The organism is Gemmatimonadaceae bacterium, assembly GCA_030647905.1.
GTDB lineage: Bacteria > Gemmatimonadota > Gemmatimonadetes > Gemmatimonadales > Gemmatimonadaceae > UBA4720.
On record JAUSJA010000037.1, the window covers coordinates 1 to 56,563 of the forward strand.

60 protein-coding genes and 1 tRNA gene (1 of these 61 cut by a window edge) are annotated in these 56,563 nt (G+C 63.5%); 57 read left to right on the forward strand and 4 right to left on the reverse strand.

Features of this window, described 5'->3' with window-relative positions; genetic code table 11:
- Positions 1 to 214: 214 nt before the first annotated feature.
- The 3 genes from rplU (at position 215) to Q7S20_13920 (ending at position 1,448) form a co-directional block, all read left to right on the forward strand.
- Positions 215 to 532: a 50S ribosomal protein L21 gene (rplU, locus tag Q7S20_13910; GenBank protein MDO8502925.1), complete on the forward strand. Its 318-nt coding sequence runs from the start codon at positions 215 to 217 to the stop codon at positions 530 to 532.
- A 12-nt stretch (positions 533 to 544) separates the two neighbouring features.
- Positions 545 to 823, forward strand: a complete 279-nt coding sequence (rpmA, locus tag Q7S20_13915) for a 50S ribosomal protein L27 (protein ID MDO8502926.1) — start codon at positions 545 to 547, stop codon at positions 821 to 823.
- A 223-nt stretch (positions 824 to 1,046) separates the two neighbouring features.
- Positions 1,047 to 1,448, forward strand: a complete 402-nt coding sequence (locus Q7S20_13920; GenBank protein MDO8502927.1) for a hypothetical protein — start codon at positions 1,047 to 1,049, stop codon at positions 1,446 to 1,448.
- Positions 1,449 to 1,556: 108 nt separating this feature from the next.
- Here Q7S20_13920 and Q7S20_13925 read toward each other — a convergent pair whose 3' ends face one another.
- The 3 genes from Q7S20_13925 to Q7S20_13935 form a co-directional block, all read right to left on the reverse strand.
- Positions 1,557 to 2,864 carry an amidohydrolase family protein gene (locus Q7S20_13925; GenBank protein ID MDO8502928.1) on the reverse strand — a complete coding sequence of 436 codons (1,308 nt, stop codon included), beginning with the start codon at positions 2,862 to 2,864 and terminating at the stop codon, positions 1,557 to 1,559.
- Positions 2,861 to 4,285, reverse strand: coding sequence for an amidohydrolase (locus tag Q7S20_13930; GenBank protein MDO8502929.1), 1,425 nt, complete (start codon positions 4,283 to 4,285; stop codon positions 2,861 to 2,863). Before Q7S20_13930 ends, Q7S20_13925 begins: the two co-directional genes overlap by 4 nt.
- Positions 4,286 to 4,390: 105 nt before the next feature.
- Positions 4,391 to 5,125: a glycerophosphodiester phosphodiesterase family protein gene (locus tag Q7S20_13935; protein MDO8502930.1), complete on the reverse strand. Its 735-nt coding sequence runs from the start codon at positions 5,123 to 5,125 to the stop codon at positions 4,391 to 4,393.
- A gap of 76 nt (positions 5,126 to 5,201) precedes the next feature.
- On the opposite strand from Q7S20_13935, the gene Q7S20_13940 reads away from it, so the two are divergent.
- From Q7S20_13940 to Q7S20_14140, 41 genes are all read left to right on the forward strand, one after another.
- Positions 5,202 to 5,753: an RNA polymerase sigma factor gene (locus tag Q7S20_13940; protein MDO8502931.1), complete on the forward strand. Its 552-nt coding sequence runs from the start codon at positions 5,202 to 5,204 to the stop codon at positions 5,751 to 5,753.
- A complete protein-coding gene (locus tag Q7S20_13945; GenBank protein ID MDO8502932.1) occupies positions 5,746 to 6,342 on the forward strand; it encodes a zf-HC2 domain-containing protein in 597 nt (198 codons plus the stop codon). Before Q7S20_13940 ends, Q7S20_13945 begins: the two co-directional genes overlap by 8 nt.
- On the forward strand, positions 6,339 to 6,884 hold the full coding sequence (locus Q7S20_13950) for a hypothetical protein (protein MDO8502933.1): 546 nt from the start codon (positions 6,339 to 6,341) through the stop codon (positions 6,882 to 6,884). The genes Q7S20_13945 and Q7S20_13950 overlap by 4 nt, the downstream gene beginning before the upstream one ends.
- Before the next feature lie 303 nt (positions 6,885 to 7,187).
- The gene (locus tag Q7S20_13955) at positions 7,188 to 8,111 is read left to right on the forward strand and encodes a hypothetical protein (protein MDO8502934.1); all 924 of its coding nucleotides are present in this window, start codon (positions 7,188 to 7,190) and stop codon (positions 8,109 to 8,111) included.
- Entirely contained in the window at positions 8,104 to 8,283 is a 180-nt protein-coding gene (locus tag Q7S20_13960) for a hypothetical protein (GenBank protein MDO8502935.1), read from the forward strand. The genes Q7S20_13955 and Q7S20_13960 overlap by 8 nt, the downstream gene beginning before the upstream one ends.
- Before the next feature lie 151 nt (positions 8,284 to 8,434).
- Positions 8,435 to 8,518: transfer RNA gene (locus tag Q7S20_13965), tRNA-Leu, on the forward strand.
- Positions 8,519 to 8,555: 37 nt separating this feature from the next.
- Positions 8,556 to 9,587, forward strand: a complete 1,032-nt coding sequence (locus Q7S20_13970; GenBank protein ID MDO8502936.1) for an NAD(P)H-quinone oxidoreductase — start codon at positions 8,556 to 8,558, stop codon at positions 9,585 to 9,587.
- A 63-nt stretch (positions 9,588 to 9,650) separates the two neighbouring features.
- Positions 9,651 to 11,099, forward strand: a complete 1,449-nt coding sequence (locus Q7S20_13975) for a TolC family protein (protein ID MDO8502937.1) — start codon at positions 9,651 to 9,653, stop codon at positions 11,097 to 11,099.
- 37 nt (positions 11,100 to 11,136) lie between these two features.
- Positions 11,137 to 12,297 (forward strand): efflux RND transporter periplasmic adaptor subunit, encoded by a 1,161-nt coding sequence (locus Q7S20_13980; protein MDO8502938.1) that lies wholly within the window; start codon positions 11,137 to 11,139, stop codon positions 12,295 to 12,297.
- A 6-nt stretch (positions 12,298 to 12,303) separates the two neighbouring features.
- Positions 12,304 to 15,495, forward strand: coding sequence for an efflux RND transporter permease subunit (locus Q7S20_13985; GenBank protein MDO8502939.1), 3,192 nt, complete (start codon positions 12,304 to 12,306; stop codon positions 15,493 to 15,495).
- 189 nt (positions 15,496 to 15,684) lie between these two features.
- On the forward strand, positions 15,685 to 16,128 hold the full coding sequence (locus tag Q7S20_13990) for a hypothetical protein (protein ID MDO8502940.1): 444 nt from the start codon (positions 15,685 to 15,687) through the stop codon (positions 16,126 to 16,128).
- A 124-nt stretch (positions 16,129 to 16,252) separates the two neighbouring features.
- A complete protein-coding gene (icd, locus tag Q7S20_13995; GenBank protein MDO8502941.1) occupies positions 16,253 to 17,500 on the forward strand; it encodes an isocitrate dehydrogenase (NADP(+)) in 1,248 nt (415 codons plus the stop codon).
- Positions 17,501 to 18,979, forward strand: coding sequence for a leucyl aminopeptidase (locus tag Q7S20_14000; protein ID MDO8502942.1), 1,479 nt, complete (start codon positions 17,501 to 17,503; stop codon positions 18,977 to 18,979).
- Between the two features lie 17 nt (positions 18,980 to 18,996).
- Complete coding sequence (locus Q7S20_14005; protein MDO8502943.1) at positions 18,997 to 20,856, forward strand: Plug domain-containing protein; 1,860 nt, start codon at positions 18,997 to 18,999, stop codon at positions 20,854 to 20,856.
- A gap of 48 nt (positions 20,857 to 20,904) precedes the next feature.
- Positions 20,905 to 21,768 (forward strand): YicC/YloC family endoribonuclease, encoded by an 864-nt coding sequence (locus Q7S20_14010; protein ID MDO8502944.1) that lies wholly within the window; start codon positions 20,905 to 20,907, stop codon positions 21,766 to 21,768.
- Entirely contained in the window at positions 21,765 to 22,409 is a 645-nt protein-coding gene (gmk, locus tag Q7S20_14015) for a guanylate kinase (protein MDO8502945.1), read from the forward strand. Before Q7S20_14010 ends, gmk begins: the two co-directional genes overlap by 4 nt.
- A gap of 6 nt (positions 22,410 to 22,415) precedes the next feature.
- The gene (locus Q7S20_14020; GenBank protein MDO8502946.1) at positions 22,416 to 22,625 is read left to right on the forward strand and encodes a DNA-directed RNA polymerase subunit omega; all 210 of its coding nucleotides are present in this window, start codon (positions 22,416 to 22,418) and stop codon (positions 22,623 to 22,625) included.
- Positions 22,626 to 22,630: 5 nt separating this feature from the next.
- Entirely contained in the window at positions 22,631 to 23,848 is a 1,218-nt protein-coding gene (gene coaBC, locus Q7S20_14025) for a bifunctional phosphopantothenoylcysteine decarboxylase/phosphopantothenate--cysteine ligase CoaBC (protein MDO8502947.1), read from the forward strand.
- The gene (locus Q7S20_14030) at positions 23,832 to 24,689 is read left to right on the forward strand and encodes a uracil-DNA glycosylase (protein ID MDO8502948.1); all 858 of its coding nucleotides are present in this window, start codon (positions 23,832 to 23,834) and stop codon (positions 24,687 to 24,689) included. The genes coaBC and Q7S20_14030 overlap by 17 nt, the downstream gene beginning before the upstream one ends.
- The gene (dnaB, locus tag Q7S20_14035; protein MDO8502949.1) at positions 24,643 to 26,046 is read left to right on the forward strand and encodes a replicative DNA helicase; all 1,404 of its coding nucleotides are present in this window, start codon (positions 24,643 to 24,645) and stop codon (positions 26,044 to 26,046) included. Before Q7S20_14030 ends, dnaB begins: the two co-directional genes overlap by 47 nt.
- Positions 26,043 to 27,449, forward strand: coding sequence for a DNA repair protein RadA (gene radA, locus Q7S20_14040; GenBank protein MDO8502950.1), 1,407 nt, complete (start codon positions 26,043 to 26,045; stop codon positions 27,447 to 27,449). Before dnaB ends, radA begins: the two co-directional genes overlap by 4 nt.
- A complete protein-coding gene (ispD, locus tag Q7S20_14045; GenBank protein MDO8502951.1) occupies positions 27,446 to 28,135 on the forward strand; it encodes a 2-C-methyl-D-erythritol 4-phosphate cytidylyltransferase in 690 nt (229 codons plus the stop codon). Before radA ends, ispD begins: the two co-directional genes overlap by 4 nt.
- A complete protein-coding gene (locus tag Q7S20_14050; protein ID MDO8502952.1) occupies positions 28,132 to 28,803 on the forward strand; it encodes an L-threonylcarbamoyladenylate synthase in 672 nt (223 codons plus the stop codon). Before ispD ends, Q7S20_14050 begins: the two co-directional genes overlap by 4 nt.
- A gap of 3 nt (positions 28,804 to 28,806) precedes the next feature.
- Entirely contained in the window at positions 28,807 to 29,259 is a 453-nt protein-coding gene (locus Q7S20_14055) for a low molecular weight protein arginine phosphatase (protein MDO8502953.1), read from the forward strand.
- On the forward strand, positions 29,256 to 30,080 hold the full coding sequence (locus Q7S20_14060; GenBank protein MDO8502954.1) for a shikimate dehydrogenase: 825 nt from the start codon (positions 29,256 to 29,258) through the stop codon (positions 30,078 to 30,080). Before Q7S20_14055 ends, Q7S20_14060 begins: the two co-directional genes overlap by 4 nt.
- Positions 30,044 to 30,844, forward strand: coding sequence for a ComF family protein (locus tag Q7S20_14065; protein MDO8502955.1), 801 nt, complete (start codon positions 30,044 to 30,046; stop codon positions 30,842 to 30,844). The genes Q7S20_14060 and Q7S20_14065 overlap by 37 nt, the downstream gene beginning before the upstream one ends.
- 12 nt (positions 30,845 to 30,856) lie before the next feature.
- The gene (gap, locus tag Q7S20_14070; protein ID MDO8502956.1) at positions 30,857 to 31,867 is read left to right on the forward strand and encodes a type I glyceraldehyde-3-phosphate dehydrogenase; all 1,011 of its coding nucleotides are present in this window, start codon (positions 30,857 to 30,859) and stop codon (positions 31,865 to 31,867) included.
- A gap of 19 nt (positions 31,868 to 31,886) precedes the next feature.
- Positions 31,887 to 33,083, forward strand: a complete 1,197-nt coding sequence (locus Q7S20_14075) for a phosphoglycerate kinase (protein ID MDO8502957.1) — start codon at positions 31,887 to 31,889, stop codon at positions 33,081 to 33,083.
- Positions 33,080 to 33,829 (forward strand): triose-phosphate isomerase, encoded by a 750-nt coding sequence (gene tpiA / locus Q7S20_14080; GenBank protein ID MDO8502958.1) that lies wholly within the window; start codon positions 33,080 to 33,082, stop codon positions 33,827 to 33,829. The genes Q7S20_14075 and tpiA overlap by 4 nt, the downstream gene beginning before the upstream one ends.
- A gap of 114 nt (positions 33,830 to 33,943) precedes the next feature.
- On the forward strand, positions 33,944 to 34,339 hold the full coding sequence (gene secG, locus Q7S20_14085) for a preprotein translocase subunit SecG (protein ID MDO8502959.1): 396 nt from the start codon (positions 33,944 to 33,946) through the stop codon (positions 34,337 to 34,339).
- Between the two features lie 9 nt (positions 34,340 to 34,348).
- Positions 34,349 to 35,488, forward strand: a complete 1,140-nt coding sequence (gene carA, locus Q7S20_14090; GenBank protein MDO8502960.1) for a glutamine-hydrolyzing carbamoyl-phosphate synthase small subunit — start codon at positions 34,349 to 34,351, stop codon at positions 35,486 to 35,488.
- A 110-nt stretch (positions 35,489 to 35,598) separates the two neighbouring features.
- Positions 35,599 to 35,937 (forward strand): HU family DNA-binding protein, encoded by a 339-nt coding sequence (locus tag Q7S20_14095; GenBank protein ID MDO8502961.1) that lies wholly within the window; start codon positions 35,599 to 35,601, stop codon positions 35,935 to 35,937.
- Between the two features lie 19 nt (positions 35,938 to 35,956).
- Complete coding sequence (locus Q7S20_14100; GenBank protein MDO8502962.1) at positions 35,957 to 36,199, forward strand: MoaD/ThiS family protein; 243 nt, start codon at positions 35,957 to 35,959, stop codon at positions 36,197 to 36,199.
- Entirely contained in the window at positions 36,196 to 36,627 is a 432-nt protein-coding gene (locus tag Q7S20_14105) for a molybdenum cofactor biosynthesis protein MoaE (GenBank protein ID MDO8502963.1), read from the forward strand. Before Q7S20_14100 ends, Q7S20_14105 begins: the two co-directional genes overlap by 4 nt.
- Positions 36,624 to 37,607, forward strand: coding sequence for a GTP 3',8-cyclase MoaA (gene moaA / locus Q7S20_14110; GenBank protein MDO8502964.1), 984 nt, complete (start codon positions 36,624 to 36,626; stop codon positions 37,605 to 37,607). Before Q7S20_14105 ends, moaA begins: the two co-directional genes overlap by 4 nt.
- Positions 37,608 to 37,680: 73 nt before the next feature.
- Positions 37,681 to 38,610, forward strand: a complete 930-nt coding sequence (gene mdh / locus Q7S20_14115) for a malate dehydrogenase (protein MDO8502965.1) — start codon at positions 37,681 to 37,683, stop codon at positions 38,608 to 38,610.
- Positions 38,611 to 38,617: 7 nt separating this feature from the next.
- Positions 38,618 to 39,280, forward strand: coding sequence for a succinate dehydrogenase cytochrome b subunit (locus Q7S20_14120; protein ID MDO8502966.1), 663 nt, complete (start codon positions 38,618 to 38,620; stop codon positions 39,278 to 39,280).
- Position 39,281: 1 nt separating this feature from the next.
- Positions 39,282 to 41,195 carry a fumarate reductase/succinate dehydrogenase flavoprotein subunit gene (locus tag Q7S20_14125; GenBank protein MDO8502967.1) on the forward strand — a complete coding sequence of 638 codons (1,914 nt, stop codon included), beginning with the start codon at positions 39,282 to 39,284 and terminating at the stop codon, positions 41,193 to 41,195.
- On the forward strand, positions 41,195 to 41,938 hold the full coding sequence (locus tag Q7S20_14130) for a succinate dehydrogenase/fumarate reductase iron-sulfur subunit (GenBank protein MDO8502968.1): 744 nt from the start codon (positions 41,195 to 41,197) through the stop codon (positions 41,936 to 41,938). The genes Q7S20_14125 and Q7S20_14130 overlap by 1 nt, the downstream gene beginning before the upstream one ends.
- A gap of 177 nt (positions 41,939 to 42,115) precedes the next feature.
- Positions 42,116 to 43,186: an IS630 family transposase gene (locus Q7S20_14135; GenBank protein MDO8502969.1), complete on the forward strand. Its 1,071-nt coding sequence runs from the start codon at positions 42,116 to 42,118 to the stop codon at positions 43,184 to 43,186.
- Positions 43,187 to 43,203: 17 nt separating this feature from the next.
- On the forward strand, positions 43,204 to 43,761 hold the full coding sequence (locus Q7S20_14140; protein MDO8502970.1) for a PKD domain-containing protein: 558 nt from the start codon (positions 43,204 to 43,206) through the stop codon (positions 43,759 to 43,761).
- A 335-nt stretch (positions 43,762 to 44,096) separates the two neighbouring features.
- Here Q7S20_14140 and dcd read toward each other — a convergent pair whose 3' ends face one another.
- A complete protein-coding gene (gene dcd / locus Q7S20_14145) occupies positions 44,097 to 44,651 on the reverse strand; it encodes a dCTP deaminase (protein ID MDO8502971.1) in 555 nt (184 codons plus the stop codon).
- Positions 44,652 to 44,829: 178 nt separating this feature from the next.
- Between dcd and Q7S20_14150 the strand changes: the two genes are divergently transcribed.
- The 13 genes in view from Q7S20_14150 to Q7S20_14210 are tightly spaced (at most 8 nt apart) and all read left to right on the forward strand, a layout consistent with a single transcriptional unit that may run on beyond the window.
- Entirely contained in the window at positions 44,830 to 45,234 is a 405-nt protein-coding gene (locus Q7S20_14150; GenBank protein MDO8502972.1) for an NADH-quinone oxidoreductase subunit A, read from the forward strand.
- A complete protein-coding gene (locus Q7S20_14155; protein ID MDO8502973.1) occupies positions 45,225 to 45,851 on the forward strand; it encodes an NADH-quinone oxidoreductase subunit B family protein in 627 nt (208 codons plus the stop codon). Before Q7S20_14150 ends, Q7S20_14155 begins: the two co-directional genes overlap by 10 nt.
- Positions 45,848 to 46,549, forward strand: a complete 702-nt coding sequence (locus Q7S20_14160; GenBank protein MDO8502974.1) for an NADH-quinone oxidoreductase subunit C — start codon at positions 45,848 to 45,850, stop codon at positions 46,547 to 46,549. Before Q7S20_14155 ends, Q7S20_14160 begins: the two co-directional genes overlap by 4 nt.
- 1 nt (position 46,550) lies before the next feature.
- Entirely contained in the window at positions 46,551 to 47,864 is a 1,314-nt protein-coding gene (gene nuoD / locus Q7S20_14165; GenBank protein MDO8502975.1) for an NADH dehydrogenase (quinone) subunit D, read from the forward strand.
- Positions 47,861 to 48,343 (forward strand): NAD(P)H-dependent oxidoreductase subunit E, encoded by a 483-nt coding sequence (locus Q7S20_14170; GenBank protein ID MDO8502976.1) that lies wholly within the window; start codon positions 47,861 to 47,863, stop codon positions 48,341 to 48,343. The genes nuoD and Q7S20_14170 overlap by 4 nt, the downstream gene beginning before the upstream one ends.
- Positions 48,344 to 49,657: an NADH-quinone oxidoreductase subunit NuoF gene (gene nuoF / locus Q7S20_14175; GenBank protein ID MDO8502977.1), complete on the forward strand. Its 1,314-nt coding sequence runs from the start codon at positions 48,344 to 48,346 to the stop codon at positions 49,655 to 49,657.
- Complete coding sequence (locus Q7S20_14180) at positions 49,657 to 51,234, forward strand: 2Fe-2S iron-sulfur cluster-binding protein (GenBank protein MDO8502978.1); 1,578 nt, start codon at positions 49,657 to 49,659, stop codon at positions 51,232 to 51,234. Before nuoF ends, Q7S20_14180 begins: the two co-directional genes overlap by 1 nt.
- On the forward strand, positions 51,231 to 52,514 hold the full coding sequence (gene nuoH, locus Q7S20_14185; protein ID MDO8502979.1) for an NADH-quinone oxidoreductase subunit NuoH: 1,284 nt from the start codon (positions 51,231 to 51,233) through the stop codon (positions 52,512 to 52,514). Before Q7S20_14180 ends, nuoH begins: the two co-directional genes overlap by 4 nt.
- Positions 52,514 to 53,008, forward strand: a complete 495-nt coding sequence (locus Q7S20_14190; GenBank protein MDO8502980.1) for an NADH-quinone oxidoreductase subunit I — start codon at positions 52,514 to 52,516, stop codon at positions 53,006 to 53,008. The genes nuoH and Q7S20_14190 overlap by 1 nt, the downstream gene beginning before the upstream one ends.
- Positions 53,005 to 53,559, forward strand: coding sequence for an NADH-quinone oxidoreductase subunit J (locus Q7S20_14195; protein ID MDO8502981.1), 555 nt, complete (start codon positions 53,005 to 53,007; stop codon positions 53,557 to 53,559). The genes Q7S20_14190 and Q7S20_14195 overlap by 4 nt, the downstream gene beginning before the upstream one ends.
- Complete coding sequence (gene nuoK, locus Q7S20_14200; protein MDO8502982.1) at positions 53,549 to 53,842, forward strand: NADH-quinone oxidoreductase subunit NuoK; 294 nt, start codon at positions 53,549 to 53,551, stop codon at positions 53,840 to 53,842. The genes Q7S20_14195 and nuoK overlap by 11 nt, the downstream gene beginning before the upstream one ends.
- Positions 53,839 to 55,965 (forward strand): NADH-quinone oxidoreductase subunit L, encoded by a 2,127-nt coding sequence (gene nuoL / locus Q7S20_14205; GenBank protein ID MDO8502983.1) that lies wholly within the window; start codon positions 53,839 to 53,841, stop codon positions 55,963 to 55,965. Before nuoK ends, nuoL begins: the two co-directional genes overlap by 4 nt.
- An 8-nt stretch (positions 55,966 to 55,973) precedes the next feature.
- Positions 55,974 to 56,563, forward strand: the start of a protein-coding gene (locus tag Q7S20_14210; GenBank protein MDO8502984.1) for an NADH-quinone oxidoreductase subunit M. The gene runs 1,015 nt beyond the window's last position; only the first 590 of its 1,605 coding nucleotides appear in the window; the start codon lies at positions 55,974 to 55,976; the stop codon falls past the right edge of the window.

Here is a 56,563-nt window from a genome sequence, read left to right on the forward strand (position 1 = left end):
ATCATCCCTGGCGACTCCGCGCCGCGATGGAGATAGCAGAAGCACTGGCAAGACGGACACAAACTGAACCCTCACCAGGGTGACATTTCTATCCGTGTAAGAACGGGGACATTTCTATCCGTGCTGGACATTGGCTTGACACCCAAATTGACTTGGGATTCCAGACTGGCTAAGTTAAAAGGCTGTAACGTTTTCTCACACCTGCAGTTGACCAATGGCATACGCAATCATCCGTAGCGGCGGCAAGCAGTTCCGCGCCGAGTCGGGCAAGACACTCAGAATTCCCAGCCTGCCGGGTGACGCTGGCTCGAAGGTCATGTTCAACGACGTGATCCTCGGATCCGACGGGGACAAGACGCTCGTCGGCGTTCCGGCGCTCAAGGGCGCTTCGGTGGCGGCCGAGATCGTGAAGCACGGCCGCGACAAGAAGATCGTCGTCTTCAAGATGAAGCGGCGCAAGAACTACGCAAAGAAGCAGGGTCACCGCCAAGGCTTCACCGAAGTCCGTATCGGCGACATCACGCTCGGATAAGAGGCATTTCAGATGGCACACAAAAAGGGCGTCGGCTCGTCCAGAAACGGGCGCGACAGCAATCCACAGTACCGCGGCGTGAAGAAGTTCGGTGGTGAGAAGGTGATCGCCGGCAACATCATCGTTCGCCAGTGCGGCACCAAGTGGCACCCGGGTCGCAATGTCGGCCTCGGTACCGACTTCACGATCTACGCGCTCATTGACGGCTTCGTGAAGTTCGAGCACAAGAACCGCACGCGCTTCAAGGTCAGCGTCTATCCCGCTCAGCAGGAGACGGAAACCGCGGCGTAAGCGCTCGACTCCGGTCGAACCCAGAGCCTCCGCATTGCGGGGGCTTTTTGCGCCGCCGTTCTTTGCGCCACCGTTCTTTGCGCCACGGTTCTTTGCGCCACCGTTCTCTGCGCCACCGTTCTCTGCGCCTCTGCTCTCTCTGCGTCTCGCGGTTCCCGAAACCCGCGGCTGTTTTTTTGCGTAGAATACTGGAGCAGGACTGCCACTCCAACACGAGACGACAATGGCGTTCATCGACAAGCTGAAGGAAGAGCTCGACCGTGCCGGCCGCGCCGCGCAGGGCGCGCTGGACGAAGGCAAGAACCGCCTCGAGGCGTTCCGCACGCGGAAGCTCGCTGACAAGGCAGCACAGGCCCTGGGCTACGCCGTTTTCCGCGCGAAGCAGAACGGAAGCGAGATAGACGGCGATACATACACGCGGCTCGCTGCAACGCTCGCCACGCACGACGCTGAAGCCACAAAATACGAGGGCGAGATGGAGGAGAAGCGCAAGGAGCAGCGCGGCTCGTCACCGGCTGACACTGCCGCACCGTCGGCAGATGCCAGTGCCGCGGATTCCACTGGTGCGTCATCGACGCATTCTTCGTCGTCCGGGCCGGATGTCGGCACTCCGCCCGGCGCGTAGGACGTCTCCGGCTGAGATCGTCCGGCTACGCAGAAAAGAAGGGCCCGGCGATTTCTTGCCGGGCCCCTTCTTCGTCTGCTTCACACAAGTGCTGTCGCTGCCGCCCGGCTACTTCCGGATTGGCAGCGCCTGTCCGGGAGGAAGTGTCTTGTATCGCTCGGTGAGAAGCTCCTGCCGGTCGGGCTCCGTGTACTCCCGTCCGCGGACGAGCACGTGCTCGGGCACGGTGGTGAATTCAAACGGATCGCCGCTCCACACAACGACGTTTGCGTCGTGTCCGGCCTGGATTGAACCGATCCTGTCCGCCACCCCGAACACCTCGGCCGGCGTCAGTGTCACTGCGCGAAGCGCGTCATCCCAGCTCATTCCGTAGGCGACGGCATTGCCCGCCTCCTGCTTGATGTTGCGGACGTTGAAGCCTTCATCATCGGCACCGGAGTTTCCAATCACGACGACCTGAACGCCGGCCCGCCTCAGAAGTCCGACGTTTTCCTGGGTGGAGCCCAGCTGCGTGAAGCTCCCCGGAATGTTGTTCATCGCGCCTGCGAGGACAGGCACCTTTGCCGCGGCAAGCTTGTCGGCGATCATCCATGCCTCGGCTCCACCGCCGATGATGATCCTTATGTTGTTCTCCCGGCCGATGCGGAGCGCGGCATCTATGTCCGTGGACTTGTCGGCTGAAACGAGCAGTGGAAGACGCCCATCGACGACCGGGATCATCGCCTGCAGATCGAGACGACTGGCGGAATAGTCGCGAGTCTCTGCGCGTTCATACGCGGCGCGATTCTTCATGAAGGCCCGAGTGTCCTCGATCAGCTCGCGCAGCCTGACCAGGAGTTCTCCTCGTGCGCCCACGCCGGCACCGCCAGGAGACTGGACTTGCGCGAGCATGGCGACGGGCGTCCGTAACACCATGTCCGTTGGCATCCCTTCGATGAGGGTGAGCATCGATGCCTGACCGGACACGAGCTGGTTTCCGCCGGGCAGCACGACGACGTTCGTCACGCCTTCCCGCCGCGCCGGCCCGATCAACACCGAGCGCGTGTTCAAACCTTCCCACGCCGTGAACGCCGCGGCGACATTGTCATGTCCGAGCGCGGTCGCGTCGCGCGTGTCCGCCACCGCTCCGACCTCGATGAGTCCAAGCCGCGTTGACGAATTGATGAGCCCTGGCGTGACCCATTTGCCGGCGGCGTCGATGCGTCGAGCGTCCGCGGGAATCGTCACGTTCGCGCCAACCGCGACGATCTTGCCGTCACGGATGAGGACTGTGCCGTTCTCGATCGGCGAGCTGCTCACCGGATAGACCCTGCCTCCGGTGATAGCGATGGTCTGAGCCGACGCACCGGCGCTCATCACCGCGATTGCGGCGGACGCGGTGAATACGCGACTGAGTCTGTTGTGTATGTATCTCATTTGCTGGTTCCGGGAAGCGGGACAAAGCCGAGCTCGAAATCGGTGCGCCACTGCTGGCGGGGATCGAGACGATCGAAGTACATCGAGCCGTCAATCCACACCTTTTCGGGGCGTGAATAGACGCTGAATGGGTCGCCTGACCACAGAATCAGGTCGGCGTTCTTGCCGGGCTCGATCGATCCAATCTTGTCGTCGAGTCCCAGCTGCCACGCGGGATTGATCGTGAGCCACTTGATGGCCTGGTCCTCGGTGATCGGGATGCCGGCCGCGATGCCGGCGGCCATCGCCTTGGCGGCTTCCTGGTTCAGGCGCTGTGAGCCGGATGGGTCGTCGGAATGCACGGCGACCTTCGCACCGGCGCGATCCACCAGAGCGATGTTGGCCTTGATGCCGTCGAGCGCCTCCATCTTGAACTGGCCCCAGTCAGCCCAGAGCGACGCGCCGATGTTTTCCTTCGCCAGTATGTCGCCGATCTTGTACGCCTCCACGCTGTGGTGGAAAGCGCGAATCCTGTATCCGAACTCGTTCGCGATGTCGATCATCTGAGCCATCTCGTCTGCACGATAGCAATGGTTGTGCACGAGGATGTTGCCCCGGAGTACTTCAGCGAGCGTTTCCTGACCCAGGTCACGCGTCGGCGGATCGCCCTTGTGATCCTTGTTCCACTTGTCCCAGCGACGACGGTACGCTTCGGCCTGAATCCACGCCGCGCGGTAGCCGGCGACGTTGCCCATGCGCGTGGACGGACCGCGCTGCGCGTACACACGCTTTGGATTCTCTCCGCAAGCCATCTTGAGGCCGTACCTGGCACCCGGGAACTTCATCCCCTGCACGGTGCGCGACGGAACGACCTTGAGGACGGCACTCCTGCCGCCGATGAGGTTGGCCGAACCGGGCAACACCTGAAGCGTCGTCACCCCGCTGGCGAGATTGCGCGGGAACTGCGGATCCTGCGGCCAGACAGAGTGTTCGGCCCAGACGTTCGCCGTGACGGGGTTGGTGGCTTCATTGCCGTCGCTCTGCGCCTGTCCTCCTGGTGCCGCATACACGCCGAGGTGCGAGTGCGTGTCAATGATACCCGGTGTGACGTATTTGCCCGCGCCGTCAATGACGTTGGCGCCGGTGGGGATCGTGACCGTCGGGCCGACAGCGACGATCTTGCCGTCGGTGACGGAAAGCATTCCGTTCCTGATCGTCGGACCAGCCGCGGTCATGATGTTGACATTGCGGATCACGAGCGGCGCCGAACTGCGGCGGGCGTAGGTGCTCGGGAACGGATCGGCGTTCGGTGCGGACACGCCACCCATGCCGGGCGGCGCCGAATCCTTCGCGGCGACCGGCGCAGGCTGCTGTGTCGTCCTTGCCGGCGCGCATGCCGAGATTGCCGCGAGCGCGGCGAGGGTGAGGAAATGACTTTTCATCGAAATAGTTGCTCCTCCGGAGCTCACTGCCTGTACGAGAGACGTTCGAACGCGGGGTAACTTAGCTGCCATCAGTCGTGGCGGCAGGGCGCGAAATGTAAGGGATTAGTCAGCCGCTGCCGCTTTCTGCGCCGAACGCCACCCGACGTATGCGTCCACCCTGTCGGTGCAGATACCATCGACGCGCGCTGCGGCGAGCGTCGTCCAGACGGACTCATCGTTGGGAGTCCACGCTATCACGCGACCGCCGCAGGCGTGAACGTCGATCACGAGCGACGCGTCGATAAAATCGGAATGCTGCCAGAGATCCGATGCGCCCGCCGCACGCATCGCTCCACATGAATCTACCAGGCGGGATACCTGGAGCACGCCCGTTCTCACGGATGGGTTGAGCTCCAGCACGCGCTTGGTCGTGCGATGATCGAAGGAATGAACGGCGTAGTTGTCGGCATTCACGGGATGCCGGCGAAGGCAGCGTGACACGGTCTCCTCGATCCCCTCCGCCTTGATCTCGATAAATACGCGCGCGCTGCTGCCGATCACCTCCAGCACGTCATCGAGCGTGGGAATGGCGACGTCAACGCTGAGGCGAATCGTGGCGATGTCGCTCGAGTCGAGCCCGGCAATCGGTCGCGCGTCCTGCTCACCGCCGCCGGCTGGGCGAATCGCCGGATTGTGGTGTACGAAGACGACGTTGTCCGCGCTCGCGTGGACGTCCAGCTCGATCCCGTCCGCGCCAGCTTCGATTGCGGCAAGGAAAGCGGGAATCGAGTTCTCGGGAGCGAGCGTGTGCAGTCCGCGATGCGAGATTGCATCGGGGAAATCATGTCTGGAGTACATTGGATATCGTGATCGGCCGGGCCTAATGATACGTCTTAACTATGCGGCCCGCCGAGCGTCTACCATGTTGAATTGAATGAATTCCGGAACCCAGAGCGGAGGAGACTCCGATCGCGAGTTGATCGAGCGGTGGAAGACGGGGGATTCGCGGGCGGCGACGCTGCTCGTGGGCCGGCACGCCGACGCGCTCGCGCGGTTCGCCGTCAGCTCGGGGGAAAGGGAAGAGGTCGAAGAGCTCGTTCAGGACACGTTTGTGCGGGCATTCTCATCGCTCGACACCTTTCGCGGCGAGAGCTCGCTCCGGACCTGGCTCTTTACGATAGTACGCAGACTGATGCTGGACCGCCGGCGGTCGGAGCGGCGTGAGAGGGCCACGGTTCCAGTCGAGACAGCGGATGTGGTGACGGCGTACGACGCGCTGGACTCGCTGCTCGCGGAGGAGACGCAATCGCGGGTCAGAATGGCGATAGACGCACTGTCGCCGATGCAGCGGGAGGTTTTCATCATGCGGGTCGAGCAGGGGCTGTCATACAGGGAGATCGCCGCCGTCACGGCAACGACTGAAGGCGCGGCGAGAGTTCATTACCACAACGCGATGCGCGCTGTGAAGGAGTTTCTCAGTGAATGATTGCGTGAATGCGGAAGTCCGCGATGCGCTGCCCGATCTTGTCCACGAGCGTCTGAGCGAGCTCGACACGGCGACGATGAAGGCGCATGTCGAGGCGTGCGCCACGTGTCGTGCAGAACTTGCGCTGCTCGGCGAGGTCCGTTCTTCCGCGCCGCTGGCGCCGAAAATGGACGTCGTGCGGCTGGTCGCCGCGCTGCCTTCATATGCCGGCGCGGCCGTACTTGCGCTGTCCCTACATGAGAAGCCCGCGCGATTCTCCCGGCACAGCCTGTGGATGGTTGCGGTCGCATCACTTCTCGTGGCCGTGGGTGGCACCGCAGTCATTCGGAACGGTGCAAGCCCCCTGGCGACGCGTGCAGTTGACGTGGCTTCCGCCCCCGGCGTCGCGACGCCGGCAGCTCATGCTGCTCCGTCGGTCGAGCGTGCGAGCCGGCAGCTGGCTTCGCTGTCACTCGTCGGCGGAGTCCAGGATCTGAGCGATACACAAATTGAGGCGCTCCTCTCCCAGCTCGACGGCGTGGAGAGCCTTCCGTCTGCTGAGCCGCAGTCGGTAACCATTCCGCTTGACGATCTCGAGGGAGGTATATGATGCGGCGTAGAGCCATGAGAGCAGCATGCCTGGCGGTCGCCGGGATGATCGTTGTCGTCGGAAGCGCTGGTGCGCAGGTCAGGCCAGACTCCACCCGGGCGGGACAGCCGAACGTGCGCCGCGAGATGCTCGAACAGCGACTGCGGGAGCGCACGGGCGAGCTCGTGCGCAGGCAACTGCATCTCACCGACGATCAGATGACGCGCCTCCAGGCCAGCAACAGGCAGTCCGAACAGCAGCGTGTCGCGCTTGTGTCGAAAGAGCGCGACGTTCGGCGCGAGCTTCGCCAGCAGATCATGTCTGGAGACGCCGCGAATCAGGACCGCGTCGCTCAGCTCCTCGACCAGAGCATGCAGCTGGAGCGCCAGCGCCTGGACCTGGTACAGAACGAGCAGCGGGAGCTGGCGAAATTTCTCACTCCCGTTCAGCGCGCAAAGCTTTTCGGTCTGCAGACCGAGCTTCGGAGGCGCGTGCAGGCCATGCGAAACGGAGCAGTGCAGCGCGGTGGACCTTTGAGCTACCCGAGGAGATTCGAGAGATAGGCGGCAGAGCAGTGACCCGGATTTCTTCAGGAACAGCTGGAGAAGCTTGCCGGTGGATCCGCCGGATTCGGCGGAACATTCGGATCGGTATTCCTTTCCGCGTTGGGATACAGGAGCCAGCACCGCTTCGCAAAAATTGAGGTCGCCGATACGAGGCCGAGCCGCCGCACGTCCTCCCAACGCAGTCCCGTGCCGAACAGCTCGTACTTCCTCTGCTTGTATATCTCCGCGACGATGTTGTCCCGTGTTGGCGTATGCCTCGGCCTTGATCAGCATCAGCTCTCCCGGCCAGTAGAACGCAATGTGCGCACCGTGCTCGAAGGCTCGGTGCGGCGCGCCGGCAAGCGCGTGCGCATCACGGCGCAGCTCATTGACGTCACCGACGGTTACCATCTGTGGTCGGAGCGCTACGATCGCGAGATCGAAGATGTATTCGCGGTGCAGGACGAGATCGCGGCGGCGAATGCGATCCGCTTCGCGCCGGATCTTGCGGAGTCGCACTGCGCGCGGGCGATTCAACTGCTGATGTGCGAATGGAACTGGACCGAGAGCGAGCGCGCCTTCAAGCGCTCCATGCAACTCAATCCTGGCTACCCCCAGTCGGGTGCCTGGTACCACATGATGTATCAGGGCTTTGTGTGCGGCGCGTCGGATGATGCCCTCGCCGGGGTCAAGGCGTACCAGTTGCGGGATCAGCGCTCGGCGTATCTCACGACCATGGTCGCGCAAATCTACGGCTTTGGGTTCAGCGAGCCGTCCGCCGAAGTGTGGGTGGATCGTGCCGTGGCGATGGCTCCGGATGCGTTCTACCCGCTCTGGGCTCGCCAAGTGTACCTGGCATCCATTCGCGATTGGCCACGGGCCATCGAGGCGTCGAACACGGCGGTGGCGGCCCCGGGGCGGCAGGTAGTGACACTGCAGAGCCTGGCGCTCACCCTCGTCGAGTCAGGTGATACCGCCGGTGCGCACGCGGTCTACGATGAGATTCGGGCGCGCGCCGTGCGCGAGTACGTGGCCCCGATGATATTGGCGTCGGTGGAAGCCGCACTCGGCGACACCGACGCTGCCATCGCCCATTGTCACGAGGCGGTCCAGCGGCACGATCCGTTCTTCATCCGCTTTGCCCACGGTTGGCCAGGAGCGCTCCACCTCCAGGCGCTGCCTGAGTATCGTCGGCTGGCGGCATCAATCGGGCTGCCGGGCTACACGGTGGCTGCGAATGACTGACGCAGCCGAACTGACGCGACTGTCGGCCGCCCTCGCCGGCCGCTACGCGATCGAGCGCGAACTCGGCGCCGGCGGCATGGCGACGACAGGAAGCGACGAGAGGAACAGCGCCGCAACCAGTTGGATTGCGGTGCGGCTACGTAGGAGGGACATTCGGACCAGTCTCCGCTGAGGCGATGGTAGCTGAAACAATTCGGCGATCATTGTCTATGACTCGGGACCTGTCAAACAAACATGAGATCGCGACCTGGCCACGAGAGGAGTGATGCCGCCCTTTCCCGGAGCTTGTCCGGCGCGGATGTCAGGTGTAAATACCGGATTCGGCCCGGGTGGCGGAATCGGTAGACGCAAGGGACTCAAAATCCCTCATGCTTCGGCATATACGAGTTCGAGTCTCGTCCCGGGTATTTCGTTTGTACCCTGGCACACGCGCATCGAGCGCACGTGCCGGGGTTTCTGCTTCACGAGTCGGTCCACATGCCATCCATGCGAGCAGTCGTCATCCGACAACCCGGCGGTATTGAGGCCCTCGAGCTCGAAAACCGTCCGATCCCCGAGCCCAGACTCGGCCAGATCCGGATTCGCGTCCACGCGTCGGCGCTGAATCGCGCCGACATATCGCAGCGGCTCGGCAGATATCCGGCGCCTCCCGGAGTGCCAGCCGACATTCCGGGTCTGGAATACGCCGGCGAGGTGGATGCGCTCGGCCGCGATGCCACGATGTGGAGCATCGGCGATCGCGTGATGGGGCTCGCGGGAGGTGGCGCACACGCGGAATTCCTGTGCGTCCACGAAAGAGAGGTGCTGTCGATTCCAGCCGGACTCACGTGGGAAGAGGCAGCGGCGATTCCGGAGGCATTTCTCACCGCCTATGACGCGATGTTCCGGCAGCTCCGCGTTCGCGCTGGCGAGGTTCTCCTCATTCACGCGGTCGGGAGTGGAGTCGGTACCGCCGCGGTTCAGCTGGCGAGCGTCGCGGGTGTGGCGACGATCGGCACGTCGCGGACTCCCGCCAAGCTGCAGCGTGCGACGGAGCTCGGACTTGGCCATGGCGTAGATGCCTCCCATGCCGACTGGCCTGAGCGGGTGCTCGCGCTGACCGGCGGCGGCGGCGTAAGCGCCATTCTGGATCTCGTCGGCGGCGCCTACCTCGCGGGCAATCTGAGCGCGATGAAGCCGCGCGGACGCATGATCGTCGTCGGACTCACCGCGGGCGCGCGAGCCGAGCTCGACATGGGCGCGGTCTTGCGAAAACGATTGAGGATCATGGGAACCGTTCTGCGGTCGCGACCGATCGAGGAGAAGATCGAGCTGGCTCGCGAGTTCGCGGGCACGATGCTCGCGTTCTTCGAGTCGGGCAGACTGCGGCCTGTCGTGGACAGCGTTCACTCGTTCGATGACATTCGGGCCGCACACACGGCGATGGAATCCGACGCCAACTTCGGCAAGATCGTGCTCCGCTGGAAGGGGGAATAAGGGGAGCCAATTACGAGGCCGGGAATCTTCAACACCCAGCCACGGTCAGGCGTATAACTTTCAATGATGCCGATTTTTCTGTTGCTCCTGGTGCTGCAGGGCTCGCCTCAGCCGGGCGGTCCTGTTGTATCCGCGGGTGTCGCCGACAGCGTCGCTCTGTCGCTGCCCGATGCCGTGAGCCGGGCTCTCCGCGCCGGCGATGAAGCGCGCACCGCCGCGGCGTTGGTGGATGTCACCGATGCGCAGGTCACCATCGCGCGTGCATCCGGGTTGCCGCAGCTTCGCCTGACTGCCAATCAGTCGCACGTCTTCGAGAGCGCCCGCGCCGCGGCGGTGGGCGCGATCTTCAACCAGCCGAACACATACACAACCAACGCGACGATATCGCAGCCGCTGTTTCAGGGCGGCCGCGTCGTCGCGGCATCGCGCGCCGCTTCGAACCTCAGGGGCGCGGCCCGGCTCGATCAAACCGAAACGCTGGCCCAACTCTCTCTCGACGTTCAGCGCGCCTACCTCCAGGCACTCTTCGCCGCCACTCTCGCCTCCATTCAGGACACGTCGTACGCCCTCGCCGGCGAGCGGCTTCAGCAGGTGCAGCAGTTCGAGAAGGCGGGCCGTGCTTCGAGATACGACGTGCTCCGTGCCGGAGTTGAGCGCGCCAACCTTCACCCCGCAGTGATTCAGGCGCGAAGCGACGTCGAGCTTGCGCTCATCGATCTCCGCCGGCTGATCAACGCTCCGCCTGGCCAGCCTCTCCGGCTCACGACGCGACTCGACACCGCCGCGGTGCTGCGCTGGGTCGCGGAACTGAAGGCGGATAACGGGACGCCGAACCGCGCGACGGTGAAATCGGCCGAGCTCGTTTCCAGCGCGCGGCATGCCGCAATCTCGGTCGCCCGCGCGGATCTGCTCCCGACAGTCAGCATCACCGGTCTCTTCGGCGCTCAGGCATTTCCGGTGAGCGGATTTCCGACGACGCACGGCCGGATAGAGACGGTGCCGTGCCCGGAGGGCTCGACGGCGGGGCGTGTTTGCACAAGCCAGAATGGCGGCTGGTTCCGCGACCGCTCTTTCGGCATATCGGTCGGGCTTCCGATCTTCGACGGGCTTCGCGCAAAAGGGGCGATAGACCTCGCGGCCGCGCAGGCTCGGCTGGCTGATCTGCAGCTTGCGCTGACCCGCGAGCGAATCGCCAGCGAAGCCGCAGCCTCGCGTGCCGAGCTCGATCGCGCCGAAGCGCTCTTTGGGGCGCGAGGACAGAATGCCGCCGAAGCATCCGAGGCGTTCCGGCTCGCGACGCTTCGTTATTCGCGCGGCCTTGCAACGCAGCTCGAGGTGGCCGATGCGCAGCTCGCTCTGACTGTCGCGCGGACCAACGAGGCACGCGCGGTCTACGATCTGTATCTCGCGGCCGCCGCCTATGCCAGAGCGCTCGGCAGGCCGCCTCAACTGTTCGATATTCCCGGCGGACCGCAAACCGCCTTACCCTCATCGGCGAAAAGTGCACCGTAACGCATATATCACCGCATTCACCGGATTACTGTCCGCTGTGACTCTCCTCGTCGGCTGCTCCAATGCAAGGAGCGAGGATGCAGCTGCGACGAAGTCGGCCGCCGGCGCGGCAATTGCTGGACCGGCCGATACCGCGGCCCGCATAGCCCAGACACTCACTCTTGCTCCGACAGATGTGTCCATCGCTCAGACCGCGAGCATCGTGGACGGCGTTCCTATCACCGGGAATCTCAGACCGATCGAGACTGTATCGGTGCGCGCTCGCCTCGAGGGCGATCTCGAGGGCATCTACGTGCGCGAGGGAAACTTCGTTCGCGCCGGCCAGCTGCTTGCGCGGTTCGAATCCACTGAGCAGGAAAGCGGAGTCCAGAGCGCAGCGGCCGACAAGGCCGCAGCCGAGGGAGATCTGGCAACGGCGGAGTGGAACCTCAAGCAGTCGGAGGATCTGTTCAAGGCCGGCGCGATTGCCGAAGGCGAGCTGAGGGTCGCTCGCAATGCGGTAGGTACGGCGCGTGCCCGCCTCGCCGCCGCAGATTCACGCCTGCGCTCGACCTCATCGAGCAATCGCGATACGCGCGTCCTCTCACCGACATCAGGAACGGTGGAGAAGCGCTTCGTTGAGAATGGCGAGCACATCGCGCGCGGCGCGGAGATGTTCAGTGTCGTCCGTAACGATGTGCTCGAGCTTGCCGCGGCGGTGCCGGAGAAACTGGCCGGCAGCGTGGCGCCCGGACAGAGCGTAGAGTTCCTCGCCAACGCCCGGACGTTCCTGGGACGTGTGGCTCGAGTGAGTCCCACCGTGGACCCGATGTCGCGGTCCGTCACCGTGTACGTCCAGGTACGCAACGCCAACGGCGCGCTCAAGGGCGGAACGTTCGCGACGGGGACTGTGCAGACCCGCACCATCGCCAACGCGATCACCATTCCGACGTCGGCGATCAAGCAGACCGCGGAAGGCAAATCGATCGTTTACAGGATCGCCGCCGGGACTCTCGATGCGGCGAACGTCGAGATTGGTGTCACCGACGATCGGGCGGGAATCGCGGAAGTCGTATCCGGCCTCTCTGTCGGCGATAGCGTGGTATCGGGCAACGTCGGCACGCTCGGCAAGGGAATGAAGATTCAGGTCGTGTCACCCAACGCCGGCAGGGCTCGCGGTTCCCCCGCGCCCGGTGCGCCGGCGCCACGCCAGCCCTGAGCGATCATGTTTCTCTCAGACGTATCGATCAAGCGCCCGGTCTTCGCGACCATGATGATGCTGGCACTCGTCGTCCTCGGCGTGGTGTCGTTCAACCGGCTCGCGATAGACGAGTATCCGGACATCACGTATCCGATCGTCATCGCCCAGACGACGTATCCGGGGGCGTCGCCCGAAGTGATGGAGCGCGATATCTCACGTCCGATCGAGGAGGCGCTGAACACCGTTCAGGGCCTGAAGGAGATCACTTCCACTTCGCTCAACGGTGTTTCGCTCGTCCGCGTTCAGCTCAATCTTGGCGTGGATGTGCTCGCTGCCCAGCAGGATGTCCAGTCGAAGGTCGCGCGCATCCGGCGCCAGCTTCCGCCGGAGATCGACGAGCCCGTCATCAGCCACTTCGATCCGAACGACCGGCCGATCATGTCGATTGCGATGCAGAGCAGCGAGCGGCCGCTCCGCGAGCTTACGAGCATCGCAGACGAGATCGTGTCGCCAAGGCTTCAGGCGATCGCCGGGGTCGGCGGAATCAACACCGCCGGAAGCGAGGTGCGTCAGATCCGCATCGAGCTCAATCCGGACGCGATGCGGTCGTACGGCATCGCGGTCCCGCAGATAATGACGGCGCTGCAACGAGAGAATCAGGAGGTGCCCGCGGGACGAGTGACGCGCGGACCGACCGAGCAGCTCATCCGCATCACTGGCCGCATCGTCCAGCCGGCGGCTTTCGCCAACATAGTGGTCGCCGTGCGGCAGGGCGTGCCAGTGCGGCTGGGCGACCTAGCGAGAGTGGTGGATGGAGCGGCGGACAAGCGCAGCGCCGCGCTGCTCGACGACACGCCCGCGCTTGCGCTCGACATTCTCAAGATCTCCGGCTCGAACACCGTCGAGGTGGCGGATTCGGTGCGCGCCGAAACCGCCGCCCTGGTGAAGATCCTGCCAGCCGACGTCAAGCTGAAAGTGATTCGTGACGATTCGCGCCGGATCCGTGATTCACTGTCCGACGTCGAGCTGACGATCATACTCGGCGCGGTTCTCACCATCGCGATCATCTACCTGTTCCTGAATTCCTGGCGGTCCACGATCATCACCGGACTCACGCTCCCGGTGAGCATCATTTCGGCCTTCTTCATCATGTGGGTGTTCGGCTTCACCGTGAACACCATGACGCTGCTCGCGCTGTCGTTGGCGATCGGTCTTCTGATAGACGACGCGATCGTGGTGCGCGAGAACATCGTGCGGCACGTGCACATGGGGAAGGATCACATCCGCGCTGCGAAGGAAGGAACGGACGAGATCGGTCTGGCGGTGTTCTCGACGAGTCTCGCCGTCGTCGCGGTGTTCATCCCCGTCGCGTTCATGGGCGGGATGATCGGCCGCATCTTCTTCCAGTTCGGCGTCACCGTGGCGTTTGCCGTGCTCGTGTCGCTGTTCGTGTCGTTCACGCTCGATCCCATGCTCTCGAGCGTCTGGCCCGACCCGGATCACGAGGTCGGACCTGACGGAAAGCCCGCGGGACGGATGAACCCCATCAGACGCGTAGGCCTCGCCTTCGACGGATGGTTCGAGCGCACCGCCGACAAGTACCCGGCGAAGCTCGACTGGGCGCTGAAGCATCGCCTCATCGTCATGGCCGGCGCCGTGGGCTCGATCGTCGCCGCGGGATTGATCTATCCGCATCTCGGATTCACCTGGCTTCCGGACGTGGACACGGGGGAGTTCAATGTGCAGATGCGAACGCCGCCAGGCTCGAGCCTCGCCTACACCGTCGCCAAGGCTCAGGAGGTGAGTCATTTCCTCCGCAGGTTGCCAGAGGTGGAATTCACCTACACGACTATCGGCGGTGGATTCCGCGGCAGTCCGAATTCGGGCGGTATCTACGTAAAGTTGAAACCGCGCAAAGAGAGGAAGCGCGACCTTTTCGCGATCCAGACAGACCTTCGCGGAGAGCTCAGAAGAATGCCGGGAGTGCGTCCGGTGATCAGCGGTTCGTCGTCAATCTTCGGCGGTTTCCGCCAGCCTATCGTCGTCAACGTTCAGGGTCCCGAGGAAACTCGTCTCAAGGTCGCAGCCGGTCAGGTGCTCGAGAAGGTGAGGTCCACTCCCGGGGTGGCGGAGCCCAACTCGAGCGACGAGGGCCAGATCCCGCAGCTCGACGTGAATGTGGACCGGCAGCAGGCGTGGGCGGCTGGACTCGGGATCAACAGCATCGCAACTACTTTGCAACCGATTTTTTCGGGGCAGCGCGCGACACGCTGGGAAGACGAGCTTGGATTCTCCCACGACGTCGTCGTGGTGTATCCCGACTCGCTGCGGACGAACGCATCCGACGTCGCGGATCTCATTATCCCGACGGGAGCGACGGATCCGGCCACAGGGCAGCCGGCGATGGTGCCGCTGAGCCAGGTGGCGGAGGTGAAGCAGAGCCTCGCGCCGCAGCAGATCGACCGGCGCAGCCTGGAGCGCCAGGTGTCTATATCAGCAGGCGTGCTTCCGGGATTCTCGATGGGCTCCGTCGCCGGTGCGGTGAAGGCGGGTATTGATTCGCTCGGCCTCCCGGTAGGATATCACACCGTATTCGGCGGTGACGTGCAGAACCTGAACGAGACGAAGGGATACGTCCTCGCAGCGATGGGTCTCGCCGTCGTGTTCATATATCTGATTCTGGCGTCTCTGTTCGGATCGTTTTTTCAGCCGGTGGCGATCATGCTCGCGCTTCCGCTCAGCTTCATCGGCGTAGCGCTCGCGTTGCTCGTCACTGGAGGCAACATCAACGTCATGACGATGATCGGCATCATCATGCTGATGGGACTCGTGACGAAGAACGGCATTCTGCTTCTCGACTTCTCCAATCAGCAGAGGGCGAAGGGAACGGCGCGACACGAGTCGCTGCTCCAGTCCGGGCGCATTCGTCTGCGACCGATCATCATGACGACTGTCGCCATGATCTTCGGCATGCTGCCGCTGGCGCTCGCCATCGGCGAGGGATCGGAGCAGCGTGCGCCGATGGCGCGAGCCGTGATCGGCGGACTGATCACATCGACGATGCTCACCCTGTTCGTCGTACCTGTGATGTCCACGCTGCTCGAAGATGCAGTTGCGTGGGCGCGCACCGTGCCGGATGCGATGCGCCGGCCGCCAGCGCCCGAGCCCGTTGCTGCCATGCATCTCCGAATGGTCAAGGAGAGCGGAAAAGACTAGCCGTGGTCCGCTGTCGTTGACGCGAATCACTGGCTGGCGGCTCTCTATCCTCTATTGTATTGTTGGACTTCGTTCAGATCACTCAATGAGGGACGGTGGCGGAGCTTCTCGAAAAGCTGCGGGAAAGTCTTGCGGGCAGGTATGACGTAGAGCGCGAGCTGGGCGAGGGCGGAATGGCCACCGTCTTCCTTGCGCGCGACGTCAGGCACGGCCGGCGCGTGCAGGAACTGCGGCGGGCTGCTTCTGCAGGGGAATCTCCACGTCGAACCGGGCTCGGTCGCGCCGAACTACGGCATCTATGATGTGTCATGGATCTCGCTCCAGGACGGGCCGACGATGAAGGAGGCGAGCTTTAAGCTTCGCGACACAGACAACAAGGTCATCGCGCAGGTAACCTACACCGTAAAATCGAACGTCAATAAGATTCTCTACAACGGTCTTGATACCGGCATCCCTTGGGTTCAACACAAGCCGAACTCCATCAGGATCCGCGTGGATCTCAACTCCCCCCGCAACACGACGCTTTGGATTGATGGGACAACTCCGGTTATGTCCAACGTTCCATTCAAGGAGTCGGTGTCGAACTTCTCGAACGTAGCCGCGGATTTCCTCGGCATCGACTCCGGCAACTGACACTGAATCTGTGACACATTGGAGGGGCTCCTCAGAGGGCCCCTCTTTTTGTGCTTTCCAAGTTGCTGGCACGTCAGCGCAGATCTAACTTTCCCCCCAAATCAAACTCAGACCGACATCCAGAATGGCCGACTATAAACTCTCCACCGTCCCCCGGAACGGTGAGCCGATAACCTTCGCCGACGGAAAGCTTTCCGTCCCCTCGAACCCGATCGTTCCCTTCGTCGAAGGCGACGGCACCGGTCCCGATATCTGGCGCGCTGCCATACGTGTCTTCGACGCAGCTGTCGAAAAAGCGTATGGAGGCGAAAGAAAGATCGAGTGGATGGAGGTCTACGCCGGCGAGAAGGCGTACAAGCAGTTCAACGACTGGCTCCCGCAGGAGACTCTCGACGCGATGGCGGAGTTTCGCGTGTCCATCAAGGGACCGCTGACCACCCCCGTCGGCGGTGGCATCCGCTCGCTGAACGTGACGCTGAGGCAGGTTCTCGATCTCTACGCCTGCATCCGCCCGGTGAGGTACTTCGAGGGTGTTGGCGCTCCGGTCAAGGAGCCGGAGAAAGTGAACATCGTGATCTTCCGCGAGAACTCGGAAGACGTGTACGCCGGCATCGAGTGGAAGGCGGGATCGCCGGAAGCGACGAAGCTGCGAAACTTTCTCCATTCGGAATTTGGCACTGAGATCCGCGAGAATTCGGCGATCGGCATCAAGCCGATGTCGGAGTTCGGCTCGAAGCGGCTCGTCGAGATGGCCATCCAGTACGCGATCACCAAGGGCCGGGAATCCGTCACTCTCGTGCACAAGGGCAACATCATGAAGTTCACTGAGGGAGCATTCCGTGACTGGGGCTACGAAGTGGCGAAGGAGAAATTCGGCCGATCCACTGTCACCGAAGCGGATGTCGCGAAGGGAGGGCAGGGCTCTCACGCCGACGCGGTGATCGTCCGCGACCGCATCGCCGATTCAATGTTCCAGCAGCTCCTGCTTCGCCCGTCGGAGTACTCGGTGATCGCTACGCCAAATCTGAACGGCGATTATCTCTCCGACGCGGCGGCGGCACAGGTTGGAGGACTCGGCATCGCGCCCGGCGGAAACGTCGGCGACGGCGTGGCAATATTCGAAGCGACGCACGGAACCGCGCCCAAGTACGCGAGCCTCGACAAGATCAACCCGGGCAGCGTCATCCTTTCGGGCGTGATGATGCTCGAGTACATGGGATGGAACGAGGCCGCCGCGCTGATCGTAAAGGGCGTGGAGAACGCGATCAAGGCAAAGCGCGTCACGTACGATCTCGCTCGCCAGATGCCTGGCGCGACGGAGGTGTCCACGTCCGCGTTCGGCAACGCGGTCATCGCTGGCATGAGCCAGTAGATGCCCGCAACCATCTCGCTCAATCCGGTCGCGGTCCAGGGATACAAAGGCTCCCTCCTCGCGCTCACACTCTCCGACGGTTCAGCGTTTCCGTCATCGCTTACCGAGTTGGACGGCGCGCTCGGCGGAGCGATCAAACGTGCGCTCGACAGCCGCGATTTCCGCGGTGCGAAGGACGAGCTCTTACATCTGAGCGGAACCGGGGAGGGCGTGCGCCGCGTCGTGCTCATCGGATTGGGCAAGGTCACCGATCGCCCGGGATCTCTGCGTCGCGCAGCCACGATCGCCGCGAGACAGGCGGCGAAGCTCGGCGGCGGAGACATTGGCGTATTCGCCGGCGATATCAGCGAATCCGAGACTGAAGCGATCGCGATCGGCCTGATCGCCGGCTCCTGGGAGTACAAGGATCTGAAGACCGCCCCTCCAGAGGAAGAACGCCGCAGCCCGGTGGGAAACGCGACGATCCTCACTCCGGAAACCGACGGTGCGAAACGCGGCCTCGCATCGGGGCAGGCAATCGGTGCAGGACAGTCGCTCGCTCGCACGCTGGCAATGATGCCGGGAAATCTTTGCACGCCCGATTTTCTCGCGAAGACTGCGCAGGATATCGCTGGCCGCCACGGCATGAAGGTCACGATACTCGGGCGCAAGGAAATGGAAGCCGAAGGGATGGGATCGTTCCTTTCCGTGGCGCAGGGAACGCCAGAGGACCCGAAGCTCATCGCCATCGAATATTCCGGCGGAGCAATAGGCCAGAAACCGGTGACGCTTGTCGGAAAGGGGCTTTGCTTCGACAGCGGCGGCATCTCGATCAAGCCGGCGCAGTCCATGGAAGACATGAAGTTCGACATGTGCGGAGCTGCCGGAGTGCTCGGCGCATTCGAGGCGATCGGCCGGATGAAGCTGCCGATCAACGTCGTGGGTCTCATCGGCGCGACGACCAACATGCCATCGGGCACTGCGGCGAATCCCGGCGACGTAGTGAAGAGCCACCTCGGCAAGTACATCGAGATCATCAACACCGACGCGGAAGGCCGGATGGTCCTCGCCGACGTGCTCTCGTACGCTCGCCGCTTCGATCCCGCCGTCGTTGTGGACGCCGCGACACTCACAGGAGCGTGCGTCATCGCGCTCGGTCACACGGCTACCGGAGTGTTCAGCGCCGACGATGCGCTCGTGTCTGAGATCATCGCGGCCGGGAAGCGGGCCGGAGAACCGGGATGGTCCCTCCCGCTCTGGGACGAGTATCGCGAGCTGATCAAATCCGACGTCGCGGACATCAAGAACAGTGGCGGACGCCCCGCTGGCGCCGTCACCGCCGCGATGTTCCTCAAGGAATTCACGGAGAGTTATCCGTGGATTCACCTCGACATCGCCGGTACTGCCTACTCGGAGACCGATCTCGGCGTCATTCCAAAGGGTCCGACCGGAGTTCCGACGGGGACCTTCATCGAGTTTGTGCGGGGAAGGTTGAGCTGAGTGACGGAGCCCCGCGAATGATCCATCGCGCGCGCCTCGGCTTCGCGGTCGGGGCGTTTTTCTTGGCTCTTCCGCTTGGCGCGTTTGCACAGATCGTGGTCCCTCCGGCGACCGAAGTGCCGATTCCCGCGAAGCCGAGCACCGACAGCACGAAGGCGAAGGCCGACACAATCAAGGCGAAGGCGGACACGATCAAGGCGCCGTTCGGCAGATCGTTCGCGCCGCGCACGGCCGACATCGGGCCGCAGTACAACTGGAATCGCGAGGAGCTGTTCGCCAGCGGCGCGTACACGGTCGCCGATCTGCTCGAGCGAGTTCCCGGCGCGACTTCGTTCCGCAGCGGCTGGCTCGCATCTCCGAAGTTCGTCGCCATGAATGGAGACCTCAATCGCATCAAGGTTTTTTACGACGGCATCGAGCTCGACAATCTCGATCCGCGCACCGGGTCCGCGCTCGATCTCACCACCGTAGAGCTGTGGACCCTGGAGAACGTGTCCATCGAGCGGTTCGCCAACGATCTGAGAGTCCATCTCCGAAGCTGGCGTGTTGACAAGACCGATCCGTACACCCGCACCGACGTTTACACCGGTGACGAAGAGACGAATATCTATCGCGGCTACTACGGCAAGCGCTTTGGAAGCGGTGCCGGGCTGCAGCTCGCCGGACAGCAGTTCAGCACCAGGTCGGCGCGACTGGGCGGAGGCGGCGACGCGCTTTCGTTCATGGCCCGCGTCGGCATTGCCCGGAAGATGTGGAGCGTTGACGCATTTGCCGAACGGCGAAACGCGTCGCGCGTGACTCAGCCAACTTTCGGTGAGGGATTGTCCCTGCAGCCGTTCGAAGGGACGCACACGCTCGCGTACATCCGCGCCGGAATAGGCAATCCCGCCGGTGGCCCGTGGTTACAGGCAATCGCGGCAAACATGCGCCTCGCGGAATCGAGCCCGAAGGAGTCTGCAGCGGAAGCAGCGAGCCGACGCATCCTTCCCGACACCGCCGACACCACCACGAAGCGCATCCAGTATCTGCTCTCCGCCGGCTTCGCGCGCGGCGCATTGCGCACGTCGGTGACCGATCGCGTGCGCGCATTCGACGGCGACGTGAACCACACGCCAAGCGCCCGGTTCGAGCTCGCCAACAATCTCGGACTCATCGGCTTGTTCGGCGAAAGAAGCAACGCCAGCAGGCGGAAGAGAGGTGACGCTGTCGTGCGGTTCACTCCGCTTTCGTTCCTCGCGCTCGCCGGCGCAATGTCAGTTGACATCCCCGACGAGCAGGGCAGTGTGCAACCAGGCGATTCGACGAGCGCCATCTCCAGACAGCCCCCGCGCACAACGTCGGCACGCGTCGAGGCGGGAGTCCGGCTTGGCGGAACGTGGCTGCTTGGCGGCTTCATCACGCGCGACACGGCAGTACTCGCCCCGCCGATGGTATTCGATACGGCATACGCGTATCGCTTTGTCGGACGGCGGCAGGGACTCTATGCCGGCCTCAGGGGCCGCGTCTTCGGCGACCTCAACATGGATGTCCTGGCAACCCGCTGGGATTCGGCCGGATTCTACCAGCCGCGCTACCAGGCGCGCTCCGAGGTGAATCTCGCAACGAGGTGGCTGTCCCGGTTCCCCAGCGGCAACTTCGGACTGAAAGCCGCGGTGATCCACGACTACAGGAGCGACGTGTCGTTTTCCACCGCCGCCGGGGTTCGCAGAACCAACTCCAGCGGAATATTCTCCGCACTCCTCGAGATCCGGATTCTTCGCGGGGTCGCCAGCTATCAGGTGCACAACATGAGCGGCGACCTGTATCAGATCGTCCCGGACTTCTACATGCCGCGATCGCTTGGGGTATACGGTATCCGCTGGGAGTTCTGGAATTGACAATCCCGTGCGAGCCCGTAGCTTAGGCCTCCGCATATGATATCGAGCATGACCGGCTTCGGGTCCGCCGAGGGGAAGGTCGGCGCCTCCAGCGTCAGCGTCGAGATCCGCACGGTCAACCACCGCTTTTTTAATCCGAGCATCAAGCTCCCCGCTGCCTTCGGCAAGTGGGAGGGCGATGTGCGCGAGGTGCTGCGCCAGCGAATCGCGAGAGGGCACGTCGCCCTCACCGCGCGCGTGGAGCGTGAGCCGGGACGCGGTGCAGGGATCAACGAACAGCGCTTCGGGGAGTACGTCGTGATCCTTCGCGGTCTGCAGGCCCGCCACGGCTTGGCCGACTCGCTCGATGCCGGCACCATCCTCGGCCTTCCGGACGTCGTGGACGCGCATGCCGAGGAGGTGGAGACAGGCGCCGTTGGCGAGTTGCTGGCAATTGTCGAGCAGGCGATCGGTGCCTTGCGGCAGATGCGGAGCGAGGAAGGCGGCCGTCTGGCGGTCTTCCTCCTCGAGCGCGTCTCGCTGGTCGAGGACGGGGTTCACCGGGTTCGCGATCGGGCGCCGATTCGCCTTTGCGAACAGGTGACCCGCCTCCGCAAGGCGGTTAAGGAGCTGGCCGCCGCGGCGAACGTGGATCAGCAGCGCCTCGCGCAGGAAGTGGCGATTCTTGCCGACAAGCTCGATATCGCCGAGGAGCTCGATCGCTTCGATTCGCATATCGGGTCGTTCAGGCAATCCGTGCGGGAGAGCGGCGAGGAGCCGGTGGGCAAGCGGCTTGGCTTCCTCCTCCAGGAGATGGTTCGCGAGGCCAACACCACCGGCAGCAAGGCCAACGATGCCACGATTTTCGCCGACGTAGTGATGATCAAAGAAGAGCTGGAGCGGATTCGAGAGCAGGTCGAGAACATCGAGTGAGCCCTTTCCCGCTCATCCTTTCGTCGCCTTCGGGCGCTGGAAAGACGACGATTGCGAGGGAACTGGTCAAGCGACGCACCGACCTCGGCTATTCCGTATCTTGTACCACCCGGCCGACCAGGCAGGGGGAGGTCGAGGGTCGCGATTACTACTTCCTGACCGCGCCGGAGTTCGAGATCGCGCGGGAGCGGGGCGAATTCGCAGAATCGGCCGAAGTCCATGGCTATCTTTATGGTACGCTGAGACGGGAGGTGGACCGGGTACTGGCATCGGGCCGCCACGTCGTGATGGACATTGACGTCCAGGGAGCGCGCCACTTGGCCGCCGCGTATCCCAGTTCGGTGCTGGTCTTCGTCCTGCCGCCGGACGCCGGAACGCTGCTGGCGCGACTGCGGGGCCGAGGCACCGAAAGCGCGGATTCGTTCTCCAGGCGGCTTCGGAGCGCCGTCGCGGAGCTTAGAGCCGTGGACTCGTATGGTTATGTTGTAGTGAACGCCGATCTCGATCACGCGGTTTCGTCTGTGTCCGGGATCCTCGACGCCGAATCGAACCGGCTCGCTCGAATTGACGGAATCCACGCCCTTGTCGGGGCGATGGTGACCGATCTGGAGAGCGAGCTCGCAAAACTGAACAGGAGCTAGAGAGACATGCAGGTTTTCCTTCCCAAGGATGTCGCGAAGCACGCGACCAACAAGTACCTCGGAGTTCTCGTTGCCGCCAAGTTCGCTCGCGTGCTCAACGAGTTCCCGCGCGATCGCTCGGCCCCGGGTGAGAAGAAGCTGACGACGCGCGCACTCGAGGATCTCACTGAAGGAGAGATCCAGTATCGCGTCATTCCGCGCCGCCGCGCGGAGTAGTTTCGGTGCGGCCTTTTGACGGCCGCCGCATTCTCCTGGGCGTAACCGGGGGAATCGCCAGCTACAAGTCGGTGATGCTCGCGCGTCTGCTGACACAGGCGGGCGCGGAAGTGGATGTCGTCATGACGAGGGCTGCGCTGGAATTCGTCGGCGCCATCACTTTCGAGGCCGTCACGGGCCGCCGCACTTACTCCGAGATATTCGGTCCGGGAAACGCACTGGATCATATTCGGCTCGCCCGCGAAGCGTCCGCGTACGTCGTCGCCCCGGCGACCGCTGATTTCATGGCTCGAGCGGCCCACGGACACGCCGGCGATCTGCTGACCGCGTCCCTGCTCGCGAACACATCACCCGTGTTGCTCATACCGGCGATGAACGACAGGATGTGGGCCAACGCCCAGACGGTGCGGAACGTCGCCCACCTGCGCGAGCTCGGGTACACTGTCGTAGACCCTGACGAGGGCCCGTTGGCCGTCGGGGAAGGCATGGGCCCCGGTCGAATGCCGGAGCCGGAAGCGATCATCGCGCATCTCTCCCGACTTCTCGAGGGGAATGGAGATCTGTCCGGACGGAGTCTGCTCGTGACTGCCGGAGCGACCCGCGAACCGATCGATCCTGTGCGCTTCATTTCGAATCACAGCACCGGGAAGATGGGGGTCGCAATCGCCGCGGCGGCAGCGCGTCGCGGTGCACGAGTGACACTGGTCGCCGGCCATCTCGAAGTGCCCGTCCCACTATTGGTGACCAGAGTGCAAGCCGAGACCGTCGAGGCGATGCGCGACGCCGTGGAACGGGAGCTCCCCGGAGCGGACGCGCTGATAATGGCAGCCGCTCCCGCCGATTATCGGCCGGCGAAAGTGGCGACGCAAAAGATGAAAAAATCCGCGTCCGCGCTTTCTCCTGTAATCGAGCTCATGCAGACCGACGACATACTCGTCTCGACCCGGGCGGCAAGAAAGCCCGGCGCCGTGGTGATCGGATTCGCACTCGAGACGGAGAATCTTCTCGAGAATGGGGCCGCCAAGCTCGAGTCCAAGGATCTCGACATGATCGTGGCCAACAGTGCCTTGGAATCAGGTGCGGGATTCGGCGGCGATTCCAACCGCGTCACGCTGCTAAGCCGCGGTGGCGCAATGGAAGCCATTCCGCTCATGCCAAAGACCGCCCTTGCCGAAATCATTCTCGACCGCCTTGTCGCGCTGCTGAATGGACGCCAGGGATAAGCTCCGCCTCTATCTCGAGCAGCGGCGCGACCTCGGCGAATCCGAGCTCATCCTCGACTCGATGACCGTCGAGGAAGCTCTTCGCGCGATTGGTGCGCTGGCGCGTGGAGGATCCGCACCAGCGCGAAGCCCTCAAGACGAGCCAGTCGCCAGCGGGGATTGGCGCACGGTTCTCGGTCAGCCCTCCGCCCTCCCCGAGCCCGAGCCAGCCGCGCCGCCCGGCCCGGGCCTCGTGGCCGGCGCCGCCCCCGATGAGCTCTTCAACGCCGACGTCATGGGACACACCTCACTCAAAACGCTCGCCTCCGCCCTCGAGTCGTGCACGCGCTGCCCTCTGTACAAGACGGCCAATCACGCCGTGCCGGGAGAGGGCAATACGAACGCCCGGCTGGTGTGCGTCGGCGAGGCGCCCGGCGCCAGCGAGGACGAGACGGGAAGGCCATTCGTAGGCGCCGCCGGACAGCTCCTGACCAAGATCCTCGCCGCGGTGGATCTGACCCGCGAGGAAGTGTTCATCGGAAACGTCATCAAGCACAGGCCACCCGGAAACCGGAACCCCACCCCCGGCGAGATCGAGGCATGCAGTCCCTGGCTCGTCCGCCAGCTGGAGCTGATCAAGCCAAAAGTAATCCTTGCTCTCGGCACCTTTGCAGCGCAGACTCTTCTCAACACGAAGACGCCGCTAGGGAAGCTCCGTGGCGAGATCCATCGCTACCACGGCATACCTGTCGTCGTCACCTATCACCCTGCCGCACTGTTGCGCAATCCGTCGTGGAAACGCCCGACCTGGGAAGATGTCAAGCTCGCCCGTAGAATTCTCGATAGCGCCTCAGGCGCGTGATCCATATTCCGAACGCCGCCCTCCTTACTCCGAGGACGCCGAGCAGGCCGTGCTGTCGGCCATGCTCATGGATCAGGCCGCGGTTCTTCGCGCGTCGGAGCATGTAGACGACACGATGTTCTACCGCGAGGGCAATCGGCGAATCTTCCGCGCCATGCTCTCGCTCTCGGAGCGCGGCGACGTCATTGACCCGCTGACCCTCTCCGAGGAGCTCTCCCGGACCGGCGACCTGCAGGCGAGCGGCGGAAAGGACTACATCGCGTTCCTCGTGGACGCGGTTCCGACGTCCGCCAATATCGAGTACCACGCGAAGATCGTCCGCGAGAAGGCGCTTCGCCGCCGTCTGATCGAGGTTTCCACCGCGATCGTATCGGAAGCATTCGAGTCCGCGGCGCCGGCTGCCGAGCTTCTCGACGCAGCAGAGCAGAGGATCTTCGAGGTCAATCAGGCCCGCGGCACCGAGGCGTTCACCCGCCTCAAGGAGCTCCTGTGGCCGACGATGGAGCGGATCGAGCTCCTCCAGCGAGGCGACGATTCGATCACCGGCGTCAGCAGCGGGTTCAAGGATCTCGACGAGCTGACTGCAGGGTTTCAGCCGTCCGATCTCATCATCGTCGCTGCTCGTCCAGCCATGGGCAAGACCGCGTTCATTCTCAACATCGCGCAGAATGCCGCGCTCGACCACAACGTGCCGGTCGCCTTCTTCTCACTCGAGATGAGCAAGGAGGCACTGGTTCAGCGACTCCTCACGTCGGAAGGTCGCGTGGATGCGCAGCGACTCAGAAAAGGGCGCCTGCACGATGACGAGTTCGTACGACTCGGGCGCGCAGCCGGCATACTCAGCCACGCTCCCATCTGGATAGACGATACTCCCGGAATAACGCTTCTCGAGATGCGCTCCAAGGCGCGACGTCTCAAGATAGACAACGACATCGGCCTCATCGTGGTGGACTATCTTCAGCTGATGCAGGGACCGTCCAACCAGGAGAACCGGCAGCAGGAGATCAGTTACATCTCGCGGTCGCTAAAATCCCTCGCGCGCGAGCTTCGTGTGCCCGTCGTCGCGCTTTCGCAGCTCTCGCGCGCACCCGAGCAACGCACCGGCGAGAACAAGCGCCCGCAGCTCTCCGACCTCCGCGAGTCGGGAGCCATCGAGCAGGACGCCGATCTGGTCATGTTCATCTACCGGCAGGAGATGTACGACGGGCCCACCGACAAGGATGGGAACTCCCTCGAGGGACGCGCGGAGATCATCGTCGGCAAGCAGCGCAACGGTCCGACGGGACTCGTCAATCTCTACTTCAACAAGACCTTTACGCGCTTCGAGAGCCACTCGGCCCGTACGCAGCCGCAGTGACCCCAAAGGCGCGAAGCGTTTTTCGCTGCAGCAATTGCGGCGCCGAGCACCCGCGGTGGGCGGGAAGGTGTGATGTCTGCGGTGAATGGAACTCGCTCGTCGAGGAGATGATTTCGCGGTCGGCGGCCACGATTTCCGGACAGAGCGGGTCATCGCGCCGCATTGGCGGCCACAAGACTCTCGCTGAGGGCGGATCGGTCGCCCAGCCAATCAAGCTGAGGGATGTCGTCGGTGCCGCAGAGCCGCGCTGGAAAACCGGGCTGGCGGAATTCGATTACGTGCTCGGCGGCGGCATCGTTCCGGGATCCATGATCCTCATCGGTGGCGAGCCGGGAATCGGCAAGTCCACACTCATGCTGCAGGTCGCGGCGAAGCTGGAGAGCAGCGGACATCACACTCTCTACGTCTCGGGCGAGGAATCGCCGCTTCAGGTGAAGATGCGCGCCGAGCGCCTGTCCGACCGCGCGGTTGAAGTAGATATGCTGGGTGAGACGCTGCTCGAAACGATCATCGCCACCGCCGCCTCGGTCGGTCCTTCCGTCCTGATGGTGGACTCGATTCAGACCGTGTTCACCGCCGACCTGGATGGCCCGCCGGGCAGCGTGGGACAGGTGCGCGAGTGTGCTGCGCGGCTGATGCGATTCGCGAAAGAGACCGGCATCACCGTGTTCGTCGTTGGCCACGTGACGCGTGAAGGCGGGATCGCCGGCCCCAAGACGCTCGAGCATATCGTGGATACGGTCCTATACTTCGAAGGCGAAGCGATGCTCGATCATCGAATCCTGCGCGCCATCAAGAACCGCTTCGGCAGCGTGGATGAGATCGGTGTTTTCCGGATGACCGAGACAGGTCTGGATCCGGTCGCCAATCCCTCCGAGCTGTTTCTCGGAGATCGAGACAACCACGCATCGGGCAGCGCGGTAACGGCATTGCTCGAGGGAAGCCGGCCGGTGCTCATCGAGATTCAGGGGCTCGCGGCCAAGGCCGGATTTGGAACGCCGCAGCGTGTGGCGACCGGATTCGACAATCGCCGGCTCGCGCTGCTGCTCGCGGTGCTGGACAAGCGCGCGGGGCTCTCGTTCGCGCAGCTCGACGTGTTTCTCAACGTCGTCGGAGGTGTGCGGTTGCAGGAACCGGCGGGCGATCTCGCGGTGGCGGCAGCGCTCGCGTCCAGCGTATACGACCGGCCAGTCGGCGCCGAGGCGGTGTTTCTCGGCGAAGTCGGCCTCGGTGGCGAGATCCGGCCCGTATCGCAATCCGAGCGCCGCCTGGCGGAAGCGGCGAAGATGGGGATCACCACCGCGTTCATGGCGAAGCGGTCGATTCCCGGGCGAGTCGCGAAAGGAATCCGTCCGGTCGGGGTCCGCACGATCAGCGAGCTCTTCACCCATCTTTTCCAGTGACGCACGACGTCGGCGTTGTGATTGTCGCCGGCGGAAAGGGGACGCGCGCCGGAGGCGAGGAGCTGAAGCAGTTCCGCTGGGTGGCGGGGAAGCCGATGCTTCTGCACAGCGTGCAGCTTTGCCAGCAGCGGGACGACGTGGGAATTGTGGTGGTAGTGCTGCCGCACGAGCATGTCGGCGACCCGCCCCCGTGGCTCTTTCAGTGCGACACCGAACGTCTCCTGCTTTCAGTGGGCGGACGCGACCGCGGTGATTCAGTGCGCAACGGACTCCAGGACCTTCCCGATGACGCGCGAATTGTCGTCGTGCACGACGCTGCGCGGCCTCTCGCGACGGCTCGCATGCTTGACGACGTGATCGCCGAAGCACGGCGGGGCAACGGCGCGGCTCCTGGTCTCGCGGTTGTGGACACGCTCAAGCGCGTGGACGCAGACGGACGCATCGTCGAGACAGTGGACCGCGCGAATCTCGTCAGAATCCAGACGCCACAAGCTTTCCCGCGGGATATGCTCGAGCGCGCGCATGCGGACGGATTGCGAAGTGGCATCAACGCCACCGACGACGCCGCGCTTTGCGAGCGCATCGGCATGACCGTCGTCGTGGTACCGGGAAGCGAGCGCGCGCTCAAGATCACGACCGAGGCGGACTTCGCGCGGGCCGAGGCGCTTGGTATCTTGCGCGAATGACCGCTGCACCGCTCGTCGTTCCGTTCTGGTCACCCGACGAGATCGAGGCGGCGCTGCCGGGCACGATAGCGCATCTCAACGCGAGACAAGTTCTCGCGTACCCCACCGAGACTGTGTACGGTTTCGGCGGAGCGGTGGACCGGGAGTCGGTCGCCAACCTGATCGCGCTGAAGGGGCGGCCGCCGAACAAGCCGTTTCTCCTGATCGTCGCTTCGAGCGAGATGATCACGCGGCTTGGCCTTCATCTGACGAGCTACGCCTCGCAGCTGACTGCGCGGTTCTGGCCCGGACCGCTCACGCTCGTCCTGCCTGGTGGCGAGAAGCGCGTCCCCGAGCAACTGCGCGGCCCCGAGGGGGGCATCGCCGTTCGGTGGACACCGCACGCCGGACTCGCCAGACTCGTGCGCGCGTATGGCGAGCCGATAACTTCGACGAGCGCCAATCGTCCCGGTGTGCCGCCGGCGACCAACGCGCATGAAATCGTGGATCAGTGGGGCGAAGCAGTGACGAACGGAACGCTGCGCGTGCTCGACGGAGGCCAGCTTGTCGAGTCCGCCCCATCTACGGTCGTGGACTGTACCGGGCGGCGCCCGCGGGTAATCAGACCGGGGGCGATTTCGGTGGCGAAGCTTCGCGAATGCGTACCCGACGTCGTCGGAGACAACTGACCGATGCGCATCCTTTTCGTTTGCAGCGGCAACACGTGCAGAAGCCCTCTTGCGGAAGCGATCGCCACGCGGATGTTCGCCGACGCTAGACGGAGCGACATACAGGTCGCGAGCGCAGGCACGCAGGCATGGGACGGCTCGCCGGCCAGCGATGGGTCGCTGCTGGTCGGAATGGAGCGGAATCTCGATCTTTCCGGCCATCGGTCCCGCCTCCTCACGAAGGAGATCGTGAAGGAAAACGACTTGATCCTCGCCATGGCCCCATCACACCTGGAGCGCGTGAAGGAGCTCGACCAGGCAGCGAATTCCCACCTTCTCGTGGGCTTCGCGTCGGGAGACGCGACTGGCCAGTCAGTGCAGGATCCGTTTGGCGGCGATCTCTCGGCGTATCGCGAAACGGCCGACGAGCTGGAGCGCGAGCTCTGGAAACTTCTGGAGCGGATTCCGGCGCCATGATTGCGCGTGAGCGGCTGGTGCTCATCGGACACCCGGTATCGCACTCGCTCTCGCCCGTGATGCAAAACGCCGCGCTCAAGGCGATGGGTCTCCCGCTGCGCTACGAAGCACTCGATGTCCCGCCAGAGCAGCTCGTAATTGTGCTCGCAGAGCTATCGCGGTGCAGCTGTGCGGGTAACATCACCGCTCCCCACAAGAAATCGGCGATGCAGGCGATTGCCGGCTGCTCGGAGCTCGCCCGCCGTGCGGGCGCGGTCAACACTTTCTGGAGTGACGGCGGAGGAACGCTGGAGGGAGACAACACCGATGTCGCGGGATTCGACGCAGCCGTGATCGAGCTTCTCGGCGGAATGCCCGATGGTGCGCGTGTCGCGGTGCTTGGCGCCGGGGGGGCCGCCGGCGCCGTGCTGACCGCGGTTGATGCGTGGCCCGGTGCGACGGCCACGGTGCATGCCCGCGACCTCGCGCGGGCGATGGCGATGCGCATGCGGCATTCCGCGGTCGTCCGGGCGTGTTCGATGAGGGACCCGTGCCTGGCGGAGGCCGATCTTGTGGTGAATGCGACACCGATCGGAATGGGGACGGACGAAATGCCGGAAGATCTCGAACGCCTCGCACCACACGCGGTCGTCTTCGATCTCGTGTACGGCCCGCGCGAAACCGCATGGGTCCGCGCTGCGCGAGCCATGGGCCACACTGCGTCGGACGGGCTGCGAATGCTTCTCCACCAGGGTGTCGCGTCGTTCGAGCGCTGGTTTGCCACACCACCCGATGCAGAGGTGATGTGGAAGGCGCTCCTGGAGGCGACCGGCCGCGGCTGACCGCCGCACGGGCTCACGGCCTCATTCGCGCCGCGGCTGCAGCCGCCGCGGAGCTTCTGCTTCCCATCTGCTGCGTCGTGTGCAACCGCCTCCTGTCGGCGGGTGAAGAAGGAATCATCTGCGGTCATTGCTGGTCGCTCGCGCGAGAGCTGCCGCATCCCCGTTGCCAGCGTTGCGGACATCCTGTGGACACCCATCGCTGCCGCTGGTGCCCACTGCTGCCCCCCTTCGTGCGCGCGGCGCGATCATTCTGCTGGATCGGCGCCGGGAGCGGCCGCGATATCGTCCACGCCCTCAAGTACGATGGCTGGACGCGCGCAGCCGAGGCAATCGCCCGCCGCATGGCCCGCGTGTCGTGGCCTCTCGACGTCGTGGAGGAGCGCGCCGCAATCGTTCCCGTTCCGCTGGCAGAATCGCGACTCCGCGAGCGCGGCTTCAACCAGAGCGCCCTCATCGCCGCGCGGCTCGCCGAATTGTGGGAAATCCCGGTGTGGAGCGATTGTCTCACCAGAGCAACCGCGCTGCGGCGGCAGACGGAGTTGACTCCGGGGGAACGACTGAGCAATGTTGCCGGAGCATTCGCCGTCCCTCAATCGGCGCTCGAGTCACTTCGCGGCGCGCACATCGTGCTTCTCGACGACGTGGTTACGACAGGGGCGACGCTTCGCGCCTGCGCCAGCGCGCTCTTTGCATCCGGTGCCAGGACCATCAGCTACATGACATTCGGCCGCGCGCCCGCGTCGGGCGACCGGCTCAATCGATAGGATATTCGCCAAATGGCAATAAGAGTCGGCATCAACGGCTTCGGCAGAATCGGCAGGCAGGTCCTTCGCGCGGCGAAGGAGCAGGGAGTAGTCGATCTTGATTTCGTCGCCATCAACGACCTCACCGACACGAAGACGCTGGCGCACCTCTTCAAGTACGATTCCGTGCACCGCACGTATCAGGGCGACGTCGAGGCGTCGGCCAACTCCATCAGCGTGGACGGCGACGAGGTACTCATTCTGTCGGAGAAGGATCCGGCGGCGCTGCCGTGGCGCGACCTCGGAGTGGATGTCGTGCTCGAGTCCACCGGCCGCTTCACCAACGCCACCGATGCGCGCAAGCACATTGACGCCGGCGCCCGCAAGGTTCTCATCTCCGCTCCGGCCAAGGGCGAGGACATCACGCTCGTCATGGGCATCAACAGCGACAAGTACGATCCGGCGAAGCACCACATCATTTCCAATGCGTCGTGTACGACGAACTGTCTCGTTCCCATGGTAAAGGTCGTGCGCGACAACTTCGGCTTCCGTCATGCATCCATGCTGACGGTGCACAGCTACACCAACGACCAGCCGATACTCGACTTCCCGCACAAGGATCTCCGCCGCGCGCGTGCCGCCGCGCTCTCGATGATTCCGACGACAACCGGCGCGGCCAAGGCGACGTCGCTGGTGATTCCCGAGGTGAAGGGGCTGATTGACGGCATTTCGATCCGCGTGCCTACGCCTGATGTCTCGTTCACCGACCTCATGGTCGAAGTCGAGAGACCCACCACCATCGCCGAAGTCAACGCCGCGTTCCGCGCGGCCGCCGAGGGACCGCTCGAGGGAATCCTCCAGTATACTGAGGAAGAGCTCGTTTCGAGTGATTACATCGGCAACCCGTCCTCCTGCATCCTCGACGCAAAGACGACGAACGTCATTGACGGAACGATGGTGAATGTCTGCGGCTGGTATGACAACGAGTGGGGATATTCGTCGCGGTGCGTGGACCTGCTGCGCTTCATCGGCGCGCGACTTTAACGGCCGGCGCGTGCGGAAAATGACGATTCGCGATCTGTCCGACGAGCAGCTCAGAGGCAAGCGGGCGCTCGTGCGCACCGACTTCAACGTGCCTCTCGACGACAACTGCGAGATCACGGACGACACGCGCATCCGTGCCGTGCTTCCGACGCTGCGGCTCCTCCTCGACCGGGGCGCGCGGCCGGTAATCCTCTCGCACCTCGGAAGGCCCAAGGGCAAGCCCGATCCGAAGTATTCGCTGCAGCCCGTCGCAACGCGCCTCGAGGAGCTGATCCACAGAAAGGTCACGTTTGTCGAGTCCACCGACACCGACGAGGCGATGAAGGCGTCCCTGTCGCTGCCGGACGATGAGATTCTCCTTCTCGAGAACACGCGGTTTCTCGACGGAGAAGAATCGAACGACCCGCGGCTTGCCCGTTCGCTTGCCGAGCTCGGCGACGTATTCGTCAACGATGCTTTCGGCGCGGCGCACCGCGCGCACGCGTCCACCGCCGGGATCTGCGAGTGGCTGAGGCCCGCGGTGGCCGGCCTGCTGATGGAGCGCGAGCTCGATTACCTCGGCCAGGCGCTGGGCGATCCCGAGAGGCCGTTCGTGGCGATTCTCGGGGGCTCCAAGATCTCCGGCAAGATTGACGTCATCGAGCATCTCCTGCCAAAAGTGAATGGCGTTCTCATCGGCGGCGCGATGGCGTGCACGTTCTATCGCGCGATGGGCCTGGAGACAGGCAAGTCCCTCGTCGAAGATGACAAGGTCAGTCTCGCCCGTGATCTCATGGATGAGTGGGGGCCGCGAATCACACTTCCGCACGACGCGATGGTCGCGCCGTCGATCGAGCAGGCGGCGTCCGCGCATGTCGTTCCGCGCGGTGGCATTCCCGCGGGTGAAGCGATGCTCGACATCGGGCCTCGAACGGCCGAGTCGTTTGCGCGGGCGATTGCTTCGGCGAAGACCGTTCTCTGGAACGGACCCATGGGCGTCTTCGAGACTCCGCCGTTCGACAAGGGCACACGCGCGATCGCCGACGCGATGGCGGCCGCAACGCACAAGGGAACGGTGACGATCGTCGGCGGTGGCGACTCCGCCGCGGCCGTGGCGCAGGCCGGTCTCTCCGAAAAGATGAGTCATGTCTCGACAGGCGGGGGCGCATCGCTCGAGTTCCTGGAAGGGAAGAACCTTCCCGGCGTGGATGCCCTCGACGATGCGGAGACGTCATGAACCGTCCCGTGATGGCCGCGAACTGGAAGATGAACAATGGACCGACGATGGCCCGTGAGTTCATGCAGTCGTTCCTCGATCAGTACCCCCGTCAGAACGACCGCACGATACTGTTCTTTCCGCCGGCGCTCTCGTTGGGCACCGTCGCTCACGCGATCGCCGACAGGCACGACATCATTCTGGGTGTTCAGAACGTGCACTGGGCGGATCAGGGCGCGTTCACGGGTGAGCTCTCCGTTCCGATGGCGCGCGATTCCGGCGCGCGGGTTGTCCTCGTCGGACATTCGGAGCGGCGGCACGTCTTCGGTGAGACGGATGAAGAAACCGCCCTCAAGTGCGCAGCCGTCGAGCGCGGCGGTCTCACTCCCATGCTTTGCATCGGTGAGACGCTCGAGCAGCGCGACGCGGGGCAGGCGGCTGAGATAGTTGTCGCTCAACTCCGCGCGGGCTTCTCGAAACTGACGCAGCTGACGATCCGGGAAGTGATGGTTGCGTACGAGCCGGTGTGGGCGATCGGAACGGGACGCAATGCCACGCCTGACGATGCGACCGCGATGCACTCGGTGATACGCCAGGAGCTGCGCACGCTATGCGGAGATCGCGCCCGCGCCACTCCTATTCTGTACGGTGGGAGCGTGAACGCGGTGAATGCGCCGTCGCTGGTCGCGGCTGAAGAGGTGGACGGGCTGCTGGTGGGCGGGGCGAGTCTTGACGCAAGCTCCTGGTTGGCTGTTGCTCGCGCGTAATCACGACCGTGCTGGACACACGAGCGCTGCTGCACACGAGCGCTGCTGCCATTGACTCGCACGCCGCCTTTCCGTGATATTGAACGCTGGATATGATGTCTTCAACAAGCCGAAATGCTCTATAACATACTTCTCGTTATTCTCCTCATAGACGCCGTGGTTCTGACCGCGGCGATCCTGCTTCAAGCCGGCAAGGGCAGTGGCCTCGCCGCCAACTTCGGCGGCGCCAGCTCATCGCCTGACGCTTTCATCGGCATCCACCAGGCAGGGACCATTCTGACGAAAGCCACGTGGTGGTGCGCCGGAATCTTCCTGGGTCTGTCGTTCATCCTGCAAGTCATGTCCACCAGGACGCTGGCTCCCAAGTCGGTTCTCGAAAACACGTTCGGCAAGCCCGCGCCGGTCCCGGCGACTTCGCCGGCCACCGCAGCGCCTGTAACGCCAGCCGTTCCCCTGACGCCCGCTCCGGCAACGACGCCTGCGACGACTCCCCCTGCGACCAAGCGGTAGCGGCGAGAGTTGACTGTTTACGCCACACACCCGGGGTTCCTCCTCCTAGAGGACGGAACCCTTTTTCATGGCCGCATCCGTCGCGCCGCTGGCAGTGGCGCGCGTGCGAGCGGACAGGAGCCGACGGTCGCCGAAATCGTGTTCTCGACGAACATGACCGGCTACCAGGAGATGTTCACCGATCCTTCGTTCGGCGGACAGATCGTGGTCATGACCGCTCCACAGATCGGGAACTACGGAATCAACACCGAAGATCCCGAATCGGCGCATCCGCAGGTCGCCGGTGTCATTGTTCGCGAGCTTTCGCGGACGTTTTCGAACTGGCGCGCGACGGGCGATCTGGAGGGCTGGCTCGAGTCAGCAAATGTGCCTATCCTGCAAGAGGTTGACACGAGACGCCTCACGCGGCATCTCAGGTCGGCCGGTGTCATGCGCGGTGTCATCGGCGTTGGAGATTCCCCCACTGCCGACGCGATCGCGGCGCTCGAGGCATGCCCATCGATGGAGGGCCTCGATCTCGCCTCACGCGTCACGACGCGCGAGCGTTATACGTGGGGCGATCCCGCCGCCAGCCGGTACATCATCGCCTACGACTTCGGCATCAAGCGAAATATTCTCCGACTCTTCGCCGACCATGACGCGCGCGTAACTGTCGTCCCCGCCGACACTCCCGCGAGCGACGTGCTCGGCGAACATCCCGACGGCGTCTTTCTCTCCAACGGTCCGGGCGATCCTGACGCCATATCCTATGCGCCAGATACGGTGCGAGAACTGGCAACCAGCGGGACACCCGTATTCGGCATTTGTCTCGGCCACCAGGTCCTGGGCCTGGCGTTCGGTGGCTCGACAACGAAGCTACCGTTTGGGCACCGAGGCGGAAACCACCCCGTGCGTGAAATGTCAACCGGCCGTGTGCTGATCACCTCGCAGAACCACGGCTTCGCCGTAGAAGGGAATGCGTCAGGCATCAAGGGCTCGGCCGAGCTCGAGGTCACACACGTGAACCTGAATGACGGGACGGTCGAGGGGCTCAGGCACCGAGATCTGCCCGTCTTCGGGGTGCAGTATCACCCGGAAGCGGCCCCCGGCCCGCACGATGCCGTGCCTCATTTCGATCAATTCATGGACGCCATACGCTCCCGCAAGTAGGCGCGCCGCTGCTCCGAGCCGGACTCAGGAACGCTTGACACGATTTCAGTAAAGTCATACTTTCTAACGAGTTACGGACATGTGGGTGCGTCACACCTGAGGCGGAGTCAATGACTAAAGCGGACCTGGTCGAGAGAGTCACCGCCCAGATTTCCCGGACAGCGGGCCCGATGATCTCGAAAAAGGACTGTGCGCGCGTGGTGGACGCCTTCCTCGAGGCCGTCAAGGAGTCGCTCCAGCGCCAGGAAAACATCGAGGTCCGCGGTTTCGGCACGTTCAAGATCCGCCGACGCAAGACTCGCATGGCGCGCAACCCGAGGACAGGATCCCCGGTCGAGGTATCCGCCCGCCCGGTGCCCGTGTTCAAGCCTTCCAAGGAGCTCCGCGCGCTCGTAGCAGGTGTGGAGATGTCCGAGTTCCACGATACCGAGCTCTCCGAGGCCGAGTAGCACCCTCGGCGGTCCGGGCATGACCGTCACCATCCGCCTCTTTGCGTCCTACGCCGACAAGCTCGGACGCTCAGCCTTCGAGATTGAATGCGCTGAAGGATCCACGGTGGCCGACATCGTGAGGTCGGTCACGAGCTTGCCCGGGGGCTCGTCGCTTCCTCCAATGCCTCTTGTCGCGGTGAACCGCATTTACGCCGACAGCGGCACGCCCGTGAGCGACGGCGATGAGGTGGCCATCATTCCTCCGGTGGCTGGCGGATGATGCGGGCATCGCTGGTCAGACGACCGATCGCGGTGGAGGCCATCGTCGCCGAAGTCGCCGGCGAAGGGAACGGTGCAACCGCGCTTTTCCTCGGCACCGTCCGATCACACAACGACGGCCGCGACGTCACCGGCATCGAGTACTCGGCATACGACGAGATGGCGGAGCTCGAGATGGACTGGATTCTGCGGGAGGCGGCCGAACGGTTCTGCATTGCTCAGGCGGTGGTCGAGCATCGCCTCGGGGAGTTGAAGGTCGGTGACGCTTCCATTGGCGTCGCCGTCGCCCACGCGCACCGCGGCGAAGCGATCAATGCGTTACGCTTCATCGTGGACGAGATCAAGCGCCGAGCACCGATCTGGAAGCTCGAGCACTACGCGGACGGCACTCGCGAATGGGTCGCTGCGGGAACTGGAACGACGCCGTGACCGAGCCGCGAACCGACCAGTTCGGCAGAAGGATCGAGTATCTCCGTATCTCCGTCACCGACAAGTGCAATTTCCGCTGTCTCTACTGCATGCCGCCTGAGGGCCTGCAGTGGCTCCCCAAGGCGGAGATACTGAGCTACGAGGAGATCGCGGGCATCGTTTCGCAGCTCGCGCCCGAAGGGCTCAGTCGCGTACGCGTTACGGGCGGTGAGCCGACGATCCGCCCGAACCTGGAAGTGCTCATCAGTCTGCTCCGCGCCATCGGCGGCATTCGAGACATCGCTCTCTCGACCAATGGGGTGCGCCTCGTCGAGCTCGCGGCGAAGTATCGCGCCGCGGGCCTCGACCGCGTGAATATCAGCGTGGACTCGCTCCGCCCCGAGCGGATCGCGGCGATCGCCCGACGAGACATGGGCTTCAACCCGATTGCCGCTGCTGCTGCCGCTGAGCGGGCGGGCCTTTCTCCCGTGAAGATCAACGTGGTCGTCATGCGTGGCATCAACGACGACGAGATCGCCGATTTCGCACGCCTGACACTCGATAACCCGTGGCATGTCCGTTTCATCGAACTGATGCCGGTGGGATCCATGAGTGGCGTCATCTGGGAACACGTCGTGGCATCGGCCGAAGTGCTCGAGCGAGCCGCATCTGTCGGTGCTCTGTCCCGTTCGCCTGGCCCTTCGCGCGGGAACGGTCCGGCCGAGTATCACTCGTTCGACGGCGCGCCCGGATCGATTGGCGTCATCACCCCCATGACTCACACCTATTGCGCGAGCTGCAACCGCGTGCGTCTCACGGCCGACGGAAAGCTGCGTACGTGTCTGTTCGGCGATCATGAGGTGAACCTCCGCGAGCCGTTCCGCGAAGGCGCTGATATGGCGCCGCTTTTTCGGCGCGCACTCGCCGGGAAGCCGCTGGAGCACGAGCTTCTCCAGATGCGCACCGGCGGATTGCGTGCTCTTTCGCAGGTTGGAGGCTGACCGGCGGTTTGCCAGCGCCGCAATTGCGAAATAACTTTCGCTCTGCAGTTCTCCACTAATCCAGCAGAGCACAATGGTCAACAAGATTACGGTCGTCGGCGCAGGCAACGTAGGCGCGACGACTGCGCAGCGTGTCGCCGAAAAGGAGCTGGCCCGCCACGTCGTACTCGTGGACATCATGGAAGGCGTGCCGCAGGGGAAGGGACTCGATCAGTGGGAGTCGGCGCCGATCGAGGGATTCGACTCCCGTGTCATCGGCACCAACGGCTACGACGAGGCCGCCAATTCCGACATCGTCATCGTCACCGCCGGCATTGCGCGCAAGCCAGGCATGTCCCGCGACGATCTTCTCAACACCAATGCCGGCATCGTGAAGTCGGTGTCCGAGAGCATCAAGGCGACGTCGCCTGACGCGATTCTCATCATGGTGTCAAACCCGCTCGACGTCATGTCGTGGGTGGCGAAGGAAGTGACGGGGTTCCCGCGCGAGCGCGTGCTCGGAATGGCGGGAGTCCTCGACTCGGCGCGGTACCGCTCGTTCCTCGCCGAGGCGCTCGACGTGTCCGTTCGCGACATCCAGGCGATGGTGCTCGGCGGCCACGGCGACACGATGGTGCCGCTTGTTTCGTACACGAGCGTCAGCGGCATTCCGGTCACGCAGCTCATGCCGAAGGAGCGCCTCGACGCGATTATCGAGCGCACGCGCAACGGCGGCGCCGAAATCGTGAAACTCCTCAAGACCGGTTCAGCCTATTACGCGCCTTCAGCCGCGGCCGTGCAGATGTGCGAGGCGATCGTGCGCGACCAGAAGCGCATTCTCCCGTGCGCCGCGTGGCTCGAGGGCGAATACGGGATGTCGGGACTCTTCCTTGGCGTGCCGTGCAAGCTTGGCCGGAAAGGGCTTGAGGGGATCCTCGAGGTTACCCTCACTGACGAGGAGCGTGCGGCGCTCGAGCGCAGCGCGGAAGCGGTCAGGGAGCCGATGAGCGCAGTCAAGCTCTGACAAGGAGATGAACCGGGCAATCCGCTTCTACCAGTCGGCGATCGGAAAGAAAGTCGTGATGGGTGTCACCGGCCTGATTGGAATCGGGTTCGTGATCGGGCACATGTCGGGCAACCTCCTCGCCTTTCGCGGGGCGGAAGCAATCAACGCCTATGCCCGGTTTCTCAAGAGCACGGGCGAGCTTCTGTGGATCCTGCGCCTGGTGCTCATCGCCGCAGTGATTCTGCACGTCGTCGCCGCGTATCAGCTCACGATGCAGAACCGCGCGGCACGTCCTGTCGGGTACGTCAACCGCGAGCCCCAGGTGAGCACCTGGGCGGCACGCACGCTGCGGTGGGGCGGCGTGCTTCTCCTTCTGTTCATCGTGCTCCACATAATGCATTTCACGACCGGGACCATCGAGCCGGCAGGCGCGTTCAGCGAGACCGACGTACACGCCAACATCGTCACGAGCTTCCGGTTGTGGTGGGTGACCCTCTTCTACGTAATCGCGATGATCGCGCTCGGACTGCATCTCTATCACGGTGCATGGAGCTCGGTGCGGTCGCTTGGCATCTCACCGCCGTCGAACGATCCGTTGCACCGCCGCGTCGCACTTGTGATCGCGGTGGTCGTCTGGCTCGGCTTCACCGCCGTGCCCGTCGCCGTCTTCGCCGGACTCATAGACTGACATGGAACTGAAAGCACGCATCCCCGCGGGCCCGCTGGAGAAGAAATGGGACCGCCATCGCTTCGAGATGAAGCTCGTCAATCCCGCCAACAAGCGGAAATACTCCGTCATCGTCGTCGGCACCGGCCTTGGCGGCGGAGCAGCGGCCGCGACTCTCGGCGAGCTCGGATACAACGTGAAGTGCTTCTGCTTCCAGGATTCACCGCGGCGCGCGCACAGCATCGCCGCCCAGGGCGGAATCAACGCGGCCAAGAACTACCAGAATGACGGCGACAGCATCCACCGTCTTTTCTATGACACGATAAAAGGCGGCGATTTCCGCTCCCGCGAGGCGAACGTCTACCGCCTCGCGGAGATCAGCGTGAACATCATTGATCAGTGCGTGGCACAGGGAGTTCCGTTCGCTCGCGAGTATGGCGGACTGCTGGCGAACCGGTCGTTCGGCGGAGCGCAGGTGTCGCGCACGTTCTACGCGCGTGGTCAGACCGGACAGCAGCTGCTGCTTGGTGCGTACCAGGCGCTCGAGAGGCAGATCGCGCTCGGATCCGTGAAGATGTTCCCGCGCACAGAGATGCTCGATGTCGTGGTCATTGACGGAAGGGCGCGCGGGATCATCACCCGCGATCTGATCACCGGCGAGATCCAGCCGCACGTCGCCGATGCCGTCGTGCTGGGAACCGGCGGTTACGCCAATGTTTTCTATCTCTCGACCAACGCCAAGGGGTCGAACGCGACCGCCATCTGGCGCGCGTACAAGCGCGGAGCTGCGTTCGCTAATCCGTGCTTCACGCAGATCCACCCGACCTGCATTCCGGTCAGCGGGGAACACCAGTCCAAGCTGACCCTCATGAGCGAGTCGCTCCGCAACGACGGACGCGTGTGGGTTCCAAAGGCGAATGGTGACAAGCGCCCGCCGAACCAGATACCCGAGGCGGAGCGGGACTATTACCTCGAGCGCAAGTATCCGAGCTTCGGCAATCTCGCTCCGCGCGACATCGCTTCACGCTGCGCGAAGGAAGTGTGCGACGAGGGCAGGGGAGTCGGCGAAGGCGGACTTGGCGTCTATCTCGACTTCGCCGACGCCATCGAGCGCCTCGGCGAAGGAGTCATTCGAGAGCGGTACGGCAACCTCTTCGAGATGTATCAGCGTATCACCGACGAGGATCCGTATAAGGTGCCGATGCGCATCTATCCCGCAGCGCACTACGTCATGGGCGGCTTGTGGGTGGACTACAGCCTCATGAGCACCGTCGAAGGGCTGTACGTCATCGGCGAAGCCAATTTCTCCGATCACGGCGCCAATCGTCTCGGCGCGAGCGCGTTGATGCAGGGGCTGGCGGACGGATACTTCGTGATCCCCAACACGATCGGAGACTATCTCGCCACCGCCCGGCCGCCGAAGGTGGACGAGAATCACCCGGCTTTCCGCGAGGCGGTGGCGGAGGTGGACGAGCGCACCCGGCGGCTGCTCTCGATAGATGGAAAGCGGACCGTCGATTCATTTCACCGCGAGCTGGGCCACATCATGTGGAGCTACTGCGGGATGGCGCGAAACGAGGCGGGACTGAAGAAGGCGCTCGAGCTGATCCCTGTGCTGCGCGACGAGTTCTGGCGGAACGTCAATGTGCCCGGAAGCGATGCGCAGCTCAATCAGGCGCTGGAGAAGGCGGGACGCGTCGCCGATTTCATGGAGCTGGCCGAGTTGATGTGCCGCGACGCGCTGCATCGCACAGAATCGTGCGGAGGACATTTCCGTGAGGAAAGCCAGACTCCCGACGGTGAAGCGCTGCGCGACGACGAGCACTTCGCGTACGTGGCGGCATGGGAGTACGCGGGAGAAGGCCAGGCGCCGATTCTGAACAAGGAGCCGCTGGTTTTCGAGAACGTCAAGCTCTCGCAGAGGAGCTACAAGTAATGAACCTGCGCTTGAGAGTCTGGCGCCAGGCAGGACCCGCGGCGCGCGGCCGGATGGTGGAGTACGACGCACCCGGCATCAGCCCGGACATGTCGTTCCTCGAGATGCTCGACGTGGTGAACGAGCGATTGACGGAGAGCGGCGAGGAGCCGATCGCGTTCGATCACGACTGCCGCGAGGGAATCTGCGGGTCGTGCTCGCTGATGATCAACGGAGCGGCGCACGGTCCGATGAAGGGCACCGCGACGTGTCAGCTCCACATGCGCAGTTTCAAGGACCGGGACGTGATAGACGTGGAGCCGTGGCGAGCGAAGGCGTTCCCGGTGATCCGCGATCTCGTGGTGGACCGCGGCGCGCTCGACCGGATCATCCAGGCCGGCGGATTCATCACCGCGTCCACTGGCGGCGCTCAGGACGCGAATGCGACGCTCGTCCCGAAGACGTCCGCCGACGCGGCGATGGATGCCGCCGCGTGCATTGGCTGCGGCGCCTGCGTCGCCGCCTGTCCCAACGCATCCGCATCCCTCTTCACGGCGGCGAAGATCAGCCACCTCGGACATCTTCCGCAGGGACAGCCGGAGCGTCATCGCCGCGTGCTGTCCATGGTAGAGCAGATGGAGCTCGAGGATTTCGGCGGCTGCACGCTTTTCGGTGAATGCCAGGAAGCGTGCCCGAAGGAGATCAGCATCGACACGATCACGAGGATGAACGGCGACTACATCTGTGCTGGTCTCCCGGCTTGAGACGCATCTCGTACGCCACGCGGAGCCAGCCGCCTTTCTCCCCCTTGTAACCAGGACCCGCTCGAAAAACTGCTTGGACGACAAACTGCTTGGACGACGGACGACACTAGCCTAGTACTTACTTGACATAGAAGCCGTTATAGCATAAGGTGTGGTACCTTCCGTGTGGAGAGTGCCATGAGTTATGCTGCGGTGCCGGTCACGCTCGCGCCAGAGGAGGCCGACACGCTCGGCCGGTGGGCGCGCGCCGGGCGAAGCGAGCACCGGCAAGCCTTTCGTGCCCGCATCATCTTGCGCGCGGCAGCCGGCGAAGGGACGAACGCCATCGCCGAGTCGCTCGGCACCCGGCCCGCTACGGTGAGCAAGTGGCGCACGCGGTTCGCCACGCAGCGGCTGGCCGGCCTGAGGGATGCGATGCGTCCCGGGAAGCCGCGCCTCTACACGGAGGCGACGGAACGCCGGATCCTGGCGCAACTCGATGCGCCGCCGCCGCCGGGCTATGCGCAGTGGAACGGCCGGCTCGTCGCCCGTGCACTGAGAGATGTCTCGGCTGACCAGGTATGGGCGATTTTGCGGAAGCACAAGATCGCTCTCGCGCGGCGGCGGAGTTGGTGCATCAGTACCGATCCAGAGTTTGCGCGCAAAGCGGCCGACATCGTCGCCCTGTACCTGCGCCCGCCGGAGAACGCCTTGGTGATCTCCGTTGATGAGAAGCCTCATATTCAAGCGCTGGAGCGGGCTCAGGGCTACTTGAAGTTCCCCAATGGACGGGCGATGACGGGCTTCTCGCATGAATACAAGCGGCATGGCACGTCGACACTCTTCGCCGCCCTGGCAGTTGCGACGGGCCGGGTCGTGGCGGGGCACTACCGCCGCCGCCGGCGGGTGGAGTTCCTCGATTTCATGAATCGGGTCGTCGCGGCCTATCCGGACCAAGAGCTGCATGTCGTCCTGGACAACCTGAGCACCCATAAACCGAAGCACGACCGTTGGCTCGCTCGCCATCCTCGCGTTCACTTGCACTACACGCCCACGCACGCGAGCTGGCTCAATCTGATCGAAGTCTGGTTCAGCATCCTCGCGCGCGCCGCGCTGGCGGGCGTCAGTTTCACCAGCGTACGGGCGTTGCGCGAGGCGATCGATCGCTTCCTGGCCGCATGGAAGACGGAGGCCCATCCGTTCGAGTGGACGAAAGAAGTTGTGCATCAAGTCCCGCTCAAATCACGTTACTCTGATTTACTCAAGTAAGTACTAGCGTGAGCGTCATGTCAGCATGGAATACCGACGACTACGCGACGGGAACGGCGAGCGGAACGTCAATGGCCGCGCCGCACGTCGCTGGGGCGGCTGCGCTCTACCTGCAGAGCAATCCGGGAGCGTCACCGGCGGCAGTCGCACAGGCGCTCGTCTCGTCGGCAACGAATGGCGTCCTGACAGGACTCGTCGGTACCTCGCCGAACAGGCTTCTCCGAGTGGCGGGATCCAGCAGCGGAGATACTGCGACCGCGCCAGCCCCTGCGCCGGCGCCGGCACCGAGTCCCCCGCCGGTGAATGCAGCTCCGATCGCAAGCTTCTCGGTCAGCTGTCCCTCGAACAAGAACAACTGCTCGTTCGATGCATCGGGCTCGAGCGACGACTCGGGAATTGCCAGCTACTCGTGGAACTTCGGCGACGGTACGTCGAGCGTGAGCGCGGCGAATCCGAGGGCGAGCCACTCCTATTCAGCGAAGGGCACTTACTCAGTCACGCTGACGGTGAGCGATGCGGCCGGTCTCCAGACGAGCGCGACGCAGAGAGTATCCGTGAAGAGTCTCAGCAGGTAACGTATGACAGCGGCGGCATCGTGAGATGCAGTCGCTGCGGCAAGAGAAAGAGGGGCTCCGTTGGGGCCCCTCTTTTTGGGTTCTTCACGGATTAATGGGAAACGCCGCCCTTGTCTCAAGGAAGAAGCACCTGTCGGTCGGAAGCCGTGAGCTATCCGTTCGATAACTGAGAACAGCCGACCTGCCAGCGGTCGGCCCTTCTCAGTTGAATCGGCTCGAGCCCACTGCTGACACACTCTTGGCCGCCTACATGTTTAAGGTGATGCCCCCGGAATTCCTCGAAGAACCTTTTTTATTGCGGCGGCGTCAGCGCGCCCCGCAAACGCTCCACCCGATCACAGCTTCGGCAGCGTCACCCCGGTCTGCCCCTGGTATTTTCCCTTCTTGTCCTTATAGGAAACCAGCGGCTCCTCCTCTCCCTTGAAGAACAACACCTGCGCGATTCCCTCGTTGGCGTAGATCTTCGCGGGAAGGGGAGTCGTGTTGGAAATCTCGAGCGTCACATGACCCTCCCACTCGGGCTCCAGCGGCGTGACGTTCGTGATTATCCCGCACCGCGCATACGTGGACTTGCCGACCGTCACGGTGAGGACGTTACGCGGAATCCGGAAATACTCCACCGACCTCGCCAGCGCGAACGAATTGGGCGGCACTATGCACACGTCGCCGTTGAATTCCACGAACGAGTTGGGGTCGAAATTCTTGGGGTCCACGATGGAATTGAGAACGTTCGTGAAAATCCGGAACTCGCTCGCCACGCGCATGTCGTAGCCATAGGAGCTGACACCGTACGAAATGACCCCCGACCTGACCTGGCTGCTTTCGAACGGCTCGATCATCCCATGCTCGAGCGCCATCTGGGTGATCCAGCGATCGGACTGAATTGACATTTCCTGGATGGGATTTTGCGGAGGTGCGCCACGTTCGTGCACGCGATATTGCAGGCGCGGAAATCTATGGAATCGGAACGCTTCGGGCTACGGTCATCCCCCTTCCATCCGCGCTATCGAACACGATAGATTCCTGTCGCCTACAGTTAGTGAAATATTTCACGAAGTCGGGAACTCCATGAGTCGCGCGTACTTGCCTGTCCTGATGTTGCTTGGATTCGTGGTCATGAATGGGCTGCTGATAGTGGTGTTGTCGGCACTCCTCAAGCGCTCACGCCCGACTCCGGTCAAGCAGACCCCCTACGAGTCCGGCATCCCCGTTCTCGGCGACGCCAGAGAGCGATTCTCCATCAAGTTCTACCTCGTCGCCATCCTGTTTATCGTGTTCGACATCGAAACCGTTTTCATGATCCCGTGGGCCGTTTACTATAGACAGCTTTCCTGCACGGCCGAGCTCGTCGCCGGCGCGTGCCCGGCCGGACAGATCACGTTCTTCGGTCTCGGTGAAATGCTCGTATTCATGGCGATCCTGCTCGTCGGGCTCGCCTACGTCTGGAAGAAGGGAGCACTGCAATGGGATTAGCGGCACGTCCTGAGACCCGCACGGTCTCCTGGCAACCCGAAAGTCAGGAAGGCTGGGTCGCGACCCGCCTGGATTTCCTCGTCAACTGGGGACGAGCGAACTCCCTCTGGCCGATGCCGTTCGGCACGGCCTGCTGCGCGATCGAGTTCATGGCCACCGCGGCCAGCCGGTTCGACCTCGCCCGCTTCGGCATGGAGAGAATGAGCTTCTCTCCGCGACAGGCGGACGTCCTGATCTGCGCCGGCCGCGTTCCGTTCAAGCTCGCCCCCGTCATCCGCCGCATCTGGCAGCAGATGCCTCAGCCAAAGTGGTGCATCTCGATGGGTGCCTGCGCCTCGACCGGTGGCATGTTCGACAACTACGCGGTGGTGCAGGGAATTGACACGATCATTCCGGTTGACGTGTACGTGCCCGGCTGCCCGCCACGGCCTGAAGGCCTACTCTATGGAATCCGCATGCTCCAGGAGAAGGTCATGGCCGAACGGCTCGTGGACAACCGGCTGCGCGACGAAATGAATCCCGACCCCTCGAGCCAGCTCTACATCCCGCCGTCGGTCATTGACGAGCTGGGAGAGCCGTTCGGCAATTCGGTCCACCAGACGCGCTCCGCACCGTGACGGACAAGTTCGACATCGTCACCACCGGTTCGGCGCTGCGCGAAGTTTCTCCGCCGATCACGCCGCGGAATGTGCAGCACCGCGGCGGCGAGCCCAATCCCAGTGCCTCGGCTCTGGCCGCACGTTTTCCGGGGGCCGTCCAGCGCTCTGAAGTGGTGTGGGGCGAGACGGCCGTGTACGTCGAAGCGTCCCGCATCGGCGAGATCATGCAATGGCTGCGTGACGATCCCAATCAGCGCTACGATTATCTGAGCGACGTCACCGCAGTCGAGTATCGTGACTTCGAGACCCCCATCGAAGTGGTCTGGCATCTTCGGTCGCTGCCGTTCCGGCGTTTCCTTCGCGTCAAGGCGATGCTGGCGAAGAACGCACCGCTGGAAGTGCCAAGTGTCTGGCCACTCTGGAAGGCTGCCGACTGGATGGAGCGCGAGTGCTACGACATGTTCGGCATCCGTTTCGTGGGGCATCCGGATCTCCGCCGCATCCTGATGTGGGAGCAGTACAAGGAAGGATTCCCGCTGCGCAAGGATTTCCCGCTGCGCGGCCGCTTCAGCCGCGCCGAGCAGCTTCGTCAGGCCCTCACGCAGAATCCGGAAGCGAAATACTCGATGGAAGAGCTTGCGATCGCCGACGCATTCGAGGATCTGCCCGCGGACATGCGGAAGCGCCTCGGCACCGGTGAACGGACGGGTGAGTAGAATGGCATCAGGCAATCGTACGATCGAAGTCGAGCTGTCCACGACAGGGCTCGACGCGCAGGGCAGGCCGCAGCGCGTTCCGCTGGTCACGAACGATGGCGGCTCTCCGCTCGAGATTTCCGCGCCGCTGGCGATGGAACCCGAGCTTTCGGGCGATCACATGCTCATCAACATCGGGCCGCAGCATCCGGCGACGCACGGGGTGCTTCGGCTGGTGCTCGAGCTCGACGGCGAGACGGTGGTGCGTTGCATTCCGCACATCGGCTACCTGCACTGCGGATTCGAGAAGATCGGCGAGTACCGCCAGTACAACCAGATCATCCCGTGGACCGATCGCGAAGATTATCTCAACTCGATCGGCAACAACGTCGCATTCGCGCTCGGCGCCGAGCGGCTGTTCGGCATTGACATCACCGAGCGGTGCGAAGTCCTTCGCGTAATCGCTGCGGAGCTTTCGCGGATCATCTCCCACCTGGTCTGGGTCGGCACGACGTGCATTGACATCGGCGCGTTTACGCCGTTCCTGTGGGCGTTCCAGGAGCGCGAGAACGTCTACAATCTGCTCGAGAGCTGGGTCGGCGCGCGACTCACCACATCGGCGACGCGCGTCGGCGGAATGGCGGCGGACATCCCGTCCGGATGGATGGACGGGCTGCGCCAGTTCATGCGCACCCTCCCGCACACGATTAACGAAGTAGATCGCATCATCACGAAGAACGGCATCTGGGTCGGACGCACGATCGGTCTCGGCGTGATGACGCCGGACGAAGCGATCAACTGGGGACTCTCCGGCCCGATGCTTCGCGCGTCGGGCGTGGATTACGACGTGCGCAAGGATTTCCCATACCTCGGATACGAGAATTACGACTTCGATGTTCCCGTCGGCACCAACGGCGATGTCTACGACCGTTATCTCGTGCGCATGGAGGAGATGCGGCAATCCGTGCGCATTCTCCAGCAGGCCGCCGACAGACTTCCCGACGGCCCTGTCAACGTGGACGATGCGCGCGTGATTCTTCCGCCCAAGTCCAAGGCGACGAGTGAGATGGAATCCATGATCCATCACTTCAAGCAGGTGATGGAAGGTCCGCGTCCGCCCGCCGGCGAGTCCTACGTCGCCGTCGAAAGCCCGAAGGGGGAGAAGGGCTACTACATGGTCTCCGACGGGACGTCCAAGCCGGTGCGCTGGAGAATCCGTCCGCCTTCCTTCATCAACCTTGCCGCAATTCCGAAGATGGTAGAGGGACACCTCCTCTCCGACGTCATCGCGATCAACGCGAGCATTGACATCGTCATGGGAGAGATCGACCGATGAGCCATCAGCCTGTCTTTACCGCCACTGCGCGCAAGGAGCTCGATACGCTCCTCGGCCGCTATCCTACGAAGATGGCGGCGCTGCTCCCCGCGCTATGGATAGTGCAGCGCGAGCGCGGGTGGGTGAGCGAAGACGCCATGGCCGAGGTTGCGGGGGTGCTCGATCTGACACCCGCCTACGTGAAAGGCGTCGTGACGTTCTACACGATGTATCACCAGCATCCGGTCGGGAAATACTTCATCCAGGTCTGCACGACGTCGCCATGCGGAGTCTGCGGAGCCGAGGATGTGGTGAAGGCGTTCCTGCAGCACACGCGCACCGGCGAGCTGGGCGTCACTTCCGCCGACAACAAGTACACGGTGATCGAAGTCGAGTGCCTCGGCGCCTGTGGGTTCGCGACACCTGTCATGATCAACGAAGAGTTCATCGAGTCGGTCACTCCGGAAACAGTTCCGGAAATCCTGGCAAGACTTCCATAAATGGGTTATCCGCACAAATCGCATCCGCGCGAGACGCCGGTGCTCTCCCAGTACTTCGGCGATTCCGACGCGCGCTCACTGGACGGCTGGAAGAAGCGGGGCGGCTACCAGGCGCTCGAGAAGGCGCTCGGCATGGCTCCCGCCGACATCGTCAACATCGTCAAGGAATCGGGGCTGCGTGGTCGCGGCGGAGCCGGATTTCCGACCGGGCTCAAGTGGTCGTTCATGAAGCCGGGCGACGGCAAGCCGCATTACCTGTGCTGCAACGCCGACGAATCGGAGCCGGGCACGTTCAAGGACCGCGAAGTCATGCGCTGGACTCCGCATGGGCTGATCGAGGGATGCGCGATCGCCGCATACGCGATCGGAGCCGAAACGGTTTACATCTACATCCGCGGTGAGTTCACCGAGCCGCTGACCCGGATGGAAGCCGCCGTGCGCGAAGCGTACGACGCGGGCATCCTCGGCCCCAACGCGATGGGCACCGGCAAGCGCATTGACATGTACGTTCACAAGGGCGCGGGCGCTTACATCTGCGGCGAAGAGACGGCGCTCATGAACTCGCTCGAGGGCCGGCGCGGCAATCCGCGCATCAAGCCGCCGTTCCCCGCGGTCTCGGGAGTGTTTGGTCAGCCGACGACGATCAACAACGTCGAGACCCTCGCCGCCGTTCCGGCGATCCTTATGAAGGGCGCCGAATGGTACAAGGGGATGTCGCTGTCGAATCCCAGGAGCACGGGCTCCAAGCTGTTCTCCGTCTGCGGGAATGTCCGACTGCCGGGCACATATGAGGTCGTGCTCGGCTTCCCGTTCAAGGAATTCCTGAACGACCTGTGCGGCGGCCCTCCCGAGGGGAAGAAGTTCAAGGCCGTAATTCCGGGCGGCGCGTCGGTCCCGATCCAGACGATGGAGGAAGCCGAGGCGACGCTGATGGATTACGAGGGCTTCATCGCCCAGGGCTCGATGCTTGGATCGGGCGGCGTCATCGTCATTGATGACTCGCAGTCAATGGTGCGCGTGATCGCGCGGCTGGCGCGGTTCTTCGCCCACGAGAGCTGCGCGCAGTGCACGCAATGCCGCGAAGGCACGGCGTGGACGACGAAGATTCTCGAGCGCATCCGGGACGGGCAGGGCACGATGGAAGATCTGGACACGCTGATGGGAATCGCTGAGAACATGACCGGCACCACTATCTGCGTGTTGAGCGATTCGTGCGCGACCCCGGTCATTTCCGGCATCAACAAGTTCAGAAGCGAATTCGAGGCGCTGATCCATGGAAAGCGTGTGCACTCCGTGATGGCGGCGGTGGCCTGATGGCTGAGCAGATGGCTGAACAGAAGATGGTCAACCTCACGATCGAGGGACGGCCCGTAAGCGTGCCAGAGGGCACGTCCATCCTCGAGGCCGCGAAGACCGCGGGCATCCTCATTCCGCATTACTGCTATCACCCGAGTCTTCCCATTCCGGGCGTTTGCCGGATGTGCCTCGTCGAGGTGGAGAAGGCGCCGAAGCTCGCGCCGTCGTGCGCGACTTCGGTGGCCGAAGGCCAGGTCGTCCGCGTCCACACCGAACGCGCTCTCGAGGCGCGGAAGGGAGTGCTCGAGTTCCTGCTCATCAATCACCCTCTTGATTGTCCGATCTGCGACCAGTCCGGCGAGTGCGAGCTTCAGGACTTCACGTATCAGGAAGGGCGTGCGGATTCGCGATACCGCGACCCGAAGCGATTCAATCCGGTGGAGGATTTCGGCGGCGACGTGATGTACGTCCCCAATCGCTGCATCCTCTGCACCCGTTGCGTGCGCTTCATGGACGATCTCGCGCACGATACGGTCCTCAACGTCAGCGAGCGCGGCGACCGCGCGCTCATCGGAAAGTTCGAGGGTAAGGATCTCACGCACCCGTGGGCGGCGAACGTGATTGACCTCTGCCCGGTCGGTGCGCTGCTTTCCAAGGACTTCCTGAACAAGGCGCGCGCATGGGAACTGGACCGCGCTGCTTCCATCTGCCCCGGCTGCACCCAGGGCTGCAACATCATGATCGAGGTGCGGGACAACAGCGTCGCGCGTCTCAAGCCGCGTCCCAACGAGGACGTCAACAAGTTCTTCATGTGCGACAACGGCCGACTCAACTATCGGTGGATGAACCGGCAGGACAGAGCGGAGAAGCCGATGGTGCGCGCCGGCGGTGTCCTCGCCGCGACCGAGTGGGAGACAGCGATCAATTCCGCTGCGACAATTCTGCGCGGCGCGAGAGTGTTCGTTCTGGCGTCGCCGAGCCTCTCCAACGAGGCGCTGTTCCTGCTGTCGCAGCTCATCGAGCACAACGGCGGCACCGGCGTTTTCCGTGTCGCCACCGGTGAGGAAGCGCCGCTGCCCGGCGTCGAGGATCTCGCCCTTCGGCGCGATCGCGCCGCCAACGTCGCGGGCGCGGAGATGATGGGCTATTTCCGGTCGGACGCGCCGCTCGACGGGCTCGGAGAGGGCGACGTGCTCATCATCGCCGACGACGATCTCGAAGGTCTTTCCATAGATGCTGCCTCGCGTGCCGCTTCGGTAATCGTGATCGGAACGACAATGCCGAAGGGCATCGAGAAGCCTGCGGTCGTGCTGCCGATCTCCAACTTTTCCGAAGAAGAGGGGACGTTCACGAACCTTCGCGGGCGCGTGCAGCGATTCATGCAGGCCAAGGCCGCCCCTGGGCAGGCAAGGCCGAGCTGGCTCGTGCTCGGCGACCTTCTCGGTGCACTGGGAGCCCAGACGAGCTTCTTCCTTCCGTCCGACGTCTTCGCAAATCTCGCCGAGACGAAGCCTGATTTCGCCGGCCTGTCATACGACTCGCTCGGCATGCGCGGGCTTCCCGTGATGAGTGCCGGTGCGGGGGCGACTCGATGATCGCTCCGATCGCGCTTCTTCAGATCGCCAACCCGCAGCTGCCGCCGCCGGGTACCGGCGTCTTCGTGATCTTCACGCTGATCAAGATGATCATCGTGTTCATTGTCTACATGATGAGCGCGGCGCTCCTGACTCTCGCCGAGCGCAAGATCTCGGCGTGGATTCAGGGTCGGCACGGGCCCAATCGTGTCGGCGGCCGCGGCGGATGGCTGCAGCCGGTGGCGGACGGTGTGAAGAACTTCATGAAGGAGGAGACGTATCCAACCGCGGCGTACAAGCCGCTGTTCATACTGGCTCCGGTGCTCGTGTTCATTCCAGCGATGACCACGGTCGCGGTGATCCCCTTCGGCGCGCCGCTCCCGACACGGTGGGGTCTGATCCCGATGGTCGTCGCCGACCTTCCGGTCGGATTCCTGTTCATCTTGGCGATCTCGTCGCTTGGCGTGTACGGAATCGTGCTTGCCGGCTGGGCGTCCAACAACAAGTACGCATTGCTCGGCGGGCTGCGGTCCAGCGCGCAGATGATCTCTTACGAGATCTCGATGGGCATGTCCACGATCCCGGTGCTGCTCCTCGCGGGCAACGTGACCCTGAGCTCGATCGTGACGCAGCAGGCGTACGGCGGATGGAACATCGTCAACCTGACTATCGCGTTCTTCATATTCATGGTCTCGGCATTCGCCGAGACGAACCGCCTTCCGTTCGATCTTCCGGAGGCGGAGACGGAACTGGTTGCCGGCTACCACACGGAATACAGCGCGATGAAGTTCGCGCTGTTCCCGATCTCCGAGTACTGCAACATGATCACGGCGAGCGCGCTGATGGCGACGCTCTTCTTCGGCGGGTTCGACGTGCCGTTCACCGGGCGCGACAACATCGGTCCGTACAGCGGATGGCTCACGTTGCTGTCCATCGTGATCTTCCTGCTCAAGACAGCCTTCTTCCTGTTCGTGTATATCTGGATCCGGTGGACGGTTCCGCGTTTCCGTTATGACCAGCTCATGTCGCTGGGATGGCGCGTGATGCTGCCGCTGGCGCTCGCCTACATAATCATCATCGCGGCGGCGATCCTCATTCTCGATTCGGCGGGCATCAAGGAAGGAGCGATGTATGCGTCCATCCTTGGCGCAATAAACATGGCGCTCGTTGTCGTGCTGTTCGCGATTCTTGACCGGGGCAGGATACTGAGCCCGGCATATGGCCGGGTGCAGGCGGAAAGGCTGGCGCGACTGCAGCGCATAAGCAGTCGTTCTCCCCTCGCGACAGGAGAATCCGAATAATGGCGATCGGCGTGAAAGTGCTGGATCGTAATATCGAGGACGTCAGCTACATCAGAGCCACGCTCAAGGGAATGGGGATGACCTTCAGGCACCTGCTGGAGCCCAAGGTCACGGTCCAGTACCCCGAGGTGAAGTGGCCGATGTCTCCGCGCTGGCGGGGAACGCACCGGATGCTCACGACCGAGACGGGACAGGCGAAGTGCGTGGCATGCGGCCTTTGTCCGACGGTGTGCCCGGCCAATTGCATCAAGCTCGTGCCCGGTGAGGACGAAAAGGGGAACCGCTATCCGCTGGTTTTCGAGATCGACGAATTCCGCTGCATCTTCTGCGGATACTGTCAGGAAGTCTGCCCTGAGGAGGCGATCCACGTCGGGCGGCACTACGAGAACTCGGAATACAGCCGCGCCGGCTTCGTCTACGATCTCGAGCGCCTGACGGCGCAGACGCATCCCGTGTGCGAGATGTGGGACCCCGACGATCCAAAGGGAGAATGATGCAGGAACATTATCCTCTCTTCTACACGTTCCATTTCTACTTCTTCGGCGTCGTGGCGATCGCTTCGGCGCTCACCTTCGTCACCAGGAAGAGTCCGGTTGCAGCGGCGCTGTGGCTGGTGAACACGATGTTCTCGCTGGCCGCGCTCTACATTCTGCTCGACGCCCAGTTCGTCGGCGTGATGCAGGTGCTCGTCTATGCCGGCGCGATCATGGTCGTGTTCCTGTTCGTAGTGATGCTCCTGAATCTCGGGCATCCCTCGGAAATCGCCGACGCTCGCGGAAAGTGGCCGGTGATGGTGGCGGCGCTGATCGGGCTCGGGCTCCTGGCGGAGCTGATGGCGATCTCGCGGACGCGGATCGCCGGTCGGTTCCAGGTACCGGCGGGCTTCGCCGTGGATCAGATGAAGAAGTATGGTGCGGTCGGATCTGTGGCGAGACCGCTCTTCAATGAATATCTGCTGGCGTTCGAGCTGACGAGCGTGCTGCTGCTCGTGGCGATCGCGGGCGCGGTGGTTCTCGGAAAGCGGAGGGACAGCGATGCTGGCTGAGTCTCTTGCGCTCTCCGCGGTTCTGTTCACGATCGGCGTGGTCGGCGTGCTGATCCGCCGCAACGCGATCATCATCTTCATGTGCGTCGAGCTGATGCTCAACGCCGTCAACCTGACGTTCATCGCCTTCTCCCGGTACTACGGCGCCGCGGGACAGGTATTCGTGGTGTTCGTGATGACCGTCGCGGCGGCTGAAGCGGCCGTCGGGCTGGCGATCATCATCTCGATCTTCCGCCACCGCCAATCGGTGAACCTGCAGAACATCAATCTCCTCAAAGGATGATGCTACTCCAGATAGCAGCGGAAGCTCATCCGCTGACGGGTACCATCGCCGAATGGGTTTGGCTGCTGCCCGTGCTCCCGCTGCTCGGATTCGTGATCAACGGCGGAGTGTCGCTGCTGAGCGCAGCGACACGAGGCGCAGAGATCAGAGAGAGCGCAGAGAGCGCAGAGGTAGCGCCGCATCGCTATGCGGCGATCTCCAGCATCATGGGGCCTCTCGTGCTGGTGCTCACGTTCGGGCTGGCGTTCGCCATCTTCTCGCAGATGCGGTCGGTGACGCTGGAAGCCCCGTTCATCCAGCGGTACTTCAGCTGGATGCCGGTTGGGAATCTCCAGATTGACGCCGCGCTGCAGCTCGATCAGCTGTCCATGGTGATGGTGCTGATCATCACCGGTGTGGGGGCGCTGATTCACATCTTCAGCGTCGGCTACATGCGCGAAGATCCGGGTTACCCGCGTTACTTCGCGTATCTCAATCTGTTCGTGTTCTTCATGCTCGTGCTGGTCCTCGGCGCCAACTATCCCGTCCTGTTCGTCGGATGGGAAGGCGTCGGACTCTGCTCTTACCTCCTGATCGGCTTCTGGTTCTCCGACAAGGCGAATGCCGACGCCGGCAAGAAGGCGTTCATCGTCAACAGGATCGGAGACTTCGGGTTCCTGGTGGCGATGTTCCTGATGTTCGCGAATTTCGGGACGCTCGACTTCGCGGGCGTGAACGCCGCGGCCGCAACGCTGCCGCTCGGGACCGCGCTTCTCACCGCCATGTGCCTCTTCATGTTCCTCGGCTGCGCAGGCAAGAGCGCGCAGATCCCGTTATACGTGTGGCTGCCCGACGCGATGGCCGGTCCAACGCCTGTGTCCGCCCTGATCCATGCGGCCACTATGGTCACGGCCGGCGTCTACCTGGTCGCGCGAAGCTCGGTGCTGTTCGCGCTCGCCCCTGTGGCGAGTCTGACAGTGGCGCTGGTGGGAGCGGTGACGGCCATCTTTGCGGCGACGATCGGCCTCAAGCAGTGGGACATCAAGAAGGTGCTGGCGTATTCGACCATATCGCAGCTCGGGTACATGTTCATCGGCGTCGGAGTGGGCGCGTACACCGCCGGCCTGTTCCACCTGATGACTCACTCCTTCTTCAAGGCGCTGCTGTTCCTCGGTGCGGGGTCGGTCATCTATTCGATTCACGCGGCTTATCACCACACGCACAACCATGACGACGCGCAGGACATGCGGAACATGGGCGGGATGAAGAAATACATGCCGGTCACCTGGGGCCTGATGTGGATCGCGACGCTGGCCATATCCGGCATCCCGCCTTTCGCCGGCTTCTTTTCCAAGGACGAGATACTCGGCGCTGCGTTCGCGCGCGCGGGACACTCGACCCTCGCTGAATCCAGCCTGCTCGGCGTCCCGGGAAGCACGATTCTTTATCTGGTGTACGTGCTCGGAGTCGCCTCCGCGCTTCTGACGGCGATCTACATGACGCGGATGATGATCTATACGTTCCACGGGCCCAACCGGACCGGTGAGGCGGAGCGGTCGCATCTGCACGAGGCGCCGTGGGTAATGACGGGCCCGCTCGTCATCCTCGGCCTGCTGAGCCTTGCCGGCGGGTGGTTCAATCTTCCGGCGCTGATCCCGGCAGGCCCGGTCGGGGCGCTCGAGCACTGGCTGCATCCCGTTGTCGGCGCGTCCGAGGCGGCCGTCGCCGGCGCAGCGACTGAAGTGGTTCACGCAGGCACCGAGCTCGCGTTGATCGGCGTCGCCGTGCTCGTGGCGATCGCGGGCATGGTGTTCGCCGCGTTCCGGCTCAAGCCCGAGGGGCTCGTGCCGAAGTCGGAGGCGCCCGAGGAGCACGGCTTCGAGCGCATCCTCGCCAACAAGTATTTCGTGGACGAAGGTTACGATCGCGTGATCGTGAATCCGACGTATCAACTCTCGCGCAACGTGCTCTGGCGAGGCGTTGACGCGGGATTGATTGACGGACTGCTGGTCAATGGAAGCGCCGCCCTGGCGCGCGCATTCGGGTGGCTCGGATCGCGTCTTCAGAACGGCGCTGTCGGCACCTACGCATGGGTGCTCGTCGTCGGCGTTCTCGCGGTGCTCGGCGCCGTGACATTACGGTAATCCCGCAAATGGAAGCTATTCTCCGATCAATCGGATACGACGCCTGGGTTCTGCCGGCGCTGCTGCTTATCCCGGTTGCGGGAGCGGCGCTGCTGCTTGCCATGACCCCGGGCGCGAGCGACGCCGAGGGTCTCGAGCGCTCCAACAGGTCGGCGCGCCTCATCGCGTTCGGCGTGCTGCTCGCCGAGTTCATCGTATCGGCGGGAATGTGGTGGACGTTCGATCCCTCGAATGCCGGCTGGCAGTCCGCCATTGATGCGGCGTGGATTCCGATGTGGGGTATCCGCTTCACGCTCGGCGTGGACGGCATCGCCCTCATGATGATCCTGCTCACGACCTTCATCATGCCGCTGTGCGTGCTCGGCAGCTGGACGAGCATCAAGACGAAGGTGCACGCCTACTTCGCGCTCATGCTGATACTCACGAGCGGAATGCTCGGCGTATTCATGGCGCGCGATCTCTTCCTGTTCTACGTGATGTGGGAAGTGATGCTTGTACCGATGTATTTCATCATCGGGATCTGGGGAGGCGAGCGCCGGATCTACGCGGCCATCAAGTTCTTCATCTACACGATGCTGCCGTCGCTGCTCATGCTCGT

Bases quoted from the DNA above. Each gene is read 5' to 3' on its own strand.
- Q7S20_14000 (MDO8502942.1), top strand. From the start codon at position 17,501: ATGCCCGCAACCATCTCGCTCAATCCGGTCGCGGTCCAGGGATACAAA.
- secG (MDO8502959.1), top strand. From the start codon at position 33,944: ATGCTCTATAACATACTTCTCGTTATTCTCCTCATAGACGCCGTGGTT.
- Q7S20_14130 (MDO8502968.1), top strand. From the start codon at position 41,195: ATGAACCTGCGCTTGAGAGTCTGGCGCCAGGCAGGACCCGCGGCGCGC.
- Q7S20_13960 (MDO8502935.1), top strand. From the start codon at position 8,104: ATGACTGACGCAGCCGAACTGACGCGACTGTCGGCCGCCCTCGCCGGC.
- Q7S20_14125 (MDO8502967.1), top strand. From the start codon at position 39,282: ATGGAACTGAAAGCACGCATCCCCGCGGGCCCGCTGGAGAAGAAATGG.
- Q7S20_14135 (MDO8502969.1), top strand. From the start codon at position 42,116: ATGAGTTATGCTGCGGTGCCGGTCACGCTCGCGCCAGAGGAGGCCGAC.
- gap (MDO8502956.1), top strand. From the start codon at position 30,857: ATGGCAATAAGAGTCGGCATCAACGGCTTCGGCAGAATCGGCAGGCAG.
- Q7S20_13925 (MDO8502928.1), bottom strand. From the start codon at position 2,864: ATGAGATACATACACAACAGACTCAGTCGCGTATTCACCGCGTCCGCC.
- Q7S20_13935 (MDO8502930.1), bottom strand. From the start codon at position 5,125: ATGTACTCCAGACATGATTTCCCCGATGCAATCTCGCATCGCGGACTG.
- nuoK (MDO8502982.1), top strand. From the start codon at position 53,549: ATGCTGGCTGAGTCTCTTGCGCTCTCCGCGGTTCTGTTCACGATCGGC.
- nuoH (MDO8502979.1), top strand. From the start codon at position 51,231: ATGATCGCTCCGATCGCGCTTCTTCAGATCGCCAACCCGCAGCTGCCG.
- Q7S20_13975 (MDO8502937.1), top strand. From the start codon at position 9,651: ATGATGCCGATTTTTCTGTTGCTCCTGGTGCTGCAGGGCTCGCCTCAG.
- Q7S20_14190 (MDO8502980.1), top strand. From the start codon at position 52,514: ATGGCGATCGGCGTGAAAGTGCTGGATCGTAATATCGAGGACGTCAGC.
- Q7S20_14055 (MDO8502953.1), top strand. From the start codon at position 28,807: ATGCGCATCCTTTTCGTTTGCAGCGGCAACACGTGCAGAAGCCCTCTT.
- tpiA (MDO8502958.1), top strand. From the start codon at position 33,080: ATGAACCGTCCCGTGATGGCCGCGAACTGGAAGATGAACAATGGACCG.
- nuoD (MDO8502975.1), top strand. From the start codon at position 46,551: ATGGCATCAGGCAATCGTACGATCGAAGTCGAGCTGTCCACGACAGGG.
- dnaB (MDO8502949.1), top strand. From the start codon at position 24,643: ATGTCAAGCTCGCCCGTAGAATTCTCGATAGCGCCTCAGGCGCGTGAT.
- Q7S20_14050 (MDO8502952.1), top strand. From the start codon at position 28,132: ATGACCGCTGCACCGCTCGTCGTTCCGTTCTGGTCACCCGACGAGATC.
- Q7S20_13985 (MDO8502939.1), top strand. From the start codon at position 12,304: ATGTTTCTCTCAGACGTATCGATCAAGCGCCCGGTCTTCGCGACCATG.
- rpmA (MDO8502926.1), top strand. From the start codon at position 545: ATGGCACACAAAAAGGGCGTCGGCTCGTCCAGAAACGGGCGCGACAGC.
- icd (MDO8502941.1), top strand. From the start codon at position 16,253: ATGGCCGACTATAAACTCTCCACCGTCCCCCGGAACGGTGAGCCGATA.
- Q7S20_13920 (MDO8502927.1), top strand. From the start codon at position 1,047: ATGGCGTTCATCGACAAGCTGAAGGAAGAGCTCGACCGTGCCGGCCGC.
- Q7S20_14150 (MDO8502972.1), top strand. From the start codon at position 44,830: ATGAGTCGCGCGTACTTGCCTGTCCTGATGTTGCTTGGATTCGTGGTC.
- nuoL (MDO8502983.1), top strand. From the start codon at position 53,839: ATGATGCTACTCCAGATAGCAGCGGAAGCTCATCCGCTGACGGGTACC.
- Q7S20_14100 (MDO8502962.1), top strand. From the start codon at position 35,957: ATGACCGTCACCATCCGCCTCTTTGCGTCCTACGCCGACAAGCTCGGA.
- mdh (MDO8502965.1), top strand. From the start codon at position 37,681: ATGGTCAACAAGATTACGGTCGTCGGCGCAGGCAACGTAGGCGCGACG.
- Q7S20_14120 (MDO8502966.1), top strand. From the start codon at position 38,618: ATGAACCGGGCAATCCGCTTCTACCAGTCGGCGATCGGAAAGAAAGTC.
- dcd (MDO8502971.1), bottom strand. From the start codon at position 44,651: ATGTCAATTCAGTCCGATCGCTGGATCACCCAGATGGCGCTCGAGCAT.
- Q7S20_14140 (MDO8502970.1), top strand. From the start codon at position 43,204: ATGTCAGCATGGAATACCGACGACTACGCGACGGGAACGGCGAGCGGA.
- Q7S20_14010 (MDO8502944.1), top strand. From the start codon at position 20,905: ATGACCGGCTTCGGGTCCGCCGAGGGGAAGGTCGGCGCCTCCAGCGTC.
- Q7S20_14060 (MDO8502954.1), top strand. From the start codon at position 29,256: ATGATTGCGCGTGAGCGGCTGGTGCTCATCGGACACCCGGTATCGCAC.
- Q7S20_14030 (MDO8502948.1), top strand. From the start codon at position 23,832: ATGGACGCCAGGGATAAGCTCCGCCTCTATCTCGAGCAGCGGCGCGAC.
- Q7S20_14195 (MDO8502981.1), top strand. From the start codon at position 53,005: ATGATGCAGGAACATTATCCTCTCTTCTACACGTTCCATTTCTACTTC.
- Q7S20_14170 (MDO8502976.1), top strand. From the start codon at position 47,861: ATGAGCCATCAGCCTGTCTTTACCGCCACTGCGCGCAAGGAGCTCGAT.
- Q7S20_13940 (MDO8502931.1), top strand. From the start codon at position 5,202: ATGAATTCCGGAACCCAGAGCGGAGGAGACTCCGATCGCGAGTTGATC.
- Q7S20_13950 (MDO8502933.1), top strand. From the start codon at position 6,339: ATGATGCGGCGTAGAGCCATGAGAGCAGCATGCCTGGCGGTCGCCGGG.
- Q7S20_14005 (MDO8502943.1), top strand. From the start codon at position 18,997: ATGATCCATCGCGCGCGCCTCGGCTTCGCGGTCGGGGCGTTTTTCTTG.
- Q7S20_14075 (MDO8502957.1), top strand. From the start codon at position 31,887: ATGACGATTCGCGATCTGTCCGACGAGCAGCTCAGAGGCAAGCGGGCG.
- Q7S20_14095 (MDO8502961.1), top strand. From the start codon at position 35,599: ATGACTAAAGCGGACCTGGTCGAGAGAGTCACCGCCCAGATTTCCCGG.
- Q7S20_14180 (MDO8502978.1), top strand. From the start codon at position 49,657: ATGGCTGAGCAGATGGCTGAACAGAAGATGGTCAACCTCACGATCGAG.
- Q7S20_14105 (MDO8502963.1), top strand. From the start codon at position 36,196: ATGATGCGGGCATCGCTGGTCAGACGACCGATCGCGGTGGAGGCCATC.
- nuoF (MDO8502977.1), top strand. From the start codon at position 48,344: ATGGGTTATCCGCACAAATCGCATCCGCGCGAGACGCCGGTGCTCTCC.
- rplU (MDO8502925.1), top strand. From the start codon at position 215: ATGGCATACGCAATCATCCGTAGCGGCGGCAAGCAGTTCCGCGCCGAG.
- Q7S20_14155 (MDO8502973.1), top strand. From the start codon at position 45,225: ATGGGATTAGCGGCACGTCCTGAGACCCGCACGGTCTCCTGGCAACCC.
- Q7S20_13930 (MDO8502929.1), bottom strand. From the start codon at position 4,285: ATGAAAAGTCATTTCCTCACCCTCGCCGCGCTCGCGGCAATCTCGGCA.
- Q7S20_14020 (MDO8502946.1), top strand. From the start codon at position 22,416: ATGCAGGTTTTCCTTCCCAAGGATGTCGCGAAGCACGCGACCAACAAG.